Below are 55,153 nucleotides of genomic sequence, written 5' to 3'. Positions count from 1 at the left end.
CCACCGTGGTGCGCTCGTACATCGACTGGCTGACCAACGTGCCGTGGAAGGCCGAGAGCAAGGTGCGCTTGGACCTGACCAAGGCCGAGGACATCCTCGAGGCCGATCACTTCGGTCTGGAGGAGGTGAAGGAGCGCATCCTCGAGTATCTCGCCGTACAGAAACGGGTGAAGAAGCTCAAGGGGCCGGTACTCTGCCTGGTCGGTCCGCCTGGCGTGGGCAAGACCTCGCTGGCCGAATCCATTGCGCGTGCCACCAATCGCAAGTTCGTGCGCATGGCCCTGGGTGGCGTGCGTGACGAGGCCGAGATCCGCGGTCACCGCCGTACCTATATCGGCTCCATGCCTGGTCGCCTGATCCAGAAGCTGACCAAGGTTGGCGTGCGTAACCCGCTGTTCCTGCTCGACGAGATCGACAAGATGGGCAGCGACATGCGTGGCGACCCTGCCTCGGCGTTGCTCGAGGTGCTGGACCCGGAGCAGAACCACAACTTCAACGACCACTATCTGGAGGTCGATTACGACCTCTCGGACGTGATGTTCATCTGCACCGCCAACTCGATGAACATTCCCGGTCCGCTGCTGGATCGTATGGAAGTCATTCGTCTGCCGGGCTACACCGAGGACGAGAAGGTCAACATCGCCATCAAGTACCTCACGCCCAAGCAGGTGCAGGCCAACGGCCTGAAGAAGGGCGAGCTGGAGTTCGAAGAGGCGGCAATCCGCGACATCATTCGTTACTACACCCGCGAGGCCGGTGTGCGTAGCCTGGAGCGGCAGATTTCCAAGGTCTGCCGCAAGGCGGTCAAGGAGCATGCCAAGGAGAAGCGCATCAAGGTGCAGGTCACTCCGGATTCGCTGGAGCACTACCTGGGCGTGCGTCGCTATCGCCATGGCCTGGCCGAGCAGCAGGACCAGATCGGCCAGGTTACCGGGCTGGCCTGGACCCAGGTGGGTGGTGAGTTGCTGACCATCGAGACTGCGGTTGTCCCGGGCAAGGGCCAGTTGATCAAGACCGGCTCGCTTGGTGATGTGATGGCCGAGTCGATGACTGCTGCCCTGACCGTGGTGCGTAGCCGCTCCAAGAGCCTGGGGATTGCTCCGGACTTCCACGAGAAGCGCGACGTACACATCCACATGCCGGAAGGCGCCACGCCGAAGGACGGCCCGAGTGCCGGTATCGGCTTGTGCACCGCTCTGGTCTCGGCGCTGACGCAGATCCCGGTGCGGGCCGATGTTGCCATGACCGGCGAGATCACCCTGCGTGGGCAGGTGCTGGCGATTGGTGGCCTGAAGGAAAAACTCCTGGCCGCTCACCGTGGTGGAATCAAGACCGTGATCATCCCGGAAGAGAATGTCCGTGATCTCAAGGAAATTCCGGAGAATATTAAGCAGGACCTGACCATTAAGCCGGTTAAATGGATTGACGAGGTCCTGCAAATTGCGCTGCAATACGCCCCGGAGCCCTTGCCCGATGCGGCTCCCGAGATGGTTGCAAAGGATGACTCGCGCGAGACTGATTCCAAGGAGCGAATCAGCACGCATTAGCCGGGGGGCTTCCTTGACACTATTTTCGAGCCCTTGTTATAAAGCGGCTCCTATGTGTCGGCAGGCCCTTTCAGCACCCGCTTTGCTTACACCAAACAACTAAGAAACAACTCAACAGAAATAAGGGGACTTAAGAGTGAACAAGTCGGAACTGATTGATGCCATCGCCGCATCCGCTGATATCCCGAAAGCTGTTGCTGGCCGCGCGCTGGACGCAGTGATTGAATCCGTCACTGGCGCTCTGAAGGCTGGTGATTCCGTGGTGCTGGTTGGCTTCGGTACTTTCGCCGTTAAAGAGCGTGCTGCTCGTACCGGCCGCAACCCGCAGACTGGCAAGCCGATCAAGATCGCTGCTGCCAAGATCCCGGGCTTCAAAGCTGGCAAGGCTCTGAAAGACGCCGTCAACTAAGCGTCTCTCGGGCTTGGCCCTCGCCGGGCTGGGGTAACCCGACCCGGCACGGAGCTGCGAAAGCACTCCAACAGTTATGAGAAGGCGCATCCTCGGATGCGCCTTTCTTTTATCCGGATTTCATACCCACGCTGCATGGCTGCTTTCAGTGCTGGCGTTTCGGGGGAAGCATGCTGCAGAACATCAGGGACAACTCCCAGGGCTGGATCGCCAAGGCAATCATTGGCGTGATCGTCGTGCTGATGGCCCTTACCGGTTTCGACGCCATTATCCAGTCCACCAGCAACAGCCGTAACGCCGCCGAGGTCAATGGCGAAGATATCAGCCTGGACAGCCTCAACGCTGCGGTTGATATGCAGCGCCGTCAGCTGATCCAGCAGTTCGGCAAGGACTTCGATGCATCCCTGCTGGACGACAAGCTGCTGCGCAATGCCGCCCTCGACAGCCTGGTCGAGCGCACACTGCTGCTGCAGGGTGCCAAAGAGTCGGGCATGGACTTCTCCGATGCCTCGCTGGATCAACTGATCCTGCAGACCCCGGCCTTCCAGATCGACGGCAAGTTCAACTCCGCTCGCTTCGACCAGATCCTGCAGCAGCAGGGCATGACTCGCATGCAGTTCCGTGAGCGCCTGCGCCAGGACGTGCTGGTCAGCCAGCTGCAGGCCACCCTGGCCGGCAGCAACTTCGTCACCGATGCCGAGCTGCAGACCTTCGTCCAGCTGGACAGGCAGACCCGCGACTTTGCCAGCCACACCGTGGCGGCGGATGCCAAGGCGGTCGAGCTGAAGGACGACGAGATCAAGACCTACTACGACGCTCATCAGGACCAGTTCATGAGTCCCGAGCAGGTCGTGGTCGAGTATGTCGAGCTGACCAAGGAGCGTTTCTTCGCCGAGGCCAAGGCCAGCGATGAGGAGCTGCAGGCGCTGTACCAGAAGGAAGTGGCCAACCTGGCCGAGCAGCGCCGCGGCGCGCACATCCTGCTGGAAGTGAACGACAAGCTCAGCGACGAGCAGGCCAAGGCCAAGCTCGACGAAGTGGCTGAGCGCCTGAAGCAGGGCGAGGATTTCGCCAAGCTGGCCAAGGAAGTTTCCCAGGACCCGGGCTCCGCCAGCACGGGTGGTGATCTGGGCTTCGCTGGTCCGGGCGTATACGACCCCGAGTTCGAGCAGGCGCTGTACGCGCTGAAGAAGGGTGAGGTTTCCACGCCGGTACGCACCGCCTTCGGCTGGCACCTGATCAAGCTGCTGGACGTGCAAGCAGCCGAGGTGCCGAGCTTCGCCAGCCTGAAGGGCAAGCTGGAGCGCGACGTCAAGACGCAGCAGGTCGAGCAGCGCTTCGTCGAAGCAGCCAAGCAACTGGAGGAAGCCAGCTTCGAGGCTTCCGACCTGTCCCAGCCGGCTCAGGAACTGGGTCTGCAGGTGCAGACCAGCGGTGCCTTCGGTCGTGAGGGTGGCGAGGGCGTCGCTGCTAATCGTCAGGTGGTGCAGGCCGCGTTCAGCACCGAGGTGCTGGAAGACGGCGCTAACAGCGGTGCCATCGAGCTGGATCCGGACACCACTCTGGTGTTGCGCGTGAAGGAGCATAAGAAGCCCGCGCTGCTGCCGCTGGAGGAAGTTTCCGCCGGCATCCGCAACACCCTGGCGCAGAAGAAGGCCGGCGAAGTCGCCAAGGCCGATGGCGAGGCCCTGATGGCCGCCCTGCGCAAGGGCGAAGGCGACAGCAAGGACTGGAAGGTCGTGCAGGCCGCCGGCCGTAGCCAGGATGGTGTCGAGCCCGTGGTGCTGCAGGCGCTGTTCCGCATGAGCAAGCCTGGCGATGACGGCAAGCCGACCTTTGCTGGCGTCACGCTGAGCAACGGCGACTACGTGGTGCTGCGTCTGGATGGCATCGGCCAGGCCAAGGCCGAGCTGAGCGAGGAAGAGAAGACCAGCTACCGCCGCTTCCTGGCCTCGCGTGCCGGTCAGCAGGACTTCGCGGCCTACCGCAAGCATCTGCAAGAGCAGGCCGACATCGAGCGCTTCTGAGCCGGATCTGGTCTGATGAAAGGCCGCTGAGCGATCAGCGGCCTTTTTATTTGCGGCATAAAAAAGCCCGGCCTGTAGCCGGGCTTTTTATCGGCGCGAGGATCAGTCCTCGATGGCGCCCATGGCGGTAGTGTTGAAGCCGCCGTCGACGTAGAGGATCTCGCCGCTGATGCCCGAGGCCAGGTCGGAGCAGAGGAAGGCGCCGGCGTTGCCGACTTCCTCGATGGTCACGTTACGGCGCAGCGGGGTCTGCTTCTCGTTGGCGGCGAGCATCTTGCGGAAGCTCTTGATGCCGCTGGCGGCCAGGGTGCGGATCGGGCCGGCGGAGATGGCATTGACGCGGGTGCCTTCCGGACCGAGGCTGCCGGCCAGGTAGCGTACACCGGCCTCCAGGCTGGCCTTGGCCATGCCCATCACGTTGTAGTTGGGCATGGTGCGCTCGGCGCCCAGGTAGGAGAGGGTGAGGATGCTGCCGCCTCTGCCCTGCATCAGCTCGCGACCGGCCTTGGCCAGAGCCACCAGGCTGTACGCGCTGATGTCGTGGGCGATCTTGAAGCCGTCGCGGGTGGTGACGGCGGTGAAGTCGCCATCCAGCTGGTCGCCCGGGGCGAAGCCAACGGAGTGGACGATGCAGTCCAGGCCGTCCCACTTCTTGCTCAGCTCCTCGAAGACCTTGGCGATCTCGTCGTCATTGGCTACGTCGCAGGGGAAGCACAACTCGGGGTTGGAGCCCCAGCCAGCGGCGAACTCTTCGACGCGGCCCTTGAGCTTGTCGTTCTGGTAGGTGAAGGCGAGCTCGGCGCCCTCGCGGTGCATGGCGGCGGCGATGCCCGAGGCGATCGACAGTTTGCTGGCCACGCCAACGATCAGTACGCGCTTACCGGCGAGAAAACCCATGTGCGTCATTCCTCTTTTCAGTTAGTCGGCGGTTGCCGGAGCCATGAATGCGGCTTCCAGCAACTGCTGGGTATAAGGGTGCTGTGGAGCGGAGAACACTGTCTCGGCTGGCCCCTGCTCAACCACCTTGCCCTGTTTCACCACCATCAGCTGGTGGCTAAGGGCCCTGACCACCGCCAGGTCATGGCTGATGAACAGGTAGGTCAGGTTGTACTTGGCCTGCAACGAGCGCAGGAGTTCCACTACTTGGCGCTGTACCGTGCGGTCGAGCGCCGAAGTGGGCTCGTCCAGTAGTATCAGCGCCGGTTTCAGCACCAGTGCCCGGGCAATGGCAATCCTCTGCCGTTGCCCGCCGGAAAACTCATGGGGGTAGCGGAACCGGGTCTCCGGGTCCAATCCCACCTCCTTGAGCGCGTCGATGACGGCCTGTTCCTGCTCCTCCTCGCTGCCGATGCCGTGAATTCGCAGGCCCTCGCCGACGATCTGGCTCACGCACATGCGTGGGCTGAGACTGCCGAAGGGGTCCTGGAAGACCACCTGCATCTGCCGCCGCAGAGGCCTTACAGCCTGTTGCGACAGTCCATCCAGCGCCTGGCCCTGGAAGCGGATGGCGCCCTGGCTGCTGAGCAGCCGCAGGATCGCCATGCCGAGGGTGGACTTGCCGGAGCCGCTCTCGCCGACTATGCCCAGGGTCTGGCCCTGGGGCAGGCTGAAGTCGATTCCGTCCACCGCCTTCACATGATCGACCGTGCGCCGCAACACTCCCTTCTTGATCGGGAACCACACGCGCAGGTCGCCCACTTCCAGCAGCGGCGCGCCGGCGGGGTTGGCCGCAGGCATGCCGCTGGGCTCGGCGCCAAGCAGTTCCCGGGTATAGGGATGCTGCGGAGCGCGGAACAATTCATCACACGACGCCTGTTCGACGATGCAACCGCGCTGCATGACACATACGCGATGGGCGATTCGTCGCACCAGGTTGAGATCGTGGGTGATCAGCAGCAGGGCCATGCCCAGGCGGGCCTGCAATTCCTTGAGCAGATCGAGGATCTTCAGCTGCACGGTGACGTCCAGCGCGGTGGTCGGCTCGTCGGCGATCAGCAGCTCCGGCTCGTTGGCCAGGGCCATAGCGATCATCACCCGTTGACGCTGGCCGCCGGAAAGTTCGTGCGGAAAGGCCTTGAGGCGCTTGGCCGGTTCGGGGATGCCGACCAGTTCCAGCAGCTCGATGATCCGTGCCTGAGCGGCCTCGCCGGTCAGACCCTTGTGCCAGGCCAGTACCTCGCCGATCTGCTTGCCGATGCTGTGCAGCGGGTTGAGCGAGGTCATCGGCTCCTGAAACACCATGGCGATGCGGTTGCCGCGGATGCCGCGCAGCTTGTCCGGGGCCAGCTTGAGCAGGTCCTGGCCACCGTGCTGGATGCTGCCGGCCGGGTGGCGGGCCAGCGGGTAGGGCAGCAGGCGCAGGATGGAGTGGGCGGTGACAGACTTGCCCGAGCCGCTCTCGCCGACCAGGGCCAGGGTCTCGCCCTTGCGGATATCGAAGCTGATACCCTCGACCACCCGCACGGCCTTGTCGCCGGTGACGAACTCGACGGCCAGGTCGCGTACTTCGATGAGGTTGTTCTGCTCGGTCATCTCATTTCCTCGGGTCGAAGGCATCGCGGGCGGCTTCGCCGATGAACACCAGCAGGCTGAGCATCAGCGCCAGCACGGCGAAGGCGCTGATACCCAGCCAGGGCGCCTGCAGGTTGGCCTTGCCCTGGGCCACCAGCTCGCCCAGCGAGGGCTCGCCGGCCGGCAGGCCGAAGCCGAGGAAGTCCAGGGAGGTCAAGGTGCCGATGGCGCCGGTGAGGATGAAGGGCATGAAGGTCATGGTCGAGACCATGGCGTTGGGCAGGATGTGGTGGAACATGATGCCGCCGTTGCCCATGCCCAGTGCACGGGCCGCACGCACGTACTCCAGGTTGCGGCCGCGGAGGAATTCGGCGCGCACCACGTCGACCAGGCTCATCCAGGAGAACAGCAGCATGATGCCCAGCAGCCACCAGAAGTTGGGCTGCACGAAGCTGGCCAGGATGATCAGCAGGTAGAGCACCGGCAGGCCCGACCAGACCTCGAGGAAGCGCTGGCCGGCCAGGTCGACCCAGCCGCCGTAGTAGCCCTGCAGAGCGCCGGTGAATACGCCGATGATCGAACTGGCGATGGTCAGCGCCAGGGCGAACAGCACCGACACACGGAAGCCATAGATCACCCGCGCCAGCACGTCGCGGCCCTGGTCATCGGTGCCCAGCCAGTTCTGCGCCGAGGGCGGTGCCGGAGCGGGCACCTGCAGTTCGTAGTTGATGCTGGCGTAGTCGAAGGGGATCGGCGGCCAGACCATCCAGCCATCCTTCGCCGCGATCAGCTCCTGGATGTAGGGGCTCTTGTAGTTGGCCTGCAGTGGGAACTCGCCGCCGAAGGTGGTCTCCGGGTAGCGCTTGAGCACCGGGAAGTACCACTCGCCGTCGTAGCGCACGGCCAGCGGCTTGTCGTTGGCGATCAGCTCGGCGCCCAGGCTGAGGACGAACAGGGCGAGGAACAGCCACAGCGACCACCAGCCCCGGCGGTGGGCCTTGAACAGGGCGAAGCGGCGCTGGTTGAGCGGGGAGAGCGTCATTCTCAGTTCTCCCGGCTGTCGAAGTCGATGCGCGGATCGATCAGGGTGTACATCAGGTCGCTCACCAGCTTGGCCAGCAGGCCGAACAGAGAAAAGATGAACAGGGTGCCGAACACCACCGGGTAGTCGCGGTTGACGATCGACTCGAAGCCGAGCAAGCCGAGGCCATCGAGGGAGAAGATCACCTCGATCAGCATCGAGCCGGCGAAGAAGATGCCCAGCACCGCAGCCGGGAAACCGGCTACCACGATCAGCATGGCGTTGCGGAACACATGGCCGTAGAGCACGCGGCGGTCGGTCAGGCCCTTGGCGCGTGCGGTGGTCACGTACTGCTTGCCGATCTCGTCGAGGAAGCTGTTCTTGGTCAGCAGGGTGAGGGTGGCGAAGTTACCGATCACCAGCGCGGTCACCGGCAGGGCCAGGTGCCAGAAGTAGTCGAGGATCTTGCCGCCCAGGCTGAGTTCGTCGAAGTTGCCCGAGGTGAGCCCGCGCAAGGGGAACCAGTCCCAGTAGCTGCCGCCGGCGAACAGCACGATCAGCAGGATGGCGAAGAGGAACGCAGGGATGGCGTAGCCGACGATGATTGCCGAGCTGGTCCAGACGTCGAAGGCGCTACCGTGCCGGGTGGCCTTGGCGATGCCCAGAGGGATCGAGATCAGATAGGTGATCAGGGTGCCCCATAGTCCTAGGGAGATGGACACCGGCATCTTCTCCAGGATCAGGTCGACCACGCTGGCGTCACGGAAGAAGCTCTCGCCGAAATCCAGTCGGGCGTAGCTGCTGAGCATCAGCCAGAAACGCTCGGGGGCAGACTTGTCGAAGCCGTACATCTTCTCGATTTCTTCGATCAGTTTGGGGTCCAGGCCCTGCGAGCCGCGGTAGTTGGAGCCGGCTACCGCGACCTCGCCGCCACCGCCGGAGATGCGGCCGGTGGCGCCGCCGGCGGCCGCATCGAAACCTTCCAGCTTGGCGATCATCTGCTCCACCGGGCCGCCAGGTGCGGCCTGGACGATGATGAAGTTGATCAGCAGGATGCCGAGCAGAGTGGGGATGATCAGCAGCAGGCGACGGACGATGTAGGCCAGCATTACTGGGCTTCCTGCTTGGGTTCTTCGGTGGCGGGCTTGGCCTTCGGCGGATTCAGCGGGGTTTCTTCCCACCAGGTCATCAGGCCGTAGTCATACAGCGGCGTGACCTCGGGGCGGCCGAAGCGCTTCCAGTAGGCCACACGCCAGGTATCCACGTAATAGTTCGGCACCACGTAGTGGCCCCAGAGCAGGGCGCGGTCCAGGGCGCGGGCGTGGGTGATCAGCGATGCACGCGAGTCGGAGCGGATCAGACCGTCCACCAGTTGGTCGATGGCCGGGTCGCGCAGGCCCATCAGGTTGCGGCTGCCCGGGTTGTCGGCGCTGGCGGAGTGCCAGAATTCGCGCTGCTCGTTACCCGGCGAGGTGGATTGCGGCCAGATTGCCGAGGTCATGTCGAAGTCACGCGAGCGCAGGCGGTTGATGTACTGCGAGGTGTCGACGCGGCGGATCTGCAGGTCGATGCCCAGCTCGGCGAGGTTGCGCTTGAACGGCAGGATTACCCGTTCCAGGTTGGGCTGGAAGTTGAGGAACTCGAAGGCCAGCTGCTTGCCGTCCGGACCGATCATCTTGTCGTCTTCGATGCGGTAGCCGGCCTCGGTCAGCAGCTGGAAGGCCTTGCGGCTCTGTTCGCGGATGATGCCGCTGCCGTCGCTGACCGGTGGCTTGAACTCCTGGGTGAAGACTTCCGGCGGCAGCTTGTCGCGCAGCGGCTCGAGCAGTTTCAGCTCGGCCTCGGAGGGCAGGCCGGTGGCGGCCATCTCGGAGTTTTCGAAGTAGCTGTGGGTGCGTTTGTAGGCGCCGTAGAACAGCTGCTTGCTGGCCCACTCGAAGTTGAACAGCTCGGCGATGGCCTCGCGCACGCGGCGATCCTGGAACATCGGCCGACGCAGGTTGAACACATAGCCCTGCATGCCGGCCGGGTTGTGGTTGGGTATGGCCTGCATGGCGAACTTGCCGGCGCGCAGGGCCGGGCTGTCGTAGCCGGTATTCCAGTCTTTGGCCGAGTACTCGAGGTTGACGTCGAACTGCCCGGCCTTGAACGCTTCCAGGGCGACCTGGGTGTCACGGTAGTAGTCGACGCGGATGCGGTCGAAGTTGTACATGCCACGGGCGACCGGCAGGTCCTTGCCCCACCAGTCCTTGACCCGCTCGAACTCTACGCTGCTGCCCGGCGATACCTTGCCGATCTTGTAGGGGCCGCTGCCCAGTGGCGGTTCCAGGCCGCCTCGGCCGAAGTCGCGAGTGGCCCACCAGTGCTTGGGCAACACCTGGATCTGCCCGAGGATCAGCGGCAGCTCGCGGTTGTCCTTGTGCTTGAAGTCGAAGCGCACCCGCAGCTTGTCCTCGGCCACCACCTGCGCCACGTCGGCGTAGTAGTGCTGGTACATGGGGTCGCCTTTCTCCAGCAGGATGTTGAAGGTGAAGATCACATCCTCGGCGGTCACCGGGGTGCCGTCGTGAAAGCGCGCCTTGGGGTTGAGGATGAAACGCACGTAGCTGTTGTCCGGCGCCTTGTCGATTTTCTCGGCGAGCAGGCCGTATTCGGTGAAGGGTTCGTCCGGTGCGTGGTAGGTCAGGCTGTCATAGATCAGGCCGACACCCACCGGATTGCCCTTGGGGATAAAGGGGTTGAGGCTGTCGAAGCCACCGATGTCGCGCTGGCGCAGCAGCCCGCCCTTGGGCGCATCCGGATTGACGTAGTCGAAGTGCTGGAAGTTGGCCGGATACTTCGGCGCCTCGCCATACAGGGTGACGGCATGCCGGGGCTCGGCCTGGGCCAGGCCGCTCAGCATCAACAGGGCGGCGCCGAGGGTGCGCAGAGAAGGGGTCATCGAGCGGTCTCCGTGGGCTTCAGCCACCAGGCCCGCAGCCCCAGGGTGTAGGGCGGGGTGGTGACGAAGGCGAACCGATTGCGGTACGCCAGACGATGGTGATTGATGTACCAGTTGGGAATGCTGTAGTGCTGCCAGAGCAGGACCCGGTCCAGCGCCTTGCCGGCGGAAACCTGCTCCTCGCGGGTCTGTGCGGCGAGCAGTTTGTCGAGCAGGTCGTCGACCACCGGGTGGCGTACGCCCGCGTAGTTCTTGCTGCCCTTCACGCCGGCCTGGCTGGAGTGGAAATACAGCCACTGTTCCAGTCCGGGGCTGAGGCTCTGCGGCAGGGTCATGAGGATCATGTCGTAGTCGAACTGGTCGAGGCGCTGCTTGTACTGGGCGCGGTCCACCGTGCGCAGGCTGGCGCGGATGCCGATGCTGGCGAGGTTCTCGGTGTAGGGCTGGAGGATGCGCTCCAGGTTGGGGTTGACCAGCAGTATCTCGAAACGCAGTGGCTCGCCCTTGGCGTTGACCAGATGCTGGCCGGAAGGTTTCCAGCCGGCCTCGGCGAGCAGGCCGAGTGCCTTGCGCAGGGTTTCCCGCGGGATGCCACGGCCACTGGTGGCAGGCAGGGCGAAGGGCTCGGTGAACAGCTTGGCCGGCAGCTGCTTGCGGTAGGGCGACAGCAGCAACCACTCGTTGCCCTCCGGTATGCCGGCGGCGGTGAACTCGCTGTTGGGGTAGTAACTATTGCTGCGCGTGTAGGCGCTATTGAACAGCGCGCGGTTGGTCCATTCGAAGTCGAACATCAGCCCCAGGGCCTCGCGTACCTTGCGCTGGCCGAAGGTGTCGCGGCGGGTGTTCATGAACAGCGCCTGGGTCTGGGTAGGGATCTGGTGCGGAATCTCGGCGCGGATCACGTCGCCACGGGCGATGGCCGGGAAGCGATAGGCGTTGGCCCAGTTCTTCGCCTGGTGCTCGATATAGAAGTCGAACTCGCCTGCCTTGAAGGCTTCGAAGGCGACGCTGCTGTCGCGGTAGAACTCCACCTCGACCCGGTCGAAGTTGTACTTGCCACGGTTGACAGCCAGCTTTTCGCCCCACCAGTCCTTGACCCGCTCGAATACCAGGCGGCGCCCCGGCTCTACCTGGGTGATGCGGTAGGGGCCGCTGCCCAGCGGCACATCGAAGCTGGTGGCGCGGAAGTCGCGCTTCTTCCAGTAGTGCTGGGCCAGCACCGGCAGCTCGCCGAGGCGCAGGATCAGCAGCGGATTGCCGGCGCGCTTGAACACGAAGCGGATGCGGTGGCGATTGAGAATGTCGACCCGTTTGACCTCCTGCAGGTTGGTGCGGTACTGCGGGTGGCCATCCTTGATCAGGGTGCGGTAGGAGAAGGCGACGTCGTAGGCGGTGATCGGCTTGCCGTCGTGGAAGCGGGCTTCCTCACGCAGGTTGAACACCACCCAGCTGCGATCCTCGCTGTATTCCACGCTCTTGGCGATCAGCCCGTAGCTGGAGGCGGGTTCGTCGCCCGACGGGTCGTAGGCGCCGGTGCCGACCATCAACGGCTCGTTGAACTCGCTGACCCCGTACTGCAGGAAGTTGGGCGCTGCGGCCGGGCTGCTGCCCTTGAAGCTGTAGGGGTTGAGCGTGTCGAAGGTGCCGTACGCCATGACTCGCAGCGTGCCGCCCTTGGGTGCATCCGGGTTGACCCAGTCGAAGTGGGTGAAGCTGGCCGGGTACTTGAGCGCACCGAACTGGGCATAGCCATGGCTTTCGCTGAGGGTCGCGAAAGCGGGGAAACTCATGGCCAGGCCGAGGATCAGTGAGATCAGGGAGCGCATCGGGTGCGGGGTCCGGTCCATGGGGCTTCTGAGGGCATGTGTGAAGGCAGGATCGAGTGCGCGGGCGCCTCTTTCGTCGCCGTTAGTGGCTTTTGGCCACCCATTCGCGCTGCGCAGGTCTGCCTGCAGGCCGGCCGCTTGTTTGGTTCGTACAGTAACAGCTTGTATAGGCAGGAAAAAGAGTGCCTTTTGGGCGGCGTGTGCCATCAATTTGATTACACTGAAACAAATTGCAATGAGGTCGCTGCCTTGGCTGAACGCAGTATCGGGTTACAGGCATGGATAGAGCGTTTGAATCAGGCCGAATTGCCTGCCCTCGCCACCGTGGTGCAGGACCTGCATCGCCTGTCGCAGGCGGACAAGGCCTCCGTGCAGCAGCTGGCCGATCTGCTGTTGCGTGACGCATCGCTCACCTCCAAGGTGCTGCGGGTCGGCAACAGCGTGTATTACAACCCCTCCCAGGAAAGCATCCGCACCATCTCGCGAGCCATCGTGCTGGTCGGCTTCGACAACGTGCGCCTGATCGGTATGTCGGTCAGCCTGATCGACAGCCTGCTGACCAAGGTGCCGCGCGAGCAGTTGCAGATGCTCCTGGCGCGCTCCTTCCACGCCGCCGTGCAGGCGCGCAACATCGCCGGCTACGTGCTGACCAAGAACCAGGAAGAGGTATTCATCGCCGCCTTACTGCATACCGTTGGCGAACTGGCGTTCTGGGCCTGCGGCGGCGAGCAGGCGGATGAACTGGCCGATGCCCTGGATCAGTCGGGTGTGGATGCCGACGAGGCGGTGCGCCAGGTGCTCGGCACCAGTTTCCGTCAGCTCACCCAGGGCCTGGTGAAGAGCTGGAACCTCGGCGAGCTGGCCAGCTTCGCCCATGGCAGCGGCAACCAGCATGACCCAGCGGTGCGCGCCGTCAGCCTGGGCGTGAAGATCAGCGAAGCGGCGCTGGACGGCTGGGATTCGCCTGAGATGGAGAAGCTGGTGCAGCAGCTGGCCGACTTCACCGGCATCAGCGCCGAAGAGGCGCTCAAGCAGGTGCTGGAGAGCGCGAAGGAAGCCGTCGAGGTGGCTGCCACCTTCGGAGCCAGCCAGCTGTGCAAGCTGATCCCCAATACCGACCCGGAACAGATCAAGCTGCAGCAGCAGGAGCGCAAGGCGCGCCTGTTGCAACCGAACCTGCTGGTGCTGCAGCAGGCGCTGCAGGACCTGGGCATGATGGTCAATCAGAAGAGCGATGTGGGCCTGGTGCTCGACACATTGCTCAAGGGCCTGCACCAGGGCGCCGGGCTCGAGCGGGTAATGCTCGCCGTGCTCGCCGATGGGCAGACCTGCTTCCGCGCCAAGCGCGCGGTGGGCGAGGGCACCGAGAAATGGCTGACGGACTTCCAGCTGCCAGCCAAGCAGGCCGAGCAGCCGCACATCTTCAGCTACGCACTGCGCAACCGCGAGGCACTCTGGATGGGGGTGCCGGCCAGCTACAACCTGGCCGAGCTGGTGACCCTGCCGATGCGCCAGCTGCTGGGGCAGGGCATGTTCTTCATCGCCCCGCTGATGGCCGGCACTCGTGAGATCGGTGTGCTGTATGCCGACAGCCGGCTTTCCGGGCGAGCGCTCAAGCACGAGCAGTTCGTCGCCTTCCAGCGCTTTACCCAGTTGACCGGGCGCTGCCTGGAGGCGCTCGGCAAGCGCTAAGAACCTGGTCTAAGTCTGCTGCGCGTCGGCCAAGCGGCGTTGGAAACCGCCTCGGGCTGCTCATTTACAACTCGTAAACTCCGCACCCTCGGCCATTTCCGCCACCGTTTTGCTCTAGCTCGCAAGACTTTGAACAGGCTCTAACGAAAAAGGCCGCCCTGAGGCGGCCTTTCACTTTCTATCATCAGTCGAGATAGAGCGTCAGAGTCTGTCCCGGTTTCAGCGCGCGGCTGTCGCTGCGCGGGTTCCAGCGCTGCAGGTGCTTGACGTCGACCTTGAAGCGCTGGGCAATCAGGTACATGGAGTCGCCACTCTTGACCCGGTAGTAGGTGATGCTCTGCCGGTCGTCGCTCTGCTTGCTCGCGGCCACCGAGTTGCCGGTACCGCCGCTGCCGCCGCGCAGTTCCAGGACCTGGCCCAGGCTCAGCTTGCTGCGCGCGTTGAGGCCATTCCAGCGCTGCAGGTCCTGCAGCGACACGCCGTGAGCATTGGCGATCTGCCAGAGGTTGTCGCCGCTCTTCACCTTGTAGCGTTGCGGGTGGCTGGCCGGCGCCTTGGCGACCTGCTGAGCTGGCGTGTCTACCGGTTTGCGACCGCCCTGGGCGGGAATGCTCAGTACCTGGCCGACGCGCAGGTTATTGCTGCGCAGCTTGTTGGCGTCCTTGAGGGCGCTGACCGACACATCGTGGCGGCTGGCGATGCTGTGCAGGCTGTCGCCCGAGCGCACCCGGTAGTCCTGCCACTGCGCCAGGGCCTGCGGCTTCATCATCGCCAGGCTGGCGTTGAACTGCTCGGCCTTGGCGATGGGCACCAGCAGGTGCTGCGGGCCGTCCATGGTGATGCCTTTCTTGAATGCCGGGTTGAGGCTTTCCAGCTCGTCCTCTTCCATGTCGACCATGGCCGCCAGGCGCGCCAGGTCCAGGCCCGGCTTGCTCGCCACCTGCTCGAAGTACGGCTCGTTGGCGATCGGGCTGAGGCGCACTCCATAGGCTTCCGGCGATTGCACGATCTGCGACAGGGCCAGCAGCTTGGGCACGTAGTTCTGCGTTTCCTGCGGCAGCGGCAGGTTCCAGTAGTCGGTCGGCAGACCGAGCTTCTGGTTGCGCTCGATGGCGCGGCTCACCGTGCCTTCGCCGGCGTTGTAGGCAGCCATCGCCAGCAGCCAGTCACCGTTGAACATGTCGTGCAGGCGGGTCAGGTAGCTCAGCGCGGCGTTGGTCGAGGCGATGATGTCGCGGCGACCGTCGTACCAGTTGGTCTGGCGCAGGTTGAAGTGGCGGCCAGTGGACGGAATGAACTGCCACAGGCCGACGGCATGGCTGCGCGAGTAGGCGTAGGGGTTGTAGGCGCTCTCGATGACCGGCAGCAGGGCCAGTTCCATCGGCATGTTGCGCTCTTCCAGGCGCTCCACCACGTAGTGCATGTACAGGCTGCCGCGGTCGCTGGCGCTAGCGCTTTCCAGGAAGGAGGGGTTGCTGACGAACCACAGGCGCTGGTTCTCGATACGCGGGTTGACGCCGATCTCGTCCTGCAGCTTGAAGCCGTCGCGCATGCGCTCCCAGATGTCCTTGGGCACTTCCGGCTCGGCGGCCTGGGTGAGCCACTGCGGCTCCTGCGGCAGGTTCAGGCTGGCATCGCTGTCGGGGCGGTCGTTCGAGTGCATGCTCTGGCAGCCACTCAGGCCAATGCACAACACCACCGCCAGAGCCCTTGCTCCCCGTGCCCACGCGTCTGAATCAAGGGTTCCGAAAGGTAATAAAAGCATTGGTTTCTAGTATCTACCGGCGCAAAAATTCCGGGGATTCTAGAAATGGCCCTTGGGGTGGTCAAGTTTTCACCAGCCCGCCGGTCCGTTGTCAGGCCACCTTGAACTGGTCTTTCCAGCTGCGCAGGTAGGCGAACACCTCGTCGTTGGTACGTTGCCGGACGCCGTCCCGCTCGTCGATTTTTTCTTTAATGGATGTTTCGTCGCAGCGCAGGAAGGGGTTGGTCGCCTTCTCCAGGGCGATGTTCGACGGCAGGCTGATGCGCCCGCTGGCGCGCCAGGCCGTGACTTCGTCGAAGCGCGCGGCAATGGCCGCATTGCGGGGCTCCACGGCGCGGGCGAAGTGCAGGTTGCTCAGGGTGTATTCGTGGGTGCAGTACACGGCGGTGGCATCTGGCAGGACCGCCAGGCGCTGCAGGGAGTGATTCATCTGCTGCGGTGTGCCCTCGAACAGCCGGCCGCAGCCGGCGGCGAACAGCGTGTCACCGCAGAACAGCCAGCCTTCCTCCGCCTGGTAGTAGGCGATGTGGCCGAGGGTGTGGCCAGGAACGGCATATATAAGGAAGCTGCGGCCGAGCACTTCGATGCGCTCGCCGTCATCCAGCGCCAGGTCGCGGGCCGGGATGTTCTCCTGCGCGGGGCCGGAGACCCGGGCGCCAGTGGCGGCCTTGAGCTTGGCTACGCCGCCGACATGGTCCGGGTGATGGTGGGTGATGAGGATGTCGGTCAGCTGCCAGCCGAGATGCGCGGCCAGCCAGTCCAGCACCGGATGGGCGTCACCGGGGTCGACCACGGCGCAGCGGCGCGTAGCGTTGTCCTGCAGTAGCCAGATGTAGTTGTCGCTGAAGGCGGGAAGGGCATCGATCTGGAACATGTTCGGGGTCGCCAAGCGGAAGACAATGGCGCATCTTAATCGCCATAGCCGAGCTTGTGTCATGGAGGTCCCCGATGAGCGAACAACCCTTCGCCCAGGCCGATGCCGAGTGGCTGGAGCTGACCTGCGCCGCGCGCGAGTGGTTGGCCTCGCCACTGGGCGAGCTACTGCTGGCCGAGCAGCGCCGGGCGCTGGACGAGGAGCTGGCGCGCTACTTCGGTGGCTACCTGGTGCATTACGGTCCGGCCCAGAGCGAGCCACCCAAGGCGCCGCAGATCCGCAGCAACGTGCGCCTCGGCGCGCCGCTGGCCGGGGTGCACATCGCCTGCGAGGAACAGGCCTGGCCGTTGGGCGAGCATGCGGCCGACGTGGTGGTGCTGCAGCATGGCCTGGACTTCTGCCTGTCGCCGCATGGCCTGCTGCGCGAGGCGGCCCGCAGCGTGCGTCCTGGCGGCTATCTGCTGGTTACCGGGATCAACCCCTGGAGCACCTGGGGCTTGCGCCATTATTTCGCTCGCGACGGCTTCCGCCAGGCCCGCTGCATCTCGCCCAACCGCCTGGCGGACTGGCTCAGCCTGCTCGGCTTCGCTCTGGAGAAACGCCGCTTCGGGTGCTATCGTCCGCCGCTTTCTGCGCCGGCCTGGCAGGCGCGCCTGGCCGGGCTGGAACGTTGGGGCGGCCGTTGGCAGGCGCCCGGTGGCGGCTTCTACCTGCTGGTGGCGCGCAAGCTGGTGGTCGGCCTGCGGCCGCTGCGCCCGCAGCAGCGAGCCAGCATGGGCAAGTTGTTGCCGATGCCGGTGGCCAAGGTCAGCCGGCGCGAATCCGAGAATCAGAGCACTCAATGAGCGAAGAAGTAGTCGAGATCTATACCGATGGTGCCTGCAAGGGCAATCCCGGCCCCGGTGGCTGGGGGGCGCTGATGGTCTACAAGGGCGCGGAGAAGGAACTGTGGGGCGGCGAGCCCAACACCACCAACAATCGCATGGAGCTGATGGCGGCGATCTGCGCGCTGATCGCGCTAACCCGGCCCTGCTCGGTGCGCCTGGTGACCGACTCGCAATATGTGATGAAAGGCATCCAGGAGTGGATGCCGAACTGGAAGAAGCGCGGCTGGAAGACCTCGACCAAGGAGCCGGTGAAGAACGCCGACCTTTGGCAGGCGCTGGACGAACAGGTCAATCGCCACAAGGTCGAGTGGCAGTGGGTGCGCGGCCATACCGGCCACCCCGGCAACGAGAAGGCCGATCAGCTGGCCAACCGCGGTGTAGAAGAAGTGAGGGCAAAGAAACATGCGTAGCGTCGTACTCGACACTGAAACCACCGGCATGCCGGTGACCGATGGTCACCGCATCATCGAGATCGGCTGCGTCGAGCTGGAGGGCCGTCGCCTGACCGGTCGCCACTTCCACGTCTACCTCAACCCCGATCGCGAGATCGACGAGGGCGCCATCGCGGTCCACGGCATCACCAACGAGTTCGTTGCCGACAAGCAGCGCTTCAAGGACGTGGCCGACGAGTTCTTCGAGTTCATCCGTGGCGCGCAGCTGATCATCCACAACGCGGCGTTCGACGTAGGCTTCATCAACAACGAATTCGCCCTGATGGGGCAGACCGAGCGCAGCGACGTCAGCGACTACTGCTCGATCCTCGACACCCTGTTGATGGCGCGTGAGCGACACCCGGGCCAGCGCAACAACCTCGACGCCCTGTGCAAGCGCTATGGCGTCGACAACTCCGGTCGCGACCTGCACGGCGCACTGCTCGACGCCGAGATCCTCGCCGACGTCTACCTGACCATGACCGGTGGCCAGACCCACCTGTCCCTGGCTGGCGAAGGCGGTGACGGTTCCGGTCGCGTGCTGCCCAGCCCGATCCGCCGTCTCGATCCGGGCCGCAACCTGACCCGCGTGCTGCGCGCCAGCGACGCCGAGTTGGCCGAGCATGCCGCGCGCCTGGCGATCATCGAAAAGTCCGCCGGCGGCCCATCGCTGTGGGCCAAGATGGACGCGCCGGCGGAGGAGCCGGTCAGCTGAGTGGAAGTGGTCGTACGGCCAATGCGACCTTTTCTTACAGCCTTCCGCACTGGGGGTTCCGCCGCCATCGGTGAACTTCTACCCTGAGGGAATCAGGCGCCGCAGAGCGCCTACCCTCAGGAACCTCCAATGTATAAAGACCTGAACTTCCCCATTCTCATCGTTCACCGCGACATCAAGGCTGACACCGTCGCCGGCGAGCGCGTCCGCGCCATTGCCGAGGAGCTGAGCAAGGACGGCTTCACCATCCTGCCCACCGCCAGCTCCGCCGAAGGCCGCATCGTCGCCTCGACCCACCACGGCCTGGCCTGCATTCTGGTGGCGGCAGAGGGAGCGGGGGAGAACCAGCGTCTGTTGCAGGACATGGTCGAGCTGATCCGCATCGCTCGGGTGCGTGCGCCGCAACTGCCGATCTTCGCCCTGGGTGAGCAGGTAACCATCGAGAACGCGCCGGCCGAGGCCATGGCCGACCTCAACCACCTGCGCGGCATCCTCTACCTGTACGAAGACACCGTGTCGTTCCTCGCCCGCCAGGTGGCGCGTGCTGCGCACAACTACCTGGACGGCCTGTTGCCACCGTTCTTCAAGGCGCTGGTGCAGCACACCGCGCAGTCCAACTACTCCTGGCACACGCCCGGCCACGGCGGCGGCGTGGCCTATCGCAAGAGCCCGGTGGGGCAGGCCTTCCACCAGTTTTTCGGCGAGAACACCCTGCGTTCCGACCTCTCGGTATCGGTACCCGAGCTGGGTTCGCTGCTCGACCACACCGGCCCGCTGGCCGAGGCCGAGGCTCGTGCTGCGCGCAACTTTGGCGCCGACCACACCTTCTTCGTGATCAACGGCACCTCGACGGCGAACAAGATCGTCTGGCACTCCATGGTCGGCCGCGACGACCTGGTACTGGTCGATCGCAACTGCCACAAGTCGATCCTCCACTCGATCATCATGACCGGCGCCATCCCGCTGTACCTGTGCCCGGAGCGCAACGAGCTGGGTATCATCGGGCCGATTCCGCTTTCCGAGTTCAGCAAGGAGTCGATCCAGGCCACGATCGACGCCAGCCCACTGGCCCGCGGACGCGCGCCCAAGGTCAAGCTGGCGGTGGTGACCAACTCCACCTACGACGGCCTCTGCTACAACGCCGAGATGGTCAAGCAGGCCCTGGGCGACTCGGTGGAAGTGCTGCACTTCGACGAGGCCTGGTATGCATACGCGGCGTTCCACGAGTTCTACGCCGGGCGCTACGGCATGGGTACCCAATGCGACGAGCATTCGCCGCTGGTGTTCACCACCCATTCCACCCACAAACTACTGGCGGCCTTCAGCCAGGCCTCGATGATCCACGTGCAGGACGGCGGCGCGCGCCAGCTGGACCGTGATCGCTTCAACGAAGCCTTCATGATGCACATCTCCACCTCGCCGCAGTACGGGATCATCGCCTCGCTGGACGTGGCCTCGGCGATGATGGAGGGCCCGGCCGGGCGCTCGCTGATCCAGGAGACCTTCGACGAGGCGCTGAGCTTCCGCCGTGCCCTGGCCAACCTGCGGCAGAACCTGCAGGCGGACGACTGGTGGTTCAGCATCTGGCAGCCGGAGCAGGCCGATGGCGCCGACAGCGTGACTACTGCCGACTGGCTGCTGGCGCCCAATGCCGACTGGCATGGCTTCGGCGAGGTGGCCGAGGACTACGTGCTGCTCGACCCGATCAAGGTCACCCTGGTGATGCCGGGCCTGACCGCCGACGGCAAGCTGGCCGAGGCGGGCATCCCCGCGGCAGTGGTCAGCAAGTTCCTCTGGGAGCGCGGCCTGGTGGTGGAGAAGACCGGCCTGTACTCCTTCCTGGTGCTGTTCTCCATGGGCATCACCAAGGGCAAGTGGAGCACGCTGCTCACCGAGCTGCTGGAGTTCAAGCGCCTGTACGACGCCAACGTGCCGCTGAGCGAGGCGCTGCCCTCGGTCGCCCGCGAGGGTGGGGCGCGTTATACCGGCATGGGCCTGCGTGATCTGTGCGATGAGCTGCACGCCTGCTACCGCGAGAACGCCACGGCCAAGGCGCTCAAGCGCATGTACACCGTGCTGCCGCAGGTGGCGATAAAGCCGGCCGATGCCTATGACAAGCTGGTGCGCGGCGAGGTCGAGGCGGTGCCTATCGAGCAGCTGGAGGGGCGCATCGCCGCGGTGATGCTGGTGCCGTACCCGCCGGGCATTCCGCTGATCATGCCGGGTGAGTGCTTCACCCCGGAGACCCGCTCGATCATCGACTACCTGCGCTTCGCCCGTACCTTCGACAGCCAGTTCCCCGGCTTCGATGCCGATGTCCACGGCCTGCAGTGCGAAGAGGCGTGCTATACCGTGGATTGCATAAAGGAGTAACGCACGGCCTGTGACGACCCCAAGTGGCGGGCAGGTCGGCCATGCCATCGGGGGGAGTTATGGCTGAGGAAGAGAAAAGCAGGCGGGGCGAGATGGGTTTCTGGACCTGTACCGCCCTGGTGGTCGGCAACATGGTCGGTTCGGGGGTGTTCCTCCTGCCTTCCGCTTTGGCCCCCTATGGAGGGCTCAGTCTGGTCGGTTGGCTGGTGTCGACCACCGGCGCGGTGCTGCTGGCACTGACCTTCTCGCGGCTGGCGCGCTTCAATCCCGCGGCTGGCGGACCCTACGCCTACACCCGCGATGCCTTCGGCGGCTTTGCCGGCTACCTCTGTGCCTGGACCTACTGGAAGGCGGCCTGGATCGGTAACGCGGCCATCGCCGTGACGCTGGTCGGCTACCTGCAGGTGTTCCTGCCTGCCCTGCGCGACCCGGTGCTGACGGTGGCGACCGCCATTGGTGCGATCTGGCTGTGCACCCTGATCAACCTGCGCGGCATCGCTACCTTCGGCTACGTGCAGAACATTCTGACCCTGCTCAAGCTGGTGCCGTTGCTGCTAGTCGGCGTGCTCGGCTGGTTCTACTTCAACCCCGAGCACCTGAGCATTCCCGAGCCGGCGCAGCTGCCGGGCGGCGGCTATGCCCAGGCCATCGCCACCACGGCGGCGCTGACCCTGTGGTCGTTCATCGGTCTGGAATCGGCCACGGTGCCGGCTGAGCATGTGCGCGATCCGCGTCGCACCATTCCACGCGCCACCCTGGTCGGCACCCTGGTGGCGGCGACCGTGTACATCCTCTCCATCACCGCGGTGCAGGGCATCCTGCCGCCGGAGGTGCTGGGGCGCTCCACCGCGCCCTTCGCCGATGCGGCGCGGGTGATACTGGGTGACTGGGGCTATTACTTCATCGCCGGCGGCGCGGTGATCGCCTGCCTTGGCGCGCTCAATGGCTGGGTCCTGCTGCAGGGTCAGATTCCCATGGCCACGGCGCGCGACGGCCTGCTGCCGGAGGCGCTGGCCAAGACCAACAAGAACGGCGTGCCGGCCAACGGCCTGCTGGTGTCCGGCGTGCTGGTGACTCTGTTGGTGCTGGTGGACGGGCAGGGCGATCTGGTCGAGGTGTTCAACGTGATCATCCTGCTCGGCACCATGGCCGGCGTGGTGCCCTACGTGTTCTGCGCCGCCGCGCTGCTGCACCTGATGGCGGTGCGCCCCGGCGATTTCGGCCGCCGCGAGAGCGGCCGGCTGCTGTGGATCGGCTGCTGCGCCTTCATCTACTCGATGTGGGCGCTGTACGGCACCGGTGAGCAGGCGATCTTCTGGGGCTTCCTCGTGCTGATGGTCGGCATCCCGCTCTACACCTGGCGCCAGTGGCGCAACCGGGTGCAGGCGGATCGCCTCACAGCCAGTGGCTCACAGCCCACCAGCCCAGGCAACCCATGACGATGGTGTAGGGCAGGGCCATCCACACCATGCGCCCGTAGGACAGGCGCACCAGCGGTGCGACGGCCGAGGTGAGCAGGAACAGGAAGGCCGCCTGGCCGTTGGGCGTGGCCACGCTGGGCAAGTTGGTGCCGGTGTTGATGGCGACGGCCAGGGCGTCGAAGTGCTCGCGGCTCATCTGGCCGTTGGCGAACGCCTGCTTCACCTCGGTGATGTAGATGGTGGCGACGAACACGTTGTCGCTGATCGCCGAGAGCAGGCCGTTGGCGATGAACAGCATGCCCGGCTGCTGGTCGGCCGGCAGCGCCAGTACCCACTGGATGATCGGGGTGAACAGCTGCTGCTGGTGGATCACCGCGACTACCGCGAAGAAGGTCACCAGCAGCGCGGTGAACGGTAGCGAATCCTGGAACGCACGACCGATGCGATGCTCGTCGGTGATGCCGGAGAAGGCGGTGATCAGCACGATGACCATCAGGCCGATCAGACCGACCTCGGCCACATGCAGGGCCAGACAGAAGATCAGCAGCAGTGCGGCCAGGCCCTGTACCCAGAGGGCGGCACGCTGGGCCTGGGTGCGCTGGGCATCACTGGCACGGGCATGTTCGGCCAGCACCTGGCGCACTGCGGCCGGCAGCTGGGCGCCATAGCCGAACCAGCCAAGACGCTCCAGCAACACGCAAGTGGCCAGGCCGGCGGCCAGCACCGGCATCGACACCGGCGCCACGCGCTGGAAGAACTCCGCGAAGTTCCAGCCCATCTCGTGGCCGATCAGCAGGTTCTGCGGCTCGCCGACCAAGGTGCATACGCCACCCAGGGCGGTACCCACGGCGCCGTGCATCAGCAGGCTGCGCAGGAAGGAGCGGAACTGCTCCAGGTCCGCGCGATGCAGTTCGACCGGTTCTTCGTCCAGGGCGTCCTCGTCCTGTGGGCCGCGGCCGGAGGCGACTCGGTGGTAGACCGCATAGAAGCCCAGCGTGGCGGCGATGATCACTGCGGTCACCGTCAAGGCATCGAGGAATGCCGAGAGAAAGGCTGATAGCAGGCAGAACAGCAGGGCCAGCAGCGTCTTGGATTGCACGCCGAGGAGGATGCGCGAGAACAGGAACAGCAGCAGGTCCTTCATGAAGTAGATGCCAGCCACCATGAACATCAGCAGCAGGATCACCGGGAAGTTGTGCGCCAGCTCCTCGTACAGCGCCTGTGGGCTGGCCAGGCCGAGCAGAATTGCCTGCAGCACCAGCAGGCCGCCAGGCTGCAGTGGATAGCACTTGAGCGCCATGGCCAGGGTGAAGATGAACTCGGCCACCAGCAGCCAGCCGGCTGCTACCGGGCCGACCGTCCACAGCACCAGGGCATTGGCGATCAGGAAGCCAATGATGGTCAGCTTGTACCAGGCGGGTGAATTGCCGAGGAAGTTGTGTACGAAGGCGCCAGGGAGGGAGGGCTGCATGGGTTATCCCCTGAAAAGAAAAGAGCGGAGGTTCGGGGTCAACTTCAAAAAGATCAAGCGTTTAACGGATATAGTCAGAAAATCACTTAGATCGGCTAGCGTGTCCTGCGTCACGCTGGCCAGCATCGACTTTTGTCTTGTGCTTGTTATAGTGGGGCGATTGATTCCAAAACAAAATATCTACTGTGCGCCCCGTGCGCCCTGTCTTTGAGGATGATCTGCGTGCCTGAATACAAAGCCTTCCGCGTCGAGCTAGTCGACAAGATCGCCCATGTGCAGATCAATCGCCCGGAAAAGGTCAACGCGATGAACGCGGACTTCTGGGACGAGATCATCGAGATATTCCGCTGGGCCGATGACACCGACGAAGTACGCGTGGTGGTGATCTCTGGCGCCGGCAAACACTTCTCCTCGGGCATCGACCTGATGCTGCTGGCCCAGGCCGGCACCCAGCTGGGCAAGGACGTGGGCCGCAACGCCGAGGCGCTGCGCCGCACCATCCTGCGCCTGCAGGGTTCGTTCAATGCCGTAGACAACTGCCGCAAGCCGGTGCTGGCTGCCATCCAGGGTTACTGCCTGGGCGGAGCCATCGATCTGGTCTCGGCCTGCGACATGCGTTATTCCACCGTTGATGCACAGTTCTCCATCAAGGAGATCGACATGGGCATGGCTGCTGATGTCGGCACCCTGCAGCGCCTGCCGCGTATCATCGGTGACGGCATGATGCGTGAGCTGGCCTTCACCGGTCGCACCATCGACGGCGCCGAGGCGCTGCGCATCAACTTGGTCAACCGCACCTACGCCAGCCAGGAAGAACTGCTGGCCGGCGTGTTCGAGATCGCCCGCGAGATCGCCAGCAAGTCACCGATCGCCATCCGCGGCACCAAACACATGATCCGCTACATGCGCGACCACCGTGTCGACGACGGCCTGGAGTACATCGCCAACTGGAACGGCGCCATGCTGCAATCCGCCGATTTGCGCGTGGCCATGGCCGCGCACATGAGCAAGCAGAAACCGGAATTCGCCGACTGATCCCAGCCTAAAGAGGTTCAGCAGACCCATGGTCACTGGAGCGACATCCCTGAATATGGTGCGTGACGAGCTGTTCACCACCATGGAAGAGACCGAACAGAGTCTCGAACAGTTCATCGCCGAACGGAACAACGGCAGCCTGTTGCAGCAGGCCGTGGAAAACCTGCAGCAGGTGCGTGGCACCCTGAACCTGATCGAGCTGGCCGGCGCCGAGTTGCTGGCCCAGGAAGTGCTGCAGCAGGCCACTGACATTCCCGCCGGCGCCGGCGAGGAGCGTGATGGTCAGCTTTCCGCCCTGAGCAACGCGCTCTACGTCCTGCGCCGTTACCTGGAAAACGTCGACGCCCATCGCCAGGAGATGCCGGAGCTGCTGCTGCCGGCGATCAACGACCTGCGCCAGGCGGGCGGCCAGCCGCCGCTGCCGGAAAGCTTCTTCTTCAGCGTGCGCCTGGATCAGCAGCGTGCGGCCGGTGTGCCCGGCGCACCGCTCAGCGCCCAGGATGCGCGGCGCCTGCGCCACATGTTCCAGGTCGGCCTGCTGGGCTTCATTCGCGAAGAAAACTCCCAGGCCAGCCTCAAGCTGATGCTGCGTGCCCTGGCGCGCCTCGATGGGCTGTTTGCCGACAAGCCGGCCGGGCGCCTGTACTGGATCGGCGCCGCTGCCGTGGAGTCGCAGCTGGACGGTCAACTGCTGCCGCGCAAGGCGCGCAAGCAGCTGTTCTCCCGCCTGGATCGCGAGATCAAGCAGGCTCTGGTCGCCAATGGCGGCTACGAGGCGCCGCGCAGTCTGCTCAAGGAGCTGCTGTATCTGGTAGCTCTGGCCGATAGCCGTGGTCCGCAGGCCAACGCCGTGCGCGACGTATTTGGCCTGGCGCCGCTGCCGTTCACCGATCACCTGCTGGACGAGGAATACCAGCGCCTGTCCGGTCCGGGGCAGGGCGTGATGCGCTCGTTGTCCACCGCGATTCGCGAGGAGCTGGCCAGCGTCAAGGACCTGCTCGACCTGATCGAGCGTGGCACCGCGCAGCCGGAGAGTTTCGGCAACCTGCATGCGCTGCTGGGCAAGCTGGCCAAGACCCTCAGCATGGTCGGTCTCAGTTCCGCGGCCAACGCGCTGCAAGTACAGCTGCCGGTCGTCGGTGGCTGGGGCGAGGACAGCCCTGCCGTGAATGCCGATCTGCATAAGCTGGCCGAAGCGGTGCTGTATGTGGAAAGCATGGTCGCCAGCCTGGAACGCGGTGAGCAGCGCAGCTCGCGGCCGAATCCGGCGACGCCGGGTGACGAGGGCGAGGCCTTTGCCGCCCACCAGCTGGCCGAGGCTCGCATCGTGGTGGTCGACGAGGCCCAGGGTGGCCTGGCACTGGCCAAGCGCGCCATCACTTCCTATCTGGAATCCAATGGCGACAAGCTGCACCTGGCCAACGTGCCGTTCAGCCTGCAGGCGGTGCGTGGCGGTCTCTGGTTCCTCGGCCAGGAGCGCGCGGCCAAGCTGATCGGCCTGTGCGCCGACTACATCCAGACGCAGATGCTCGATGCCCGGCAGATGCCCTCCGAGCAGATGCTGGAAACCCTGGCCGACGCCCTCAGCAGCCTGGAGTACTACCTCGAAGGTGGTGCCGTGCTGCGGCCCGAGACCACGCCGAGCGTGCTCGACCTGGCCGAGGAAAGCGTGGGCGCCCTGGGCCTGCCGGTAGCTGCCTGATGGCTTCCGGCTGGCAGACCACGCCGCCGCTGGACAATGGCCAGGCCGGCGGTTGGGCCTTGGTGCGCAGCCCTCAGGGTTTCCTAGCCGATAGTAATGGCGTGCTGTTCCCGCGCGAATGGCTCAAGCGCCAGGACCTGCCGCTGCTGGCCGAGCATGGCCTCGGTCATTTCGATGGCGAGCCGGTATGGCTGCTGACCCTGGAGCGGCCGGCGGAGATGCCTGGCTGCTTCTGGCAGGGCCTGCGGCAGTTCATGATGCAGGCCGATTACCCGACCTTCCGTATGCTCTCGTTCGCCGAGCAGGTCGGCCATTGGGATATCAATCACCAGTTCTGTGGTCGCTGTGGTAGCCGCAATCGCCAGGTGGCGGGCGAGCGCTGCATGCGTTGCCCCGAATGCGGGCTGGATAGCTATGCGCGCATCTCGCCGAGCATGATCGTACTGGTCACCCGTGGTGACGAGCTGTTGTTGGCCCGCTCGCCACGCTTCGTGCCAGGGGTCTACAGCACCCTGGCCGGCTTCGTCGAGCCCGGCGAGTCGGCGGAGGAGTGCGTGGCCCGTGAGGTGCGTGAGGAGGTCGGCATCGAAGTCGGCACGCCACGGTATCTGGGCAGCCAGAGCTGGCCCTTCCCGCATTCGCTGATGCTCGGTTTCCACGTCGAGTATGTGAGTGGCGAGATAGTGCCGCAGGCCGACGAGATCGAGGATGCGCGCTGGTTCCCTATCGACCAGCTGCCGCCGCTGCCGATGTCTCGCTCCATTGCCCGCTATCTGATCGATCTCTACGTTGCCCGCCGTCGTGGTGAGGCTGAGCCCGAGCTACCGCGCTAGGTGTCGATGCTGGAGCGGTCGTCGCATGGCGCGCCGCCCCGGTATCTCAGAACCAGTGCTGCCAGGCCAGGCGCGCGGTCAGCGCCAATACCATCAGGATGAACACCGGACGGATAAACTTCGAGCCGCCGCTGATCGCCGTGCGTGCGCCGAGGAAGGCGCCGGCCATCAGCGCCAGGCCCATGGCGATGCCCAGCAGCCAGGCCACCTGACCGGTGATGATGAACACAGTCAGGGCCATGGCGTTGCTGACGAAGTTCATGCTGCGTGCCACGCCGCTGGCGCGGACCAGGTCCATCGGGTAGAGGAGCAGGGTGCTCACTGTCCAGAACGCCCCGGTGCCGGGACCGACCACGCCATCGTAGAAGCCCAGTCCCAAGCCTTGCGGCCATTGGCGGCTCTGGGCGATAGGGGCGTCCGCCTGATCGTGGGTCTCCGGCATCTTGCCGAACAGCAGGTAGAGGCCGCAGGCAAACACCACGACGGGCAGCATCTGGTTGAGCCAGGCGGCCGGTAGCCAGTGGGCGATCATGGCGCCGATGGCGGCGCCGATGGCCGTGGCGATCAGCGCGTTGCGCCACTGCCGGGGATGGAACAGCTTGCGCTTATAGAAGGTGTAGCTGGCAGTGGCCGAGCCGAAGGTGGCGCACAGCTTGTTGGTGCCCAGCACCAGGTGCGGTGGCAGCCCTGCGGTGAGCAGTGCGGGGATGGTCAGCAGACCGCCGCCGCCGGCGATTGCATCGATGAATCCGGCGGTGAAGGCGACCAGCGCGAGGATCAGCAGGGTAGTGGGATCGACACCCAGCTCGAACGGAAAGGGCATAAAAAACTCGAAGTGGATTCAATTGTGCGGGAGCGCCGCTGGCTCGCCGGACGGCTGCTGCGCATAATGCCGGCAAAAAATCGCAGAAGGAAACGCTTCCATGCAGTATGACGGCCTGGCCTGGTTCACCGGCCTGCTGGCCCTGCTGGCCCTGTTCATCGCCGCCCGCATCCTCTTCGCGCCCAACTGGTTCCTTGCCTGGTTGCGCGGCACCCTGGGCCTGGCCTTCCTCGCCGTGGCGCTGCTGGTCGCCGTGGTGGCCTACGACCTGCGTAGCTATGACGCGCAGGTGCAGGACAAACCGCTGGTGACCCTGAGCTTCGCCGCCGATGGCCCGCAGCGTTACCGGGTCAACCTGCTGGAGGGCGCCGAGGAGCGCGAGGTGCTGCTGGAGGGTGATCTGTGGCAGCTGGATGCTCGCCTGCTGGGCTGGAAGGGTCTGGCCGCGCTGATCGGCCTGGAACCGGGGTACCGCCTGGAGAAGCTGTCCGGGCGCTTCCTCGCCATCGAGCAACAGCAAAGCGCCCGCCATGCCCAGGTGCAGTTGGCGCAGAGCCCTTATGGCATCGACCTGTGGCGCTGGCTGCGCCTGGGTCAGCGCGACCTGTTCCTGTTCGATCCGCAGGCCGCCCGGGTCACCTACCTGCCGATTGCCGATGGCGCTACCTTCAGCGTCAGCCTGAGCCCCACCGGCCTGCTGGCCCGGCCGATGAACCAGGCCGCCGAGCAGGCACTGAAGGACTGGCAGTAGTCCAGCCGATAGCGATGCCCAGTTAGTAAAACGCCCCTCGAGAGGGGCGTTTTACTATGTGCGCTGTGCTCGCCCAGATGATGCGCGAGCAGAGATGGCGGATTACTTGGCCATGCCGCGCGGCAGGCGGCTGCGGCCGGGCAGTTGCTCCAGGCGGCGCTGCCATTCGGCGCGTGCGGTCTTGGCGCTGGCAGGCTGCGCTGCTGCGGGGGCTGCTTCCACGACCTTCGCTGCCTTGGCGGCGGCTCTCAGGTCGGCCAGGCTCGGGCTCTTGCGCACCGGCTCACTGGCAGGTTTCTCCACGGAGCGCAGGCAGAGCTTGCACGAGACCTGGGTGGCATCGGAGGTGCTGCTCAGGTTCGCGCCTGTGCGGCCGCAGGCGACTTGTTCCGGGGTGGTGGAGTAGTGAATGGCCAATGTGTTGTCTCCTACTTTGCGGGCGCGGGATTCTACACAGTCATGTTGCGCAGACGAAGCTTCACGCGACGGATAAAAAAACACCCCTGCAGGAGGGGTGTTTTCGGTGCCGCTGGCTGGACTCAGGAGAGGAAGCCGCCGTCCACGTTCAGTGCTACGCCGGTGGTGTAGCTGGAGGCATCGCTGGCCAGGTACAGCACGGTGCCGGCCATTTCGCTCGGGTCGGCCACCCGCTTCAGCGGGATGCGCTGCAGGGCGACGTTAAGGATGGCGTCGTTCTTGGTCAGGGCCGAGGCGAACTTGGTGTCGGTCAGGCCCGGCAGCAGGGCGTTGCAGCGGATGCCGAACTGCGCGCACTCCTTGGCGAAGACCTTGGTCATGCTGATCACGGCAGCCTTGGTCACCGAGTAGATGCCCTGGAACTCGCCCGGCGAGACGCCGTTGATCGAGGCCACGTTGATGATCGAGCCGCCACCGTTGGCCTTCATCAGCTTGCCGCCTTCGATGGACATGAAGTAGTAGCCGCGGATGTTGACGTCGACGGTCTTCTGGAAGGCGCCCAGGTCGGTGTCCAGTACGTTGCAGAACTGCGGGTTGGTGGCGGCGTTGTTGACCAGGATGTCCAGGCGGCCGAACTGCTCGCGGATGAAGGCGAAGACGTTCTGGATCTGCTCCATCTCGCCGATGTGGCAGGCGATGGCAGTGGCCTTGCCGCCGGCGGCGATGATGGCGTCGGCGACTTTCTGGCAGTCGTCGATCTTGCGGCTCGAGACGATCACGTGAGCGCCTTGCTGGGCCAGCAGCTTGGCGATGGCCTCACCGATGCCGCGGCTGGCGCCGGAAACGAAAGCGATCTTGCCATCGAGGTCGAACAGGTTGGTCTTGGACATTGCTAGTACCTTGTCTGAGCCGGGTTACAGGGTGGATTTCTTGATGACCTGCAGGGCAGCCTGCTCCAGCAGCTTGTTCATCATGATGAACTGCGCGAAGCGCTTGTCCTTGGTCTGGCCATGGAAGAAGCGGTAGTAGATCTGCTGCACGATGCCGGCCAGGCGGAACAGGCCGTAGCAGTAGTAGAAGTCGAAGTTGTCGATCTGGATGCCGGCGCGCTGCGCGTAGTAGTCGACGAACTCCTGGCGGCTCAGCATGCCCGGCGCGTTGCTCGGCTGGCGGCGCATCAGTTGCATGGGTTGCGGGTCGCCGGCTTCGATCCAGTACGCGAGGGTGTTGCCCAGGTCCATCAGCGGGTCGCCGATGGTGGTCAGTTCCCAGTCCAGCACGCCGATGATCTGCATCGGATTGGCCGGGTCGAGGATCACGTTGTCGAAGCGGTAGTCGTTATGCACGATGCCCGGCTTGTGATGGTCGGCCGGCATCTTCTCGCGCAGCCAGGCCTTGACCGGTTCCCAGGTCGGGGCATCGGGCGTCAGGGCCTTCTCGTAACGATCGCTCCAGCCTTCAATCTGGCGCTTGACGTAGCCTTCCGGCTTGCCCAGGTCGGCCAGGCCGCAGGCCTGATAGTCGACGTTATGCAGGTCGACCAGCTTGTCGATGAAGCTCTTGCACAGGGCGTTGGTCTGCTCGGCGCTGAAGTTCAGGTCGGCCGGCATGTCGCTGCGCAGGATGATGCCCTTGACCCGCTGCATCACGTAGAACTCTGCGCCGATCACCGACTCGTCGGTGCAGTGCACGTAGGCCTTAGGGCAGTACGGGAAGCCATCGTTGAGCTGGTTGAGAATGCGGTACTCGCGGCCCATGTCGTGAGCCGACTTGGCCTTGTGGCCGAACGGCGGGCGACGCAGGACGAACTCCTGCTCGGGGTATTCCAGCAGGTAGGTCAGGTTGGAGGCGCCGCCGGGGAATTGGCTGATGCGCGGCGTGCCGGTGAGACCGGGGATGTGCGCCTTCAGGTACGGATCGATCTGCGCGGCATCGAGTTCTTCGCCTTCGCGGATCCCGGTGGACTGGTCTGTCAGCGTCATGCTTATCCCTTCTGCTGATGATGGGGGCCACTAATCATTGGCTAATTTAATGGTGCCCTTAAGCAAAGCACAGCGTTATAGATGCGGCTGTTGGTCATTGATCAAGAGGCCTGATTGCCGTATTTCGCCTGGGCGCGGGCGAAAAAAAACCGGAGTCCGAAGGCTCCGGTTTTTCTGTGTTTCGCGGTATGCCCTGGGGCTTATACCGGGAACAGCTCAGCCAGTTTCATGGCCAGCATCATGTCGCCTTCGGCGCGCAGTTTGCCGCCCATGAAGGCTTGCATGCCGTCGGTTTCGCCGGAGGCGATGCCGGCCAGGGTGGCGCTGTCCATGATCAGGGTGACGTTGGCGTTGGCGTTGTCGCCCTGTTGTACGTCGCAGGTACCGTCTTTGACGATCAGCGCGTAGTTGTCACCGTCTTCGATGTTGAACTGGAATACCAGGTCCAGGCCGGCGGCAGCGCTGGCGTTGAACTTGGACTTCATAGTGTTGATGGTGTCGGCAACGCTCATGGTTTCTGTCCTTTTTATCAGGGGTTACTGGCGGCCTTGCGGGCCGCTGTGGGCCGGTACTCAGCGGTAGGTGATGAGTTCCGGGGCCTTCAACAGCTCCAAATGCACACGGCTGTTGAAGGAAGCCAGGGTTGCCTCGCTGCCTCGGAAGGTCAGGCGCGAGAGCGAAGTATTGACTATCTGCCAGTTGAGTTCGAAGGCTCTATTCGCTGGCACGCCGGTCAGCAGGTGGAGCAGGGCGGTGATGGTGCCGCCGGAGGTGAATACGGCGATGTGCTGGCCGCGCTCAGCTTGCGCCAGTAGGCGCTGCAGGCCGCCGTTCACCGTGTCGACGAAGCCCTGCCAGGTATCGTGCTCGGGCTCGTCGTATTCGCCGCTGACCCAGCGGCCGATGATGCGGGCGAACAGGTGCTGGAAGGCGGCGCGGTTTTCCTTGGGATTGCGCATGATGGCTAGCGCATCCGGCTCGTCCGGCAGCATGGCCGGCAGCAGGTTGCGGATCACCGCCTCGGCATCGAATTCGTTGAAGGCCGGATCAATTTCCAGCTCGGGAGCATTCAGGCCGGCAGCCACGCAACGCTGCAAGGCGGAAGTGGCGGTATGCTGCTGGCGCCGCAGGTTGCCGCTCAGGCAGCGATCGAGGCTGATGCCGAGCTGGGCGAGGTGGTCGCCAAGCACTTCGGCCTGGCGTACGCCGAGCGGCGACAGCACGTCGTAATCGTCGGCACCGAATGAGGCCTGGCCGTGTCGTATCAGGTAGATGCTACCCATGTCCGCAGTCGATCCCGGCGGGTTGAAGTTTCGCGAGGGTAGGGCGATAGCCAGGCCCCTGTCAACGAAAAAACATACGCTTGTTTGAATTGTCTGGAGGCCGCCGACACACGGCTCGCCATGCTTGGCCGGCAGGCTCCGGCGCCGGTATGCTGAGGACTGGCAGCTGCCTGGATCGGGCTCTGCGACAGGATAGACGAGGGGGAACCTGTGGAGTTTCTGTTGGATTATGCGGACTTCCTGCTCCGCACCCTGACGGTGGTGGTCGCCATCATAGTGGTCCTGCTGACCATTGCTGCACTGCGTGGCAAAGGTCGTGGCAAGGGCAGCGGTCATCTGCAGGTGAGCAAGCTCAACGATTTCTACAAGGCCTTGCGTGAGCGTCTGGAGCACGAGTTGCTCGACAAGGCTCAGCTCAAGGCCCAGCGCAAGGTCGAGGCGAAGCAGGCCAAGCAGTCGAAGAAGGAGGGCCAGCCCAAGCCGCGAGTGTTCGTGCTGGACTTCGATGGCGACATCAAGGCCTCGGCCACCGACAACCTGCGCCATGAGATCACCGCGCTGCTGAGCCTGGCCACTGCCCAGGATGAAGTGGTGCTGCGTCTGGAGAGCGGCGGCGGTATGGTGCATGGCTACGGCCTGGCGTCCTCGCAGCTGGCGCGCATTCGTCAGGCCGGTGTGCCGCTGACTGTGTGCGTCGACAAGGTCGCCGCCAGCGGCGGCTACATGATGGCCTGCATTGGCGACAAGGTGCTCTCTGCGCCCTTCGCCATCCTCGGCTCCATCGGCGTGGTGGCGCAGCTGCCGAACATCCATCGTCTGCTGAAGAAGCACGACATCGACGTGGAGATGCTCACCGCCGGCGAGTTCAAGCGCACCCTTACCGTGCTCGGCGAGAACACCGAGAAGGGCCGCGAGAAATTCCAGGAAGACCTGGAAACCACCCATGAGCTGTTCAAGAACTTCGTGGCCCGCTACCGGCCGCAGCTGAATATCGACGAGATCGCCACCGGCGAAGTCTGGCTGGGCATCTCCGCGCTGAACAAACACCTGGTCGATGAACTCAAGACCAGTGACGAGTACCTGGCCGAGCGGGCTCGCGAGGCCGAACTGTTCCACCTGCATTTCTCCGAGAAGAAGAGCCTGCCAGAGCGCTTCGGCCTGGCTGCCAGCGTCACGCTGGACCGCCTGCTGCTGAGCTGGTGGAGCCGTCTCAATCAACAACGATTCTGGTAGGAGTAAGCCATGACTGCCTTCAAGGCTCTGCTGGTCAGCGAGGAAAACGGCGCCTTCGTGCCCAAGGTGGTAGAGCGCAAAGTCGCCGATCTGCCGGCCGGCGAGGTGCTGATCCGTGTGCAGTACTCCTCGCTCAACTACAAGGATGCCCTGTCCGCCAGCGGTAACCGTGGCGTGACCAAGGCCTTCCCGCACACCCCGGGTATCGACGCCGCGGGTGTAGTCGCCGAGTCCTCGGTGAGCGAGTTCGCGGCAGGCGACGAGGTGATCGTCACCGGCTACGACCTGGGCATGAACACCGCCGGTGGCTTCGGCCAATACATCCGTGTGCCGGCCGCCTGGGTGATCAAGCGTCCCAAGGGCCTGTCGCTGCGCGAGGCCATGCTGCTCGGTACCGCCGGCCTGACTGCCGGCCTCTGTGTCGACAAGCTGGAACAGTCCGGGCTGACGCCAGCCGCCGGCCCGGTACTGGTCACCGGCGCCACCGGAGGCGTCGGCTCGATCGCCGTCGCGTTGCTGTCGCGCCTGGGCTACAACGTCGCCGCGTCTACCGGCAAGGCCGGGCAGGGCGAGTTCCTGCGTCAGCTTGGCGCGCAGCAGATCGTGCCGCGTGAGGAACTGCAGGAAGGCAGCGAGAAGGCCATGCTCAAGGAGCGCTGGGCCGGCGCGGTGGATACCGTCGGCGGCGACATCCTGTTCAACGTGGTCAAGTCGCTGCGCTATGGCGCGAGTGCCGCATGCTGCGGCCTGACCGCCGGCATGGGTTTCAAGGGCGGCGTGGCACCGTTCATCCTGCGTGGGGTCAACCTGCTGGGGGTGGATTCGGTGGAGCTGCCGTTGGTGGTCAAGGCCTCCATGTGGGACAAGCTGTCCCTGCAGTGGAAGCTGACCAACCTGGAAAGCCTGGCCGAAGAGATGAGCCTGGAGCAGCTGCCCCAGGCCATCGAGCAGATCCTGGCCGGCAAGATGGTTGGCCGGGTGCTGGTCAACCTCGCCTGACGACCTCCGGACCAGGTTTCAGCCCAGGTCCGGCAGCAGATACCTTGCCCATAGTGAGTCGGCGAACTGGCTGCGGAAGAAGCCGAAGTGGCCGATGCGCTGCACGCCAATGTCCGTCGGTGCAATGCGCTTCGTGGTCTGTGGCGCGCCACGGTAGAAGCCGTGCAGCGACTCGGTGTTGCGCCCAGACATCATCTCGTCGTCAGTGAAGGACAGCGAAGTGATGGGTGTGCGCACTGCCGAGTAGGCGTCGCGGACTTCCGCGCCCTCGGCGCCTACCGCGTATTCCGGGTCCAGGCACCAGCGGCGCCACTGTTGGATCACGCCACGCGGCAGGTCGCCGACCATGCCCAGGCGTTGCCCGGGGAAGTAACCGGCCAGCGGCGTCACCAGCGGTGCGATCAGGTACCAGAGCAGCCAGGCCTTGTTGCGCAGGCTCTTGGTGTTTTCCCGCCAGTAACCACTGCCGGTGGCGATGGTGAAGGCGCGGTGGATGCGCTCGCCGCCACGCACGAAGGGCAGGATCTGCCCGCCGAGGCTGTGACCGATCCAGAACACTGGCAGTTCGCCGGCAGCCTCCACGACCGCGTCGAGCATGGCGCTGCAGTCGTGGCGACCCCAGCCGATCACGTCCACCTCCAGGCTACGTAGCGAGCCGCTGCGTGACAGACCCATGCCGACATAGTCGAAGGTCACGGCGAGATAGCCGCGCTCGGCGAGCCAGCGGGCGAAGTCGGCGTAGAAGCGCTGCTCGACGCCCATGGCTGGCACGATCAGCACGACTCCCCGGGTTTCGCCCTGGGGCTGGTACCAGTGGCTGGAGAGGGTGTGCCCGTTGCCGTTGCCCAGCGGGCGAGGAATTGGGGTGGTCATGATCGACTCCGAAGGGCTCAGGCCTGGCTGACGTACATGGTGATCTCGGCGCGGAACACCGGGGTATCCTCGACATAGGCCACTACCGGCACCTTGATGTCGCCGGTCTGGCCCCAGTCGATGGCACTGCCATCGGCCACGGCGCGTACATCGCCCTTGGCCTTGGCCAGGTATTCCACGGTCATGCCGCGAGGAATCCAGCGGTAACCGGCCGGGATCGAGACGTCGGTCATGGTGCCGGCCACCAGTTCGGCGGCGTTGCACAGGGCAATGGCATGCACGGTGCCGATGTGATTGAGCACCTCGCGGCGCTTGGGGAAAGTGACTTCGGCATAGCCCGCGCGCAGCTCGACGAACTGCGGGGCGATGCTGGCGAAGTAGGGCGCGACCTGGCCGATCATGGTGCTGAACTGGGCTGGGCCGACCTGTTGGTACATCTGCATCATCTGACTCATGGGGTGCTCCTGCTGGATCGTTGAAGAGAAGCGCGCGCCCAGGCAGTATACGAATATCAGAATTTAATTCTAGAAGATTATTCTGGTTTTCTGGAGCCTATTAAAGGAGGCCTGATGGCCCGCAGTTCCCGTAAGGACGAAATCCTCCAGGCCGCGTTGGCCTGCTTCACCGAATTCGGGGTGGATGCCACCACCATCGAGATGATCCGCGACCGCTCGGGCGCCAGCATCGGCAGCCTCTACCACCACTTCGGCAACAAGGAGCGGATCATCGGCGCCCTGTACCTGGCCGGCACCGCCGAGTATGCGGCCATGCTGGCCGAGGGCTTTACCAGCGCCGACAGCGCCGAGGCCTGCGTGCACCTGCTGGTGCATAGCTACGTCGACTGGGTGGTGGCCAATCCGGACTGGGCGCGCTTCATCCTGCACAGCCGCGGGCGGGTCGAGGCCGGCGAGATGGGCGAGGAGCTGCGCGAGGCCAATCGCGTGCACTACCGGCGCATCCTCGACGCCCTGGCCGTCTACCGCGAGCAGGGGTTGTTCAAGGCCATGCCGGCGGACTGTTTCTCGTCAGTGGTCATCGGCCCGACCCATGACTTCGCGCGCAACTGGCTGGCGGGGCGCACTCATACCGAGCTGGCCGAGTGCCGCGAGCTGCTGGGGCGAGTCGCCTGGGACTCGGTGAAGGCCTGAAACGAAAAAGCCCCGCAGAGCGGGGCTTTTTCATGGGGCCGGATCAGGCGCGGCGGCGGAACAGCGGCAGCGGCTGGTCGGTGGAGGCCTGGTAGACCTCGCCGAATTCCTCGAAGGCCTTCAGCGCATCGACCGGGTCCTTGTCCGCCCGCAGGGCGAAGGCGTCGAAGCCCACGCGCTGGTAGGAGAACAGTTGGTCACGCAGCACATCGCCGATGGCGCGCAGCTCGCCCTTGTAGCCGTAGCGGTTGCGCAGCAGGTAGGCGCTGGAGCAGTGGCGGCCGTCGGTGAAGGCGGGGAAGTTGAGGGCGATCACCTGGAAGCTGTCCAGCTGGTCGACGATCTCCTCGATCTCCTCGCCGGCTTCCAGCCACACGCCCAGGCCGCCGTCGCGGGCCTTGAGGGCGTGAGCGTGCTCGCGCCACAGGGCCAGCGGCACGATCAGGTCGTCGCTGTTGCTGATGGTTTCGAGGGTGGCGTCGGCCGGCAGCAGGTGCCAGGTCTCGTCCAGAATCTGGCCGTTCTTAATGATTCGCTGCATAGACGCGCTCCTTGAACGGGTCGATTCCGACACGGCGGAAGGTGTCGAGGAAGGTTTCTTCTTCGGTGCGCTTCTCGACATAGACCTTGATCAGCTTGTCGATCACATCGGCCATCTGCTCCTGGGCGAAGGATGGGCCGAGGATCTGCGCCAGGCTGGCCTCACGGCCGGCACTGCCACCGAGGGACACCTGATAGAACTCCTGACCCTTCTTGTCCACGCCGAGGATGCCGATGTGGCCGACGTGGTGGTGACCACAGGCGTTCATGCAGCCGGAGATGTTCAGGTCCAGATCACCGATGTCGAACAGGTAGTCTAGGTCGTCGAAGCGGCGCTGGATGGCTTCGGCTACCGGGATCGACTTGGCGTTGGCCAGGGAGCAGAAGTCGCCGCCCGGGCAGCAGATGATGTCGGTCAGCAGGCCCACGTTCGGCGTGGCGAAGCCCTGCTCGCGCAGTTCGCCCCACAGGGTGAACAGCTGCTGCTGCTCGACGTCGGCGAGGATGATGTTCTGGTTATGGCTGTTGCGCACTTCGCCGAAGCTGTAGCGATCGGCCAGGTCGGCGATGGCATCCAGCTGCTTGTCGGTAACGTCGCCCGGTGCCACGCCGGTGGGTTTCAGCGACAGGGTCACGGCAATGTAGCCAGGCTTCTTGTGCGCGATGGTGTTGCGCTGGCGCCAGCGGGCGAAGCCCGGGTGCTGGGCGTCGAGGGAGGCCAGTTCGGCAGCCTGGTCGGCCAGGGCGACGTAGGCCGGGTCGATGAAGTGGGCGGCAACGCGGGCGACTTCGGCCTCGGTCAGGGTGGTCGGGCCATCCTTGAGGTGGACGAACTCGGCCTCGACCTTCTCGGCGAAGACTTCCGGAGTCAGCGCCTTGACCAGGATCTTGATGCGCGCCTTGTACTTGTTGTCACGACGGCCATAGCGGTTGTACACGCGCAGGATGGCGTCGAGGTAGCCGAGCAGGTGCTGCCACGGCAGGAACTCGTTGATGAAGCTGCCAACGATCGGGGTACGGCCCAGGCCGCCGCCGACGGAGACGCGGAAGCCCAGCTCGCCGGCGGCGTTCTTCACCGCTTCCAGGCCGATGTCGTGCACCTCGATGGCGGCGCGGTCGCTCACGGCGCCGTTGACGGCGATCTTGAACTTGCGCGGCAGGTGGGTGAACTCGGGGTGGAAGGTCGACCACTGGCGGATGATCTCGCACCAGGGGCGCGGATCGACGATCTCGTCCGCGGCCACGCCGGCGAACTGGTCGGTGGTGGTGTTGCGGATGCAGTTGCCGCTGGTCTGGATCGCGTGCATCTGCACGGTCGCCAGCTCGGCCAGGATCTCCGGCACCTCTTCCAGCTCCGGCCAGTTGAACTGCACGTTCTGGCGGGTGCTGATGTGGGCGTAGCCCTTGTCGTAGTCACGAGCGATCTTGGCCATCATGCGCACCTGCTTGGACGACAGCAGGCCATAAGGCACGGCGACGCGCAGCATGGGCGCGAAACGCTGTATATAGAGGCCGTTCTGCAGGCGCAGGGGGCGGAACTCCTCACCGGAAAGCTCACCGGCCAGGTAGCGGCGGGTCTGGTCGCGGAACTGCTTGACGCGGTCCTCGACGATCCGCTGATCGTACTCGTCGTATACGTACATAGGGGTCCTGTGGGTCAGGCTACTGCTTCATCAGGCAGAAAATGGCTTTTTCGCGCGCACGGTAAACGCGCTCTTTATCAGGGCCGGGCAAAGATATCAGGTCGTGAATATTCGAAAAAATGAAGTTTCCATATAAGTACATAGCTAAAGTAGATAAGCGAGTCGCCTTGAGACTGTGCGAGGCCTGGTCTTAACTCTGGTGAAACCCATAACCACAACAAAGGGGCAGCCATGACCGACCACACCACTTCGGATGAAAAGGACAGCGTTGTCGATGCCTGGGCCATCTTCACGCTGATCCTGCTTGCGGTGAGCACTGCAGTTTTCTGGGTCAGTCACCAGTAGGCGACAGGTGAAAAGAGGCCAGTGGCGGGAGACCGGCGCTGGCCTTTTTTATGCCTCGTCGTGACCGGTGGTGGCATTTGGCTATGAAGATGCTCTGTATAATGCGCCGCGATTTTTCCGAGCCTGGATTCACGACTTTGCTGCCGCGCGCCTTACTGCTCCTCTGCCTGAGCCTCATCTGCCTCTCTGCCCAGGCCACCTCGGTGGTCTTCCTCAATCCGGGCTATTCCAACGAGCGCTTCTGGGTCAACTACAGCCACTACATGCAGGATGCCGCCGGCGACCTCGGGCTGCAGCTGGAAGTGCTGTACGGCGAGCGCGACGCCAATACCATGATGCGCAACGCCCGCTCGGTTCTGGAGCGGGCGAACAAGCCGGACTACCTGGTATTCGTCAACGAGCAGTACCTGGGGCCTGAGATCCTGCGCCTGGCCGAGGACAGTGGCATTCGCCTGTTTGCCGTGCACAGCACGCTCACCGCAGAGCAGCAGCAGCGGGTAGGTGGCCCGCGGGAGAAATACGCGAACTGGATCGGCAGCCTGGTGACCAACGACGAGGAGGCCGGCTACCTGATGGCTTCCGCGCTGATGCAGCAGGCACCGGAGGGCAGCGAGCTGGTGGCCTTCTCCGGGGTGAAGAACACCCCCTCGGCGACCCTGCGTGAAGCGGGCCTGCATCGCGCCCTGGCCGAGCACCCGCAGGTGCGCCTACGCCAGCTGCTATATGGCGAGTGGAGCCAACAGCGTGCCTACGAGCAGGCCAAGGCCTTGCTGCCGCGCTATCCGGATGTGCAGATGATCTGGTCGGCCAACGACGAGATGGCCTTTGGCGCCATGCAGGCCGCGCAGGAGGAGGGACGTCAGCTGCGCTACACGGCGCTGAACAACTCGCAGAAGGTCCTGCAGGCGCGCATCGATGGGCAGATTTCCGTGCTGGCCACCGGGCATTTCATTCTCGGTGCCTGCGCCCTGGTGATGTTGCATGACCATGCGGCCGGCCTCGATTTCGCCGAGCGCGGAGGCAAGGACCAGACCGCACGCCTGTTGCGCCTGGTCGATGCGCGGCAGGCGAAGCAGCTGAAGGCGCGCCTCGCTCGCCCTGACATCGGCCTGGATTTCCGCCGCTTCAGCGCCACGCGCAATCCGTCTATGAAACAGTACAACTGCTCCATCGACTCCCTGCTGCACTAGACCCCGGCCAGGTGCAGCACTAGACGCACCAGGGCGAACAGCACCAGCACGAATACCGAGGTGAACAGCACGCCGAGCGCGATGAAGTGGCTCGGCTTGCCGCGGCTGAAGTCGCGCGCCCGGTTCTTGCCACTCTGTACGCCGAAGGCTGCAGCCAGCACGCTTTGCGCCATCTCGCGGAAGGTCAGCGGTTTGTTGTCTTCATTATTATCTGGTTGCATGGGAGCACCTCCTGGCCACAGCTTAGCCAAGCCGTGGCCATTTACAGCTCCGCGTCCAGCGCCTGCACGCGCAGGCGCTCCAGTTCGTCAAAGCGACTAGCCTGCAACTCCTCGACTGCGGCCTGTAGCTGGCTGCCGCTGAGCCCGGACTGGCGCAGGCGATTGCGCTCGCTCGCGTAGTCGCTCAGACGCTGTTGCCACTTGGCCTGCTGTTGGTCCAGTTCTGCCAGGGCATCGGCGGCCTCGCTGCCCAGCGATTGCTCGCGCAGCTGGCGGATTTCCTCGGCGCTGGCGCCTTTCTCCTGCATATCCTGGGTAGCGGCATACAGCTCGCCGTAGCGCATGCTCTCGGCGCGCGCAGTGCGCACATCCTCGGGCAGCTGCAGCTCCAATTCGGCCAGGGCCTGGGCGCGCTGCTCCTCGCTCAGGCCACTCTGCTGGGCCAGGCCCAGGCGCTGCACCATGTATTCGTCCTCGGCGTTCTCGCGGGCGAAGAACAGGGCGTATTCCTCTGCGCTGAAGTACTGCTGGCGCGCCGCGTTGAGCGCGTCCAGGCGCTGGCGCAGGGCGCCGGGGTCCATGCTGGCATCCGCCTCGGGCAGGTTCTGCAGGGCGATGCGGTAGTCGACGTAACGGCTCAGCAGGTCACGCGCCTGCTCCAGCGCCGGCGTTCGCAGCTGGGCGGCCAGGTCGCGGTGGATGCGGGTCAGGACCTTGTCCAGGCCTTCCTCTTCGCGGCCGGCCAGATAGAAGTCGAACAGGCGCAGCAGGTCGTCCTGCAGCACCAGGTTGCCCTGGGCGTCCATGCGCAGCACCACGCCGTGGGCGGTGCCGAGCAGCGAAGGCGGCAACGGGCCGGGATCGCTCAGCTGGCTGGACGGTGTCGCGCGCAGGCGCTGGTTGAGGGTGCTTGCCTGCTGGCTGCGCTCATCGCCGGGCGGCACGATGGCCTGCGGGGCGGTGGATGGCTGCGCTGCTAGCGGCAGGTCGGGGCGGTAGAGCACGAGGGTGCTGCCGACCACGACGGCGCCCAGGGCCAGCGCGGCCAGAATGATTCGATTGGACATCGGATGCTCCTCGCGGCGGGCATGGCACGCTCGGGTGCCATGCCCGTGCGTGTTACAGGCCCAGGTTCTTCAGGCGATTCGCATGGTTCTGGTAGACGGTCTTCGGGTTGGTATCGAACAGCGACACCAGTCCCAGCACCTGGTTGTTAATGTCCAGGTGGTTCATGGTGTAGTTGTCCTTGAGTACCTTGCCGAAGTGGCTGGAGCAGCGGCCGGTGACGCCATCGTTGGCCTCGTTGAAGGCCAGCGAGGTGATGGTGAACAGCGGGTCGGAGATGTCCAGCACGTTGGTCAGCGGCGCAGTGCCGCTCATGGAGTACATGCGCACGCTGTTGCCGTTGATCGACGCGGTCTCCGGGCCTTCGCCGCAGGAGCTGGTCGGCACGCCGGTGGGGAAGCGCTGGTTGTTGGCCGTGGCGCCCGGCTTGTTGAACTCGGCGAGCATGGCGCGCACGTCCGACTGGCTCTTCTTGTTGTTCGACAGCAGGTTGACCAGGTCACCCACGGCATTGGCGAACACGCTGAAGGCCACGCCCTGCAGGCTGCTGGCCGGCGCCACGCCGCTGACCAGGTCGGCCAGCGGCGAGCCCTTGTGCGGCGAGTTCAGGGTAGTCACCGACGCCACCAGATCGGGGCGGGTATTCATCACGTAGCGAGCGGTAATGCCGCCCTGGCTGTGGCCGATCAGGTTGAACTTCTTCACGCTGCCAGAGGAGGCGGCGCGAATCTGTTCCAGCTGGCTAATCAGTGCTTCACCGCGCTTGGCCGAGCTGTCGAAGGCGTTGATCTTTGGCACGTAGACCTTGGCGCCCTGGCTCTGCAGGGCGCTGGGGATCTGGTGCCAGTAATCGACGATGGCGATGCTGTCGAAGGCGAAGATGCCGGGAACGAGGACGATGGGGTTCTTGGTCTGCGCCTGGGTATTGGCCAGGGCAGGGAGGGACGCGCACAGACCGAGAACGGCCAGCGCCGGGATGAGCAGTTTCTTCATGGTGGGGTACCTGTGTGTTCGTTTTTTTGTTGTTGTAGCTCCGCACACAGCAGCGGAGGTGCGGCCATAAAATCACTCGTGCACAGGGCCGGCTTGTAAGAACTGATGAAATCGCCCCAGCGGCGTACAAATAATTGCGACGGCCGTCGCACATGGTCTTTTCAGCTGCGCCGGCGCTGTGGTACCTCTGCGCCCCAGAAGAACAACAAGAAACCAGGGCGGAACACGTCCATGCCTGCCAGCCAAGCCCCGGTCCTGCTCTACCTGTGGGACAAGCGCACCTTCTATCTCAGCCCGTTCACCGAGCCGCTGCAGCTATCCCAGGCGGCTGCGATGTTGCTGGTTGCCCTCGACGACGAGCTGCACATCCATTGCCGCAACGACACCCTGGCCTGCCGCAGCGCGCTGCTGCCCGCCGGCCTCTCGCTGACGGTGGATACCGGCGACTCGCGCGTCGCCATCTGCTACCTGGACGTATTCGGCGAGGATCACGCGCTATTGAAACCGCGCATGCGCGGCCAGCACGGCCAGATGCATTTCGCCCTGGACGACGAGGCCGAGTGGGTCGCCGGCTTCGACCAGCTGCACCTTGCCAGCGCCTCGCCGGAGGAGGTCTGGCTGGCGCTGGAGCGCCTGATCAATCCGCAGGGGCAGGTCCTTGGCGCCTGCGACCCGCGCATCGTGCGCGCGGTGGAGCTGATCAAGGCCGATGTGGCGTGCAACCAGCCCATCGAGTTCCTCGCCGACCAGGTGGGCCTCTCGGTGCCGCGCCTGACCCAGCTGTTCCGCCAGACCGTCGGCATTCCCATCCGCCGCTACCGCCAGTGGCACCGCCTGTTCGTCACCAGCGTCGGCGTGGCACGCGGCATGAGCCTGACCGATGCGGCGATGGCGGCTGGCTTCACCGACTCGGCGCATTTCAGCCACACCTTTCGCAGCATCATCGGCATGAGCCCCTCGGCGGCACTGGCGCAGCCGAGGGGCATCCGCCTGTTCGCCGGCTGAGGAATCGGGCAAGCTGCACGCTCCAGAGCAGCCGATCCGCCCCATGCACGACAGCGACTTCCCCGACGACGCTGCGCAGTCCGAGCGCACCCGCGAGACCATCCTGCGCTACCACCTCAGCTGGCGCTGCCGGGACCTGGAGGCGGTGATGGCGCTGTTCCACCCGGACATCGAGTACAACGACTTCTTCCAGCAGCGCACCATGCACCTGGGCGAGCTGCGCGAGTACGTCGAGGACAACCTGCCGCGGCGCCCCGGCGAGATGCTCGAGCATGTCGACCGCATCCGCATCGATGGCCACACCGCTTTCATCCAGTACCGCTTCGCCCTGCAGGGCAGCGGGGGGCTGGCGTCCTTCCGCACCGGCGAGTCGATCACCGTGCGCGACGGGCTGATCTGGCGGATCAACGAGTACGCCACGCTGGTGCACGAAGCCCGCGCGAGCAAGGGCGCCAGCGCGCGCCCGGCCACCAGCCGCCTGGGCCTGTCCGCCTGGCAGCTGAGCATGCTGGCGCAGGACCTGCAGGACTACTTCCACAAGCACCAGCCCTTCCTCGACCCGGACCTGGACCTGCAGCAGGTCGCCGCCGCCACTGGCTACAGCCGCAACCAGATCTCCCACCTGCTCAATCAGGTGCTGGGCCAGAGCTTCTACCGCTACGTCAACCAGGCGCGCCTGCAGTACCTGCTCGACGGTCTGGAGGCGGGCGGCGATGCCGGGCGGGTGGACGAACTGGCCTTCGCCGCCGGCTTCAACTCACTGTCGGCCTTCTACAAGTGCTTCCGCGAGCGCCTGGGCCTGACGCCCAAGGCCTACCTCAAGCAAATTTCCTCGCGGGCCCGCACGCAAGACAAGTCCTGAGGCGCTTCACTAGTCTGCGTCCAACGAATGTTTGGCGGAGACCCCGATGAGCCAGTGGCGCAATATCAGCCTGTGGATGGACCAGCTCGACGAGCCGCTGCAGGCCCGCCCGAGCCTGCAGGGCGAGCTGCAGGCCGACGTGGTGATCATCGGCGCCGGCTACACCGGCCTGTGGACCGCCTATTACCTCAAGCGCCAGGCGCCGCAGCTGCGCGTCGTGGTGCTCGAGGCGCAGATCGCCGGCTTCGGTGCCTCCGGCCGCAACGGCGGCTGGCTGATGGGCAACATGCTCGGCGAGGACCGCCTGCTCGCGGGCCTGTCGCCGAGCGAGCGACGTGCTTCCTTCGACCTGCTGCACGGCATTCCCGACGAGGTGGCGACCGTCACCGAGCGCGAGGGCATTGCCTGCGACCTGCGCAAGGGCGGGGTGATCTACTGCGCCGCGCGCTACCCCGAGCAGCTGGAGCGCCTGCGCGAATACCACGAGGACCTGCGCCGGCAGGGCCTGGGCGATGACGACTACCGCTGGCTGCAGCCCAACGAACTGGCTGAACAGCTGCGCGTGAAGGGCGCCTATGGCGCGCTGTACAGCCCGCACTGCGCGACCATCCAGCCGGCGCGCCTGGCGCGTGGCCTGGCCGAGTGCGTCGAGCGCCTGGGCGTGGAGCTCTACGAGCAGAGCCGGGTGATCGACTGGCAGCCGGGCCTGGTGCGCACCGAGCACGGCAGCGTGCGCGCCGACTGGGTGGTGCCGGCCGTGGAGGGCTATGCCGCCGAGCTGCCACCGCTGGGCAACAATCAATTGCCGGTGCAGAGCCTGATCGTCGCCACCGAGCCGCTGCCGGCCGATGTCTGGGCCGAGATCGGCCTGGAGCGTGGCCAGGCGTTCAGCGAGAACAGCCGCCAGGTCACTTACGGTCAGCGTTCCAGCGACGACCGCCTGATCTTCGGCGCGCGCGGCGGCTACCGCTTCGGCGGGCGCCTGCGCAGCGACTTCAACCTGACCGATGAAGAGCGTGGCCTGCGTCGCTACCTGATGGGCGAGCTGTTCCCGCAGCTGCGCAACGTGCGCCTGACTCACGCCTGGGGCGGTAACCTCGGCATGGCGCGCCGCTTCCACCCGCACATGCTGCGCGACAACACCAGCCGCATCGCCCTGTCCGGCGGCTACGGCGGCGAGGGCGTAGGCGCCAGCAACCTCGGCGGGCGCACCCTGGCCGACCTGATCCTCGGCCGCGACAGCGAGCTGGTGCGCCAGCCCTGGGTGCTGGCGGACAGCCGCATCGACCAGCTGCGCCGCTGGGAGCCCGAGCCGTGCCGCTGGCTCGGCTACAACGCGATCATCCGCAGCTTCGTCCATGAGGACGAAGTCCTGGCCAACCCGCACAGCCCGGCCTGGCGCCGGCGCATGGCGGAGAAGCTGGCCGCCGGCATGGAAAGCCTGATGACCTGGAGGGTCGGCTGAGGCCGGCCCGAGCCCACCACGAGAGCAGACGCATGAACATCACCCACTTCAAGAACACCCAGGCCCTGGTACTGGACGAGTCCAACCCGGTGGCCGTGCCGCTGAGCGAGCCGGCTGCCGTTACCTCGACCACCTCGGTCGAGCGCAGCGATGGCGTCGAGACCGGCGTCTGGGAGTGCACCCCGGGCCGCTGGCGCCGGCAGATCGTGCACCAGGAGTTCTGCCACTTCATCGCCGGGCGCTGCACCTTCACCCCGGACGGTGGCGAGCCGATGGAAATCAAGGCCGGCGACGCGCTGATGATGCCGGCCAACACCACCGGCATCTGGGACATACAAGAAACGGTCCGCAAGACCTACGTACTGATCTACTGATCGAAAGCTCCTTCACACATATCTGCCTACAAGAACAATCAACGAGGTAAAGCATGCTGAAGAAACTCATCCCGCTGATGCTGATCGCATCGGCCAGCCAGGCCGCCGATGGCGTGCGTATCTACAACTGGACCGACTACATCGCGCCGGACACCCTGAAGAACTTCGAGAAGGCCAGCGGCCAGAAGGCCCACTACGACGTCTACGACAGCAACGAGACCCTCGATGCCAAGCTGATGGCCGGCCGCTCCGGCTACGACGTGGTATTCCCCTCCAACCACTTCATGGCGCGGCAGATCCAGGGTGGCGCGCTCAAGCAGCTCGACCGCAGCAAGCTGCCTGGCTGGAGTAACCTCAACCCGGTGCTGATGAAGGCGCTGGAGACCAACGATCCGGGCAACCAGCACGGCTTCCCTTACCTGTGGGGCACCACCGGCATCGGCTACAACGTCGACAAGGTCAAGGCCGTGCTCGGCGAGGGCGTGACGGTGGACTCCTGGGATCTGATCTTCAAGCCCGAGAACATGGCCAAACTGGCCCAGTGTGGCGTGGCCATCCTCGACAACGGCCCGGAAATGCTGCCGATCGCCCTGCACCAGCTGGGCCTGCCGCACCACAGCCAGAACCTCGACGACTACAAGAAAGCCGAGGCGCTGCTGATGGAGATGCGCAAGAACGTCAGCTACTTCCACTCGTCCAAGTACGTCGGCGACCTGGCCAACGGCGACATCTGCGTGGCGGTCGGTTTCTCCGGCGACATCATGCAGGCTGCCGGGCGTGCTGCCGAAGCCGGCAACGGCGTGAAGATCGAGTACGTGATTCCCAAGGAAGGCGCGCCGATGTGGTTCGACATGGTCACCATGCCGAACGATGCGCCCAACGAGGCCGCCGGTTACGCCTTCATGAACTACCTGCTGCAGCCGGAAGTCATGGCCACCATCAGCAACCACGTGCACTACGCCAACGGCAACCAGAAGGCCGATGGCCTGGTCGACCCGGCGCTCAAGGCCGACAACAAGGTCTATCCGCCGGAAGAGGTGATGACCAAGCTGTACGCCCTGGAAGCCATGCCGCTGAAGATCGACCGCGTGCGCACCCGCATCTGGACCAAGGTCAAGAGCGGTACCTGATCACCGCCCGCTGCACGAAAAGCCCTGGCCTTGGCCGGGGCTTTTTCATGGGCGGCAGTCATCTCCAGGCAGACCGAGCTGCACCAGCACGGGCAGATGGTCGGAGCCCAGGTCCGGGCCGCGCTCGCTGCTCAGCAGCCGCCAGTGCCGCGATGCCAGCACATGGTCGATGGGAATCCCCAGCACGCCGGCGCCCAGGCTCGGCCAGGTTGGTGCCAGGCCACTGGCGCGGCGCCAGCCGAGTGCGTCGAGCCCGGCGAAGGCGCTGGACCAGGGCGTAGCATTGAGATCGCCGGCGAGCAGGGCGGGGCCGTCACCGCTGGCCCGCAGCAGCTCGCGCAACTGCCTGTCGCGGCTGCTGTGGTCGTCCGGCGACAGCGGCGGCATCGGGTGGAAGGCGCTCAGCGCAATGCTGCATCCTGCCAGCTGCAGGCGGGCGCGCAGATGGGGGATGCCGCGCTCGTCCTGGCCGATCTGCGGATGGTCGAGCGGCAGGCTCGACAGCAGGGCGATGCCGAACGGCGAACTGTCGGCGTGAACCAGGCGATACGGATATCCGGGCAGCGTCTGCAGCGCCTGAGCGTAGCGCGGGGAAACCTCCAGCAAGACCACCACCTCGGGCCTGGCCTGCGCCAGCCAGTCACGCAACGGCCCGACATCGCGACTGCTCAGGTGCACGTTGGCGCTGGCTACTGTCAGCGGCGTGGCGTCGTCGCCACTCGGTAATACCGGGCTGGCGGTCAGCCAGGGCAGCGGCGCCGCCAGCAGGGCGAACAGCCAGCGCCGTTCGCGCCAGGCTGCGGTCAGTGCGGTGATGATCAGGCCGGCGAGAAACAGCCATTGCCAATGGCTGGCCAGGTCCAGCAACCAGGGCAGGGTGCCGTGGCTGCCGGTCAGCGGCTTGACGAGCAGCGGCAACAGCAGGCCGAAGAGGCTGCACAGGGCGAGGAACCAGAGGTCGTAGCGGGGCGAGTGCATGGGCTTGGGCCGCAGCGGCAGGTGCGCGGAGCATGGGCCGCCGCGCGCCTGCCGTGCAAGCTCAGCCCCGCAGTCGCTCGACTATCTCGGCAGAGGGCGGGCGTTGCAGGGTATCGGCCTGCTGGCAGTCGGCCGCGAGGCTCAGCAGGTGCGCCGCTGGCGCCTCGCAGCGCTGCAGCAGCTCTTCCAGCAGGATGCCGAAGGCGCGGCTCTCCAGGCGCTGCAGGGCGGCGCCTTGGGCGCTGTTGGGGGCGAAGAAGGACGCGGCGCCGAAGTCGCTCAGGCGGCAGTCACGCCCGGCCACCAGCAGGTTGTGGGCGTACAGGTCGCCATGCAGGATGCCGCGTTCATGCAGGTGCGCCAGCGCGCCGGCCACGCCATTGGCCAGGGCCAGTACCTGCTCGGAATCGAAGCGTTGCTCCGGGCCGTAGCAGTCGCGGGTGCAGCTGGCCAGCGAGGGCGGCCCGGCCAGCACGCTGAAGCGCGGATCGAGCAGTTCCAGCAGCAGGCCGTCTGGCTGGCCGGGTTGCTGTTGCAGCGGCCCGATCACCGGCAGCAGCTGTGGATGGCGGCCGGCGGACAGGCACGCAGCCATCTCGCTGTGGGGCAGGCCGTCGCTGGTCATCTGCCCCTTGAACAGCTTCACCGCCACCTCGCGCTCGCTCCAGCGCGCTCGGTGGATCAGGCCGCTGGCACCCTGGCCGAGCAGCTCACCCACCTCCAGCTGGGAACGGGGGATAGGCGCTTGCGGATGGCTGGCCAGCGCGGCGGCCTCCGCGCGGTCGCTGCCGGGGTTGCCGGCATAGGCCAGCCAGGCCAGGCGCGGCAGTTCTAGCAGCCAGTCGGGCAGGGTCTCGAGGCGGTTGGCGGCGATGCGCAGCAGCTCCAGCTGGTGCAGGCCGGCCATGCTTTGCGGCAATGCGCTGAGGCGATTGCCGGCCAGCATCAGCTTCTGCAGGCGCGGGCGCTCGCCCAGCTCGCTTGGCAGGTTCTCGATGCGATTGTCGGTGAGGATCAGCCAGCGCAGCCGGGCCGGCAGCGCTGCTGCAGGAACCCCGCACAGCTGGTTGGACTTGAAACCGACCATCTCCAGTTGCGGGCAGTCGCCGAGCGACTCCGGCAGGGTTTCGAACGGGTTGTCCGAGCAGAACAGCACCTTCAGGCGGTGCAGGCGTGACAGGTCGTGGGGCAGGGCGCGCAGGCGGTTGCCGCTGAGGTTGAGCACCTCCAGGCTGTCGGCTAGGCCGAAGATCTCGTCGGGGAACTCGCCGAGGTCGGCGGCCAGGTCCAGGCGCTGGATGCCGGCCAGTTCGCCGCGGCGCAGTTGTTCGAGGGTATGCATGAGGTCGCGTTGCCGGTTGCGGGGCGGCGAGGTTAGCACGTGGCTCAGGGCAGGCCGAGGCTGGTGAGGAAGGCGTCGACTTCGGCGGTGTAGGCGGGCTCGGCGCCGAGCTGCTGGTTGATCGCACGGTGCGAGAGGTCCTTGCGCAGCACGCTGACGCGCACGCCGAGGCCGCCGGCCTTGGCGGCATAGGCGTCGGCCTGGGGGCAGGAGTCGTCGCGGCGGGTCGAGCAGACGGCCAGCAGTGGTCTGGCGCCGGCGCGCAGCACCAGCAGGGGCGAGGCTGCCTGCCAAGCGGCGGTGTCGCTGCCGAAGGCCTGGTCGTAAAGCGGATAGTGGCGGGCATGCATGATCGTCGGCACGTCGAAGGCGGCGCTGTCCAATGCCACGGTCCCCAGCCATAGCGGCTTGGCGCCCGCTGCCAGGCTGCTGTCGCTGTTCAGCAGGCTGACCAGATGGGCGCCGGCCGAGTGCCCCATCAGCACCATGCGCGCCGGGTCGCCACCCCAGCCGGCGGCTTGCTGCTGCACGGTGGCGATGGCCCTGGCCACGTCGCCGGCCTGCTGCAGGGGATCGGCGTCCGGGATCAGCCGGTAATTGGTGGAAACCAGCACGTAGCCCTTGCGCAGCCAGTGCGCGGCCTTGTTTTCCACCACCGCGGCCATGGCCTTGTCGCCGGTGTGCCAGCCGCCACCGTGGACCATGAACAGTATCGGCGCGTGCTTCGCCGCAGGCGGCAGGTAGAGGTCGAAGCGCTGACGCGGGTGCTCGCCATAGACCTGTTCGCGCAGCACCCGGCTGCCGGCTGGCAGTTCGCCGTCGAACCGCTGCTGGGCACGCTCCTCGCGGCGCTCCTGCAGTTTCTCGCGCAGGGTGCCTGCCTGGGTCAGCAGGGGCAGGGCCAGCAGGAACAGCAGGCCGAGGGCTCTGGGCATGGCGGTGACTCCGCAGGGGCGATGCAACGCATGCTAGCGCAGTGACCGGTGCGGATCAGTGGCCGAGTTGGCGCGCCTCGATCAGGCCGCTGGCGCGAGCGCGCAGCTGGCCGCAGCCACCGTCGACATCCTGGCCGGCGCTGTTGCGTACCTTGGTCAGCACGCCGCGGCTGTGCAGGTAGCGCACGATCTGCACGATGCGCGCGCCGTCCGGGCGCTGGTAGTCGTCGCCTTCCAGGCTGTTGAAGGGAATCAGGTTGAGCACCGCGTACTTGCCTTTGAACAGGCGCAGGATCTCGTCCAGCTCGTCCTGGCCGTCGTTGATGCCCTTGAGCAGGGTCCACTGGTACTGGATCGGGTAGCCGACCGTGCGGGCGTAGGCCTCGCCCAGTTCCATCAACTCGGCGGGGGCGATTTTCGGTGCCTTGGGCAGCAGGTGTTCGCGCAGCTCCGCCTTGGTGGTGTGCAGCGACAACGCCAGGGCTGGCTTGACCCGCTGCTGCGGCAGGCGCTCGAACACCCGCGGGTCGCCGACGGTGGAAAACACCAGGTTCTTGTGGCCAATGCCGCCGTCGGTGCCGAGCAGGTCGATGGCCTCGAGCACGTTGTCCAGGTTGTGCGCCGGCTCGCCCATGCCCATGAACACCACTTTGTTCACCGACCGGCGGCGGCGCGCCAGCACCACCTGGGCGGCGATCTCGGCGCTGCTGACCTGGCGCAGCAGGCCGCTCTTGCCGGTCATGCAGAAACGGCAGGCCACCGCGCAACCGACCTGGGACGACACGCACAGGCCACCGCGCGGCAGCAGCACGCTCTCTACCATCTGGCCATCGGCCAGGCTCACCAGCAGGCGCGATGAGCCATCCGCACCGGGATGCTCCGAGTGCACGCTGGCCAGGCCCTCGAGCTCAGCGCTCAGTTGCGGCAGGCCGTTGCGCACGGACATGGGCAGGAAGTGCTCGGTGTGCTGGCGCTTGGTGCCGGTATCCAGCGGCTTGCCCTGCAGCCAGGCGCGAACCACCCGGCCGCTGTGGGCGGGCAGGGCACCGAGGTCGGTGAGGCGCTGATGGATGTCGGAGATACGCATGGGGCGCGCATGCTACCACCGGGCCCTGGTGGCGCGTAGGGCTGGCCGTCAGGGCTCGAGGTGCAGGGCCAGCCAGACCGAGTCCAGCGAACATTCAGCGACCCGGTGCCGGCAGTGCGCCTGGATCAGCAGGGCGTCGCCGGCGGCCAGTTGCAGGTCGCCATCCGCGAACTGCAGGCGAGCGCTGCCGCGCAGCAACGCGACCCACTCGTCTCCCGGTTGGTCGTACCAGAAGCCCTCGGGGCTGGCCTGGCCGTGGGAAACGATCTGCTCGAGCAACAGGCCGTCCCGTTGCAGCAGGGGCAGGAAACTCTCCTGCGCCTGGGCATCGGGGCGGGCCTGCAGCAGCCTGGTCAGCTCCGGTGGCACGGGGTCACTGCGGCACGACGTTGATGGCGACAGCCGTAGTCACGCGCAGTACCACCTGGCGGCCGAGGTACTCGTTCTTCATTTCAACGTCGGGGCGGACCTTGATGGTGCGCTCGCTGCCGTCGGCCAGGCGCAGGGTGGCGGTGCGCAGGGTGGTGTCCATGCCCTTGACCCAGGCGGTGATTTCCACAGTATCCGCGGCCAGCATGCCCGGCTTGTCGCCCAGCGGTGCGGTGGCCAGCATGCCGGCGCCGCCGTCCTCGGCCGGCTCGCCCGGCTGGCGCAGGTAGACGATGCGCTCCTGGGTGATCACCGCCCGGACCCGGTCGCCGACCTTCAGCTGGTCGAAGTTGTGCATCTGCTCCGGCGCACGCAGGGTCTTGCTGTTGCCCAGGTCGTCCTTGAGGGTGAAGGTGCGCTTGCCGGTGTCCACGGCGCTGACCGTAGCGCTCAGCTCCTCGGTCTCCTGCACGGCGCCGCCCGGCACGCCCTCGGCGTAGGCGTCGGTGCGGCTGTAGTCGGTGGCCAGTTCATCTTCGCCATGGCTCTGGCAGCCGAGCAGCAGGGTCGCGGCCAGGGACAGCGAGAAAATGCGGGTTGCACTCATGGGGTAGCTCCTTGCGTCATGGGTTCTGCGGTTCGGTGTTGCGGATCTCGTAGACGGCGTCGTCCGGGCGCACGGGCCGGAGGTGGATCAGGTAGCTGGGGCCGGGGCTGCCGAGGGTCATTTCGCTCAGGTTGAAGCGGATATCGAGCTTGAGGTACTTGATCTCACCGGGGGCGACTTTGACGACCTGCTTGATGTCACGGGGTTCCCACTTGGCCTGGCGGGTCAGTCCGGTGATACGGATGTCGTGGCGGCCGGCCGGCAGTTCGATGCGCCGGTAGGAGTTGAATTGCAGGGTGCCGACGCTCTGTTCGTCGATCAGCACGTCCGGATAGGAGAAGCGCAGTGGCTGGCGGCCGGGGTTGTCCGCCTCGGGGCGGTACAGGTAGATCACCGCCTGGTCCGCGCTGCTCGGCGGTATCGCCTCGAAGTAGCCGGGGCCGGCGCAGCCGCCGAGCAGGAGCAGGGTGGTGAGCAGGATGAGCGATCGGCGCATGGCAGCTCCTTCTTGGCGGCGGACTCAGAGCAGCGTAGCAGCGAGGTGGCAGTCCATCGTTCGGGGCCATGAAAAGTGTGCACTCGTGCTATCGTCGCGCTCCGCTTTTTCCAGCTCCGGTTCCAGCCCATGAAATTCATCCACCAGCGCGAGTACCTCAACGAGGGCGACACGGTCGTCATCCACTGCTCGCAGCCCTGCAACATCCGCCTGATGAACGATGCGAACTTCCGCAGTTTCAAGAACGGCGGCCGCCATACCTACCACGGTGGCGCGTTCGACCGCTTCCCGGCGCGTATCAAGGTGCCCAGTGATGGCTTCTGGAATGTCACCCTGGATACCGTGACCCGCCGCGCTGTGAGCGTGACGCGCAAGCCGCAGATGGACTACACGATCAAGTTCCTGCGCAGCTCCGGCAGCTGATTCACTAGCCGTTGCGTTGTGCTGCGTGGCCCATGCGGTACTGGTTGTCGCCGCTGCGCTTGGCTTCGTACATGGCCTGGTCCGCGGTGTGGATCAGCCGGTCCATGTTCTGCGCATGCTCGGGGAACAGGGCGATGCCCAGGCTAATGCCGATATGCTGCGGGCCGCTGTCCAGCGGCACCGGCGGGCTCAGTGCGGCGAGCAGCTTGGCGGCGATGTTCGGGCCCTCGTCATCGGGTGAACGGCCGGGCGACAGCCCCTCCAGCACGGCGACGAACTCGTCGCCACCCAGACGGGCCACGCTGTCCGAGCCGCGTAGCGCCTCGCGCAGGCGGTTGGCCATGGCTATCAGCACCTGATCGCCGGCGCGGTGGCCGTGCTGGTCGTTGATCGCCTTGAAGCCATTGAGGTCGATGAACACCAGGGCCACGCGCGAATCACTGCGACGGGCACGTTCCAGTGCGTTGCCCAGGCGCTCCTCGAACACCAGGCGATTGGGCAGGCCGGTCAGCGCGTCGTGATGGGCCAGGCGATGCATCTGGCTGGCCCAGGCTTTCTCCTCGGTGATGTCGCGCACCACGCCCATCATCTTCACTGGCGTCCCGCCGTCATCCTTGATCACGTTGCCGGTCTCGCGCAGCCAGTGCACGCTGCCGTCCGGCCAGATCACCCGGTACTCCTCGTCGTGGTTCTCGCCGGTCTCGATGCAGCGCAGCTCGCCGGCGCGCACGTGCTCGCGGTCGTCGGGGTGCACGCTCTGGCAGAACAGTTCGTAGCTCGGCGTGACCGCGCCGAGCTGGTGGCCGAACATGGCGTAGATGGCCTCGGACCAGTACAGGCGGTTGGTGTCGATGTCCCAGTCCCAGGTGCCGATGCGAGCGAAGTACTGGCTGCGCTGGAAGCGCTCGGCATCGCTCTGGTCGGGGCGCAGCAGCAGGTGGTTGCCGATGCGGCTCAGCTGCAGGGCGCGCTGCAGGCCGTCGCCGCCCCTGGCCAGCACCTTGGCTTGTACCTGTACCGGTTCCGGCAGCCAGCGCTCCAGCGCCTGGCCGCGCAGGTCCTGCCCGGCGCAGCCCAGCAGCTCGGCGGCGGC

53 protein-coding genes (2 of these 53 only partly in view) are annotated in these 55,153 nt (G+C 65.4%); 23 read left to right on the top strand and 30 right to left on the bottom strand.

Annotated features, from left to right (window positions below; genetic code table 11):
• The 3 genes from lon to PTT45_RS14695 form a co-directional block, all read left to right on the top strand.
• Positions 1–1,547 carry the 3' portion of an endopeptidase La gene (gene lon / locus PTT45_RS14705; protein ID WP_273814188.1) on the top strand. The gene continues 850 nt to the left of window position 1, outside the view, so the window shows 1,547 of its 2,397 coding nt (coding positions 851–2,397); the start codon falls outside the window, past its left edge; its stop codon occupies positions 1,545–1,547.
• A gap of 136 nt (positions 1,548–1,683) precedes the next feature.
• The gene (gene hupB, locus PTT45_RS14700; protein ID WP_003087931.1) at positions 1,684–1,956 is read left to right on the top strand and encodes a nucleoid-associated protein HU-beta; all 273 of its coding nucleotides are present in this window, start codon (positions 1,684–1,686) and stop codon (positions 1,954–1,956) included.
• Between the two features lie 170 nt (positions 1,957–2,126).
• Entirely contained in the window at positions 2,127–3,983 is a 1,857-nt protein-coding gene (locus PTT45_RS14695; RefSeq protein WP_273814175.1) for a SurA N-terminal domain-containing protein, read from the top strand.
• A gap of 102 nt (positions 3,984–4,085) precedes the next feature.
• Here PTT45_RS14695 and fabI read toward each other — a convergent pair whose 3' ends face one another.
• The 6 genes from fabI to PTT45_RS14665 are packed head-to-tail and all read right to left on the bottom strand — an operon-like array spanning position 4,086 to position 12,282.
• The gene (fabI, locus tag PTT45_RS14690; RefSeq protein WP_273814174.1) at positions 4,086–4,880 is read right to left on the bottom strand and encodes an enoyl-ACP reductase FabI; all 795 of its coding nucleotides are present in this window, start codon (positions 4,878–4,880) and stop codon (positions 4,086–4,088) included.
• 21 nt (positions 4,881–4,901) lie between these two features.
• On the bottom strand, positions 4,902–6,515 hold the full coding sequence (locus PTT45_RS14685; RefSeq protein WP_273814172.1) for an ABC transporter ATP-binding protein: 1,614 nt from the start codon (positions 6,513–6,515) through the stop codon (positions 4,902–4,904).
• A gap of 1 nt (position 6,516) precedes the next feature.
• A complete protein-coding gene (locus PTT45_RS14680; protein ID WP_273814171.1) occupies positions 6,517–7,536 on the bottom strand; it encodes an ABC transporter permease in 1,020 nt (339 codons plus the stop codon).
• Between the two features lie 2 nt (positions 7,537–7,538).
• Positions 7,539–8,624 (bottom strand): microcin C ABC transporter permease YejB, encoded by a 1,086-nt coding sequence (locus PTT45_RS14675; RefSeq protein WP_273814169.1) that lies wholly within the window; start codon positions 8,622–8,624, stop codon positions 7,539–7,541.
• Positions 8,624–10,456: an extracellular solute-binding protein gene (locus tag PTT45_RS14670; RefSeq protein WP_273814167.1), complete on the bottom strand. Its 1,833-nt coding sequence runs from the start codon at positions 10,454–10,456 to the stop codon at positions 8,624–8,626. The genes PTT45_RS14675 and PTT45_RS14670 overlap by 1 nt, the downstream gene beginning before the upstream one ends.
• Positions 10,453–12,282, bottom strand: a complete 1,830-nt coding sequence (locus tag PTT45_RS14665; protein ID WP_273814166.1) for an extracellular solute-binding protein — start codon at positions 12,280–12,282, stop codon at positions 10,453–10,455. The genes PTT45_RS14670 and PTT45_RS14665 overlap by 4 nt, the downstream gene beginning before the upstream one ends.
• 249 nt (positions 12,283–12,531) lie before the next feature.
• Between PTT45_RS14665 and PTT45_RS14660 the strand changes: the two genes are divergently transcribed.
• Entirely contained in the window at positions 12,532–13,974 is a 1,443-nt protein-coding gene (locus tag PTT45_RS14660; protein ID WP_273814164.1) for an HDOD domain-containing protein, read from the top strand.
• Between the two features lie 184 nt (positions 13,975–14,158).
• On the opposite strand, the gene PTT45_RS14655 is transcribed toward PTT45_RS14660, so the two are convergent.
• Positions 14,159–15,739: a LysM peptidoglycan-binding domain-containing protein gene (locus PTT45_RS14655; RefSeq protein WP_273814162.1), complete on the bottom strand. Its 1,581-nt coding sequence runs from the start codon at positions 15,737–15,739 to the stop codon at positions 14,159–14,161.
• A 91-nt stretch (positions 15,740–15,830) separates the two neighbouring features.
• A complete protein-coding gene (gene gloB / locus PTT45_RS14650) occupies positions 15,831–16,613 on the bottom strand; it encodes a hydroxyacylglutathione hydrolase (protein ID WP_273814161.1) in 783 nt (260 codons plus the stop codon).
• Between the two features lie 74 nt (positions 16,614–16,687).
• Here gloB and PTT45_RS14645 point away from each other — a divergent pair, with 74 nt between their 5' ends.
• The 5 genes from PTT45_RS14645 (at position 16,688) to PTT45_RS14625 (ending at position 22,458) form a co-directional block, all read left to right on the top strand.
• Positions 16,688–17,458: a class I SAM-dependent methyltransferase gene (locus tag PTT45_RS14645; RefSeq protein WP_273814159.1), complete on the top strand. Its 771-nt coding sequence runs from the start codon at positions 16,688–16,690 to the stop codon at positions 17,456–17,458.
• Positions 17,455–17,910, top strand: a complete 456-nt coding sequence (gene rnhA, locus PTT45_RS14640; RefSeq protein ID WP_273814157.1) for a ribonuclease HI — start codon at positions 17,455–17,457, stop codon at positions 17,908–17,910. The genes PTT45_RS14645 and rnhA overlap by 4 nt, the downstream gene beginning before the upstream one ends.
• Entirely contained in the window at positions 17,903–18,646 is a 744-nt protein-coding gene (gene dnaQ, locus PTT45_RS14635; protein WP_273814154.1) for a DNA polymerase III subunit epsilon, read from the top strand. Before rnhA ends, dnaQ begins: the two co-directional genes overlap by 8 nt.
• A 129-nt stretch (positions 18,647–18,775) precedes the next feature.
• Positions 18,776–21,019, top strand: coding sequence for an Orn/Lys/Arg decarboxylase N-terminal domain-containing protein (locus PTT45_RS14630; protein WP_273814153.1), 2,244 nt, complete (start codon positions 18,776–18,778; stop codon positions 21,017–21,019).
• 59 nt (positions 21,020–21,078) lie between these two features.
• The gene (locus PTT45_RS14625) at positions 21,079–22,458 is read left to right on the top strand and encodes an amino acid permease (RefSeq protein WP_273814151.1); all 1,380 of its coding nucleotides are present in this window, start codon (positions 21,079–21,081) and stop codon (positions 22,456–22,458) included.
• Here PTT45_RS14625 and nhaB read toward each other — a convergent pair.
• Positions 22,415–23,911 (bottom strand): sodium/proton antiporter NhaB, encoded by a 1,497-nt coding sequence (gene nhaB, locus PTT45_RS14620; RefSeq protein WP_273814149.1) that lies wholly within the window; start codon positions 23,909–23,911, stop codon positions 22,415–22,417. The genes PTT45_RS14625 and nhaB overlap by 44 nt on opposite strands.
• A gap of 222 nt (positions 23,912–24,133) precedes the next feature.
• Here nhaB and PTT45_RS14615 point away from each other — a divergent pair, with 222 nt between their 5' ends.
• From PTT45_RS14615 to nudC, 3 genes are read left to right on the top strand one after another with little or no spacing between them, the layout of a single operon-like run.
• The gene (locus PTT45_RS14615; RefSeq protein WP_273814147.1) at positions 24,134–24,946 is read left to right on the top strand and encodes a crotonase/enoyl-CoA hydratase family protein; all 813 of its coding nucleotides are present in this window, start codon (positions 24,134–24,136) and stop codon (positions 24,944–24,946) included.
• Between the two features lie 28 nt (positions 24,947–24,974).
• Positions 24,975–26,648 (top strand): ferrous iron transporter B, encoded by a 1,674-nt coding sequence (locus tag PTT45_RS14610; protein WP_273814145.1) that lies wholly within the window; start codon positions 24,975–24,977, stop codon positions 26,646–26,648.
• On the top strand, positions 26,648–27,481 hold the full coding sequence (nudC, locus tag PTT45_RS14605; RefSeq protein ID WP_273814144.1) for an NAD(+) diphosphatase: 834 nt from the start codon (positions 26,648–26,650) through the stop codon (positions 27,479–27,481). Before PTT45_RS14610 ends, nudC begins: the two co-directional genes overlap by 1 nt.
• A gap of 46 nt (positions 27,482–27,527) precedes the next feature.
• Here nudC and PTT45_RS14600 read toward each other — a convergent pair whose 3' ends face one another.
• Positions 27,528–28,304, bottom strand: coding sequence for a TSUP family transporter (locus PTT45_RS14600; protein WP_273814142.1), 777 nt, complete (start codon positions 28,302–28,304; stop codon positions 27,528–27,530).
• A gap of 100 nt (positions 28,305–28,404) precedes the next feature.
• On the opposite strand from PTT45_RS14600, the gene PTT45_RS14595 reads away from it, so the two are divergent.
• Positions 28,405–29,055 (top strand): hypothetical protein, encoded by a 651-nt coding sequence (locus tag PTT45_RS14595; RefSeq protein ID WP_273814141.1) that lies wholly within the window; start codon positions 28,405–28,407, stop codon positions 29,053–29,055.
• A 102-nt stretch (positions 29,056–29,157) separates the two neighbouring features.
• On the opposite strand, the gene PTT45_RS14590 is transcribed toward PTT45_RS14595, so the two are convergent.
• The 5 genes from PTT45_RS14590 to PTT45_RS14570 form a co-directional block, all read right to left on the bottom strand.
• Positions 29,158–29,472: a hypothetical protein gene (locus PTT45_RS14590; protein ID WP_273814139.1), complete on the bottom strand. Its 315-nt coding sequence runs from the start codon at positions 29,470–29,472 to the stop codon at positions 29,158–29,160.
• Between the two features lie 122 nt (positions 29,473–29,594).
• Positions 29,595–30,362 carry an SDR family oxidoreductase gene (locus tag PTT45_RS14585; protein ID WP_273814137.1) on the bottom strand — a complete coding sequence of 256 codons (768 nt, stop codon included), beginning with the start codon at positions 30,360–30,362 and terminating at the stop codon, positions 29,595–29,597.
• A gap of 24 nt (positions 30,363–30,386) precedes the next feature.
• Positions 30,387–31,454: a phosphotransferase family protein gene (locus tag PTT45_RS14580; protein ID WP_273814135.1), complete on the bottom strand. Its 1,068-nt coding sequence runs from the start codon at positions 31,452–31,454 to the stop codon at positions 30,387–30,389.
• A gap of 200 nt (positions 31,455–31,654) precedes the next feature.
• Positions 31,655–31,966: an SCP2 sterol-binding domain-containing protein gene (locus tag PTT45_RS14575; protein ID WP_043307735.1), complete on the bottom strand. Its 312-nt coding sequence runs from the start codon at positions 31,964–31,966 to the stop codon at positions 31,655–31,657.
• Positions 31,967–32,026: 60 nt separating this feature from the next.
• Positions 32,027–32,737, bottom strand: coding sequence for a histidine phosphatase family protein (locus PTT45_RS14570; protein ID WP_273814132.1), 711 nt, complete (start codon positions 32,735–32,737; stop codon positions 32,027–32,029).
• A 210-nt stretch (positions 32,738–32,947) separates the two neighbouring features.
• Between PTT45_RS14570 and sohB the strand changes: the two genes are divergently transcribed.
• Together sohB and PTT45_RS14560 are read left to right on the top strand one after the other, a co-directional pair.
• Entirely contained in the window at positions 32,948–33,970 is a 1,023-nt protein-coding gene (gene sohB, locus PTT45_RS14565) for a protease SohB (protein ID WP_273814130.1), read from the top strand.
• Between the two features lie 9 nt (positions 33,971–33,979).
• Entirely contained in the window at positions 33,980–34,969 is a 990-nt protein-coding gene (locus tag PTT45_RS14560) for a YhdH/YhfP family quinone oxidoreductase (RefSeq protein WP_273814129.1), read from the top strand.
• 18 nt (positions 34,970–34,987) lie between these two features.
• Here the strand turns inward: PTT45_RS14560 and PTT45_RS14555 are convergent, their stop codons facing one another.
• Positions 34,988–35,842: an alpha/beta hydrolase family protein gene (locus tag PTT45_RS14555; protein ID WP_273814128.1), complete on the bottom strand. Its 855-nt coding sequence runs from the start codon at positions 35,840–35,842 to the stop codon at positions 34,988–34,990.
• 17 nt (positions 35,843–35,859) lie between these two features.
• A complete protein-coding gene (locus PTT45_RS14550) occupies positions 35,860–36,297 on the bottom strand; it encodes a hotdog fold domain-containing protein (RefSeq protein WP_273814126.1) in 438 nt (145 codons plus the stop codon).
• A 114-nt stretch (positions 36,298–36,411) separates the two neighbouring features.
• Here PTT45_RS14550 and PTT45_RS14545 point away from each other — a divergent pair, with 114 nt between their 5' ends.
• The gene (locus PTT45_RS14545) at positions 36,412–36,990 is read left to right on the top strand and encodes a TetR/AcrR family transcriptional regulator (RefSeq protein WP_273814124.1); all 579 of its coding nucleotides are present in this window, start codon (positions 36,412–36,414) and stop codon (positions 36,988–36,990) included.
• 43 nt (positions 36,991–37,033) lie between these two features.
• Here PTT45_RS14545 and PTT45_RS14540 read toward each other — a convergent pair whose 3' ends face one another.
• Both PTT45_RS14540 and PTT45_RS14535 read right to left on the bottom strand, forming a co-directional pair.
• Entirely contained in the window at positions 37,034–37,531 is a 498-nt protein-coding gene (locus PTT45_RS14540) for a DUF934 domain-containing protein (RefSeq protein ID WP_192400813.1), read from the bottom strand.
• Entirely contained in the window at positions 37,515–39,173 is a 1,659-nt protein-coding gene (locus PTT45_RS14535; RefSeq protein WP_273814122.1) for a nitrite/sulfite reductase, read from the bottom strand. Before PTT45_RS14535 ends, PTT45_RS14540 begins: the two co-directional genes overlap by 17 nt.
• 446 nt (positions 39,174–39,619) lie before the next feature.
• Here PTT45_RS14535 and PTT45_RS14530 point away from each other — a divergent pair, with 446 nt between their 5' ends.
• Positions 39,620–40,708, top strand: a complete 1,089-nt coding sequence (locus PTT45_RS14530; RefSeq protein ID WP_443218184.1) for an ABC transporter substrate-binding protein — start codon at positions 39,620–39,622, stop codon at positions 40,706–40,708.
• Here PTT45_RS14530 and PTT45_RS14525 read toward each other — a convergent pair.
• Genes PTT45_RS14525 through PTT45_RS14515 form a run of 3 tightly spaced genes read right to left on the bottom strand, consistent with a single transcriptional unit; the run spans position 40,705 to position 42,987 of the window.
• Positions 40,705–40,929 carry a DUF2970 domain-containing protein gene (locus tag PTT45_RS14525; protein ID WP_273814121.1) on the bottom strand — a complete coding sequence of 75 codons (225 nt, stop codon included), beginning with the start codon at positions 40,927–40,929 and terminating at the stop codon, positions 40,705–40,707. The genes PTT45_RS14530 and PTT45_RS14525 overlap by 4 nt on opposite strands.
• A 41-nt stretch (positions 40,930–40,970) precedes the next feature.
• A complete protein-coding gene (locus PTT45_RS14520; RefSeq protein WP_273814120.1) occupies positions 40,971–41,996 on the bottom strand; it encodes a lipase secretion chaperone in 1,026 nt (341 codons plus the stop codon).
• A gap of 52 nt (positions 41,997–42,048) precedes the next feature.
• Positions 42,049–42,987, bottom strand: a complete 939-nt coding sequence (locus PTT45_RS14515) for a lipase family alpha/beta hydrolase (RefSeq protein ID WP_273814119.1) — start codon at positions 42,985–42,987, stop codon at positions 42,049–42,051.
• A gap of 231 nt (positions 42,988–43,218) precedes the next feature.
• On the opposite strand from PTT45_RS14515, the gene PTT45_RS14510 reads away from it, so the two are divergent.
• Genes PTT45_RS14510 through PTT45_RS14490 form a run of 5 tightly spaced genes read left to right on the top strand, consistent with a single transcriptional unit; the run spans position 43,219 to position 47,823 of the window.
• Positions 43,219–43,992 (top strand): AraC family transcriptional regulator, encoded by a 774-nt coding sequence (locus tag PTT45_RS14510; RefSeq protein ID WP_273814118.1) that lies wholly within the window; start codon positions 43,219–43,221, stop codon positions 43,990–43,992.
• A gap of 43 nt (positions 43,993–44,035) precedes the next feature.
• The gene (locus tag PTT45_RS14505) at positions 44,036–44,854 is read left to right on the top strand and encodes an AraC family transcriptional regulator (RefSeq protein ID WP_273814117.1); all 819 of its coding nucleotides are present in this window, start codon (positions 44,036–44,038) and stop codon (positions 44,852–44,854) included.
• Between the two features lie 46 nt (positions 44,855–44,900).
• Complete coding sequence (locus tag PTT45_RS14500; RefSeq protein WP_273814115.1) at positions 44,901–46,319, top strand: NAD(P)/FAD-dependent oxidoreductase; 1,419 nt, start codon at positions 44,901–44,903, stop codon at positions 46,317–46,319.
• 32 nt (positions 46,320–46,351) lie between these two features.
• Entirely contained in the window at positions 46,352–46,693 is a 342-nt protein-coding gene (locus PTT45_RS14495) for a cupin domain-containing protein (RefSeq protein WP_273814113.1), read from the top strand.
• A 53-nt stretch (positions 46,694–46,746) separates the two neighbouring features.
• On the top strand, positions 46,747–47,823 hold the full coding sequence (locus PTT45_RS14490) for a polyamine ABC transporter substrate-binding protein (RefSeq protein WP_273814110.1): 1,077 nt from the start codon (positions 46,747–46,749) through the stop codon (positions 47,821–47,823).
• Positions 47,824–47,868: 45 nt separating this feature from the next.
• Here PTT45_RS14490 and PTT45_RS14485 read toward each other — a convergent pair whose 3' ends face one another.
• The 7 genes from PTT45_RS14485 to PTT45_RS14455 form a co-directional block, all read right to left on the bottom strand.
• A complete protein-coding gene (locus PTT45_RS14485) occupies positions 47,869–48,801 on the bottom strand; it encodes an endonuclease/exonuclease/phosphatase family protein (protein WP_273814109.1) in 933 nt (310 codons plus the stop codon).
• 61 nt (positions 48,802–48,862) lie between these two features.
• Positions 48,863–50,143: a leucine-rich repeat-containing protein kinase family protein gene (locus tag PTT45_RS14480; protein WP_273814108.1), complete on the bottom strand. Its 1,281-nt coding sequence runs from the start codon at positions 50,141–50,143 to the stop codon at positions 48,863–48,865.
• A 44-nt stretch (positions 50,144–50,187) separates the two neighbouring features.
• Complete coding sequence (locus PTT45_RS14475) at positions 50,188–51,078, bottom strand: alpha/beta hydrolase (protein WP_273814106.1); 891 nt, start codon at positions 51,076–51,078, stop codon at positions 50,188–50,190.
• Between the two features lie 55 nt (positions 51,079–51,133).
• On the bottom strand, positions 51,134–52,165 hold the full coding sequence (locus tag PTT45_RS14470) for an RNA methyltransferase (protein ID WP_273814105.1): 1,032 nt from the start codon (positions 52,163–52,165) through the stop codon (positions 51,134–51,136).
• 48 nt (positions 52,166–52,213) lie between these two features.
• On the bottom strand, positions 52,214–52,534 hold the full coding sequence (locus PTT45_RS14465) for a phosphoribosylaminoimidazole carboxylase (RefSeq protein ID WP_273814103.1): 321 nt from the start codon (positions 52,532–52,534) through the stop codon (positions 52,214–52,216).
• A gap of 4 nt (positions 52,535–52,538) precedes the next feature.
• Complete coding sequence (locus PTT45_RS14460) at positions 52,539–53,141, bottom strand: hypothetical protein (RefSeq protein WP_273814102.1); 603 nt, start codon at positions 53,139–53,141, stop codon at positions 52,539–52,541.
• A 16-nt stretch (positions 53,142–53,157) separates the two neighbouring features.
• Positions 53,158–53,637: a DUF2846 domain-containing protein gene (locus PTT45_RS14455; RefSeq protein WP_273814100.1), complete on the bottom strand. Its 480-nt coding sequence runs from the start codon at positions 53,635–53,637 to the stop codon at positions 53,158–53,160.
• A gap of 129 nt (positions 53,638–53,766) precedes the next feature.
• Between PTT45_RS14455 and PTT45_RS14450 the strand changes: the two genes are divergently transcribed.
• Positions 53,767–54,060 carry a DUF1883 domain-containing protein gene (locus tag PTT45_RS14450; protein ID WP_043307773.1) on the top strand — a complete coding sequence of 98 codons (294 nt, stop codon included), beginning with the start codon at positions 53,767–53,769 and terminating at the stop codon, positions 54,058–54,060.
• Positions 54,061–54,064: 4 nt separating this feature from the next.
• Here the strand turns inward: PTT45_RS14450 and PTT45_RS14445 are convergent, their stop codons facing one another.
• Positions 54,065–55,153 carry the 3' portion of a diguanylate cyclase domain-containing protein gene (locus PTT45_RS14445; protein WP_273814096.1) on the bottom strand. 168 nt of this gene lie beyond the right edge of the window, so the window shows 1,089 of its 1,257 coding nt (coding positions 169–1,257); its start codon lies off the right edge, out of view; its stop codon occupies positions 54,065–54,067.

It is taken from the genome of Pseudomonas sp. Gutcm_11s, from assembly GCF_028649395.1.
In the GTDB taxonomy this organism is placed as follows: Bacteria; Pseudomonadota; Gammaproteobacteria; order Pseudomonadales; family Pseudomonadaceae; genus Aquipseudomonas.
This window is presented reverse-complemented; position numbering and strand designations above follow the sequence as displayed.

Excerpts from the sequence above, each read along its gene's own strand:
- PTT45_RS14695 (WP_273814175.1), top strand. The coding sequence starts at position 2,127 with ATGCTGCAGAACATCAGGGACAACTCCCAGGGCTGGATCGCCAAGGCA.
- fabI (WP_273814174.1), bottom strand. The coding sequence starts at position 4,880 with ATGGGTTTTCTCGCCGGTAAGCGCGTACTGATCGTTGGCGTGGCCAGC.
- PTT45_RS14685 (WP_273814172.1), bottom strand. The coding sequence starts at position 6,515 with ATGACCGAGCAGAACAACCTCATCGAAGTACGCGACCTGGCCGTCGAG.
- PTT45_RS14680 (WP_273814171.1), bottom strand. The coding sequence starts at position 7,536 with ATGACGCTCTCCCCGCTCAACCAGCGCCGCTTCGCCCTGTTCAAGGCC.
- PTT45_RS14675 (WP_273814169.1), bottom strand. The coding sequence starts at position 8,624 with ATGCTGGCCTACATCGTCCGTCGCCTGCTGCTGATCATCCCCACTCTG.
- PTT45_RS14670 (WP_273814167.1), bottom strand. The coding sequence starts at position 10,456 with ATGACCCCTTCTCTGCGCACCCTCGGCGCCGCCCTGTTGATGCTGAGC.
- PTT45_RS14665 (WP_273814166.1), bottom strand. The coding sequence starts at position 12,282 with ATGCGCTCCCTGATCTCACTGATCCTCGGCCTGGCCATGAGTTTCCCC.
- PTT45_RS14655 (WP_273814162.1), bottom strand. The coding sequence starts at position 15,739 with ATGCTTTTATTACCTTTCGGAACCCTTGATTCAGACGCGTGGGCACGG.
- gloB (WP_273814161.1), bottom strand. The coding sequence starts at position 16,613 with ATGTTCCAGATCGATGCCCTTCCCGCCTTCAGCGACAACTACATCTGG.
- PTT45_RS14645 (WP_273814159.1), top strand. The coding sequence starts at position 16,688 with ATGAGCGAACAACCCTTCGCCCAGGCCGATGCCGAGTGGCTGGAGCTG.
- rnhA (WP_273814157.1), top strand. The coding sequence starts at position 17,455 with ATGAGCGAAGAAGTAGTCGAGATCTATACCGATGGTGCCTGCAAGGGC.
- dnaQ (WP_273814154.1), top strand. The coding sequence starts at position 17,903 with ATGCGTAGCGTCGTACTCGACACTGAAACCACCGGCATGCCGGTGACC.
- PTT45_RS14630 (WP_273814153.1), top strand. The coding sequence starts at position 18,776 with ATGTATAAAGACCTGAACTTCCCCATTCTCATCGTTCACCGCGACATC.
- PTT45_RS14625 (WP_273814151.1), top strand. The coding sequence starts at position 21,079 with ATGGCTGAGGAAGAGAAAAGCAGGCGGGGCGAGATGGGTTTCTGGACC.
- nhaB (WP_273814149.1), bottom strand. The coding sequence starts at position 23,911 with ATGCAGCCCTCCCTCCCTGGCGCCTTCGTACACAACTTCCTCGGCAAT.
- PTT45_RS14610 (WP_273814145.1), top strand. The coding sequence starts at position 24,975 with ATGGTCACTGGAGCGACATCCCTGAATATGGTGCGTGACGAGCTGTTC.
- nudC (WP_273814144.1), top strand. The coding sequence starts at position 26,648 with ATGGCTTCCGGCTGGCAGACCACGCCGCCGCTGGACAATGGCCAGGCC.
- PTT45_RS14600 (WP_273814142.1), bottom strand. The coding sequence starts at position 28,304 with ATGCCCTTTCCGTTCGAGCTGGGTGTCGATCCCACTACCCTGCTGATC.
- PTT45_RS14595 (WP_273814141.1), top strand. The coding sequence starts at position 28,405 with ATGCAGTATGACGGCCTGGCCTGGTTCACCGGCCTGCTGGCCCTGCTG.
- PTT45_RS14585 (WP_273814137.1), bottom strand. The coding sequence starts at position 30,362 with ATGTCCAAGACCAACCTGTTCGACCTCGATGGCAAGATCGCTTTCGTT.
- PTT45_RS14580 (WP_273814135.1), bottom strand. The coding sequence starts at position 31,454 with ATGACGCTGACAGACCAGTCCACCGGGATCCGCGAAGGCGAAGAACTC.
- PTT45_RS14575 (WP_043307735.1), bottom strand. The coding sequence starts at position 31,966 with ATGAGCGTTGCCGACACCATCAACACTATGAAGTCCAAGTTCAACGCC.
- PTT45_RS14570 (WP_273814132.1), bottom strand. The coding sequence starts at position 32,737 with ATGGGTAGCATCTACCTGATACGACACGGCCAGGCCTCATTCGGTGCC.
- PTT45_RS14560 (WP_273814129.1), top strand. The coding sequence starts at position 33,980 with ATGACTGCCTTCAAGGCTCTGCTGGTCAGCGAGGAAAACGGCGCCTTC.
- PTT45_RS14555 (WP_273814128.1), bottom strand. The coding sequence starts at position 35,842 with ATGACCACCCCAATTCCTCGCCCGCTGGGCAACGGCAACGGGCACACC.
- PTT45_RS14550 (WP_273814126.1), bottom strand. The coding sequence starts at position 36,297 with ATGAGTCAGATGATGCAGATGTACCAACAGGTCGGCCCAGCCCAGTTC.
- PTT45_RS14545 (WP_273814124.1), top strand. The coding sequence starts at position 36,412 with ATGGCCCGCAGTTCCCGTAAGGACGAAATCCTCCAGGCCGCGTTGGCC.
- PTT45_RS14540 (WP_192400813.1), bottom strand. The coding sequence starts at position 37,531 with ATGCAGCGAATCATTAAGAACGGCCAGATTCTGGACGAGACCTGGCAC.
- PTT45_RS14535 (WP_273814122.1), bottom strand. The coding sequence starts at position 39,173 with ATGTACGTATACGACGAGTACGATCAGCGGATCGTCGAGGACCGCGTC.
- PTT45_RS14530 (WP_443218184.1), top strand. The coding sequence starts at position 39,620 with ATGCGCCGCGATTTTTCCGAGCCTGGATTCACGACTTTGCTGCCGCGC.
- PTT45_RS14525 (WP_273814121.1), bottom strand. The coding sequence starts at position 40,929 with ATGCAACCAGATAATAATGAAGACAACAAACCGCTGACCTTCCGCGAG.
- PTT45_RS14520 (WP_273814120.1), bottom strand. The coding sequence starts at position 41,996 with ATGTCCAATCGAATCATTCTGGCCGCGCTGGCCCTGGGCGCCGTCGTG.
- PTT45_RS14515 (WP_273814119.1), bottom strand. The coding sequence starts at position 42,987 with ATGAAGAAACTGCTCATCCCGGCGCTGGCCGTTCTCGGTCTGTGCGCG.
- PTT45_RS14510 (WP_273814118.1), top strand. The coding sequence starts at position 43,219 with ATGCCTGCCAGCCAAGCCCCGGTCCTGCTCTACCTGTGGGACAAGCGC.
- PTT45_RS14505 (WP_273814117.1), top strand. The coding sequence starts at position 44,036 with ATGCACGACAGCGACTTCCCCGACGACGCTGCGCAGTCCGAGCGCACC.
- PTT45_RS14500 (WP_273814115.1), top strand. The coding sequence starts at position 44,901 with ATGAGCCAGTGGCGCAATATCAGCCTGTGGATGGACCAGCTCGACGAG.
- PTT45_RS14495 (WP_273814113.1), top strand. The coding sequence starts at position 46,352 with ATGAACATCACCCACTTCAAGAACACCCAGGCCCTGGTACTGGACGAG.
- PTT45_RS14490 (WP_273814110.1), top strand. The coding sequence starts at position 46,747 with ATGCTGAAGAAACTCATCCCGCTGATGCTGATCGCATCGGCCAGCCAG.
- PTT45_RS14485 (WP_273814109.1), bottom strand. The coding sequence starts at position 48,801 with ATGCACTCGCCCCGCTACGACCTCTGGTTCCTCGCCCTGTGCAGCCTC.
- PTT45_RS14480 (WP_273814108.1), bottom strand. The coding sequence starts at position 50,143 with ATGCATACCCTCGAACAACTGCGCCGCGGCGAACTGGCCGGCATCCAG.
- PTT45_RS14475 (WP_273814106.1), bottom strand. The coding sequence starts at position 51,078 with ATGCCCAGAGCCCTCGGCCTGCTGTTCCTGCTGGCCCTGCCCCTGCTG.
- PTT45_RS14470 (WP_273814105.1), bottom strand. The coding sequence starts at position 52,165 with ATGCGTATCTCCGACATCCATCAGCGCCTCACCGACCTCGGTGCCCTG.
- PTT45_RS14460 (WP_273814102.1), bottom strand. The coding sequence starts at position 53,141 with ATGAGTGCAACCCGCATTTTCTCGCTGTCCCTGGCCGCGACCCTGCTG.
- PTT45_RS14455 (WP_273814100.1), bottom strand. The coding sequence starts at position 53,637 with ATGCGCCGATCGCTCATCCTGCTCACCACCCTGCTCCTGCTCGGCGGC.
- PTT45_RS14450 (WP_043307773.1), top strand. The coding sequence starts at position 53,767 with ATGAAATTCATCCACCAGCGCGAGTACCTCAACGAGGGCGACACGGTC.